Origin of the sequence: Corynebacterium gerontici, from assembly GCF_003813985.1 — a bacterium.
GTDB classification, from domain to species: Bacteria; Actinomycetota; Actinomycetes; order Mycobacteriales; family Mycobacteriaceae; genus Corynebacterium; species Corynebacterium gerontici.
This window is the reverse complement of record NZ_CP033897.1, coordinates 2,181,463-2,237,971: the sequence shown is the minus strand read 5'-3', so window position 1 is coordinate 2,237,971 and position 56,509 is coordinate 2,181,463. Positions and strand designations below refer to the sequence as shown.

General features: G+C 59.6%; 52 protein-coding genes, 3 tRNA genes and 1 pseudogene (2 of these 56 running past the window's edge). 25 read left to right on the top strand and 31 right to left on the bottom strand.

Annotated features, from left to right (window positions below):
• From CGERO_RS10525 to CGERO_RS10515, 3 genes are all read right to left on the bottom strand, one after another.
• Positions 1-357, bottom strand: partial view of an anthranilate synthase component II gene (locus tag CGERO_RS10525; protein ID WP_123935737.1) — the 5' portion only. Its footprint begins 294 nt before the window's first position; 357 of the gene's 651 nt are visible here — the first part of the coding sequence; it begins with the start codon at positions 355-357; the stop codon falls past the left edge of the window.
• Positions 354-1,874 carry an anthranilate synthase component 1 gene (locus CGERO_RS10520; protein ID WP_123935735.1) on the bottom strand — a complete coding sequence of 507 codons (1,521 nt, stop codon included), beginning with the start codon at positions 1,872-1,874 and terminating at the stop codon, positions 354-356. Before CGERO_RS10520 ends, CGERO_RS10525 begins: the two co-directional genes overlap by 4 nt.
• A gap of 188 nt (positions 1,875-2,062) precedes the next feature.
• Positions 2,063-2,506 (bottom strand): SdpI family protein, encoded by a 444-nt coding sequence (locus CGERO_RS10515; RefSeq protein ID WP_123935733.1) that lies wholly within the window; start codon positions 2,504-2,506, stop codon positions 2,063-2,065.
• A gap of 123 nt (positions 2,507-2,629) precedes the next feature.
• Here CGERO_RS10515 and CGERO_RS10510 point away from each other — a divergent pair, with 123 nt between their 5' ends.
• Entirely contained in the window at positions 2,630-3,871 is a 1,242-nt protein-coding gene (locus CGERO_RS10510; RefSeq protein ID WP_123935731.1) for a dicarboxylate/amino acid:cation symporter, read from the top strand.
• Here the strand turns inward: CGERO_RS10510 and panC are convergent.
• Entirely contained in the window at positions 3,868-4,671 is an 804-nt protein-coding gene (panC, locus tag CGERO_RS10505; protein WP_123935729.1) for a pantoate--beta-alanine ligase, read from the bottom strand. The genes CGERO_RS10510 and panC overlap by 4 nt on opposite strands.
• A complete protein-coding gene (gene panB / locus CGERO_RS10500) occupies positions 4,671-5,507 on the bottom strand; it encodes a 3-methyl-2-oxobutanoate hydroxymethyltransferase (RefSeq protein WP_123935727.1) in 837 nt (278 codons plus the stop codon). The genes panC and panB overlap by 1 nt, the downstream gene beginning before the upstream one ends.
• Positions 5,508-5,544: 37 nt before the next feature.
• Between panB and CGERO_RS10495 the strand changes: the two genes are divergently transcribed.
• A complete protein-coding gene (locus CGERO_RS10495; protein ID WP_123935726.1) occupies positions 5,545-7,035 on the top strand; it encodes a DUF1846 domain-containing protein in 1,491 nt (496 codons plus the stop codon).
• Between the two features lie 18 nt (positions 7,036-7,053).
• Here CGERO_RS10495 and CGERO_RS10490 read toward each other — a convergent pair whose 3' ends face one another.
• The 7 genes from CGERO_RS10490 to CGERO_RS10460 form a co-directional block, all read right to left on the bottom strand.
• Positions 7,054-8,493 carry a lipase family protein gene (locus CGERO_RS10490; RefSeq protein WP_123935724.1) on the bottom strand — a complete coding sequence of 480 codons (1,440 nt, stop codon included), beginning with the start codon at positions 8,491-8,493 and terminating at the stop codon, positions 7,054-7,056.
• Positions 8,494-8,563: 70 nt separating this feature from the next.
• The gene (gene dhaM, locus CGERO_RS10485; protein WP_123935722.1) at positions 8,564-9,196 is read right to left on the bottom strand and encodes a dihydroxyacetone kinase phosphoryl donor subunit DhaM; all 633 of its coding nucleotides are present in this window, start codon (positions 9,194-9,196) and stop codon (positions 8,564-8,566) included.
• Positions 9,193-9,819, bottom strand: a complete 627-nt coding sequence (gene dhaL, locus CGERO_RS10480) for a dihydroxyacetone kinase subunit DhaL (RefSeq protein ID WP_123935720.1) — start codon at positions 9,817-9,819, stop codon at positions 9,193-9,195. Before dhaL ends, dhaM begins: the two co-directional genes overlap by 4 nt.
• Entirely contained in the window at positions 9,820-10,812 is a 993-nt protein-coding gene (gene dhaK, locus CGERO_RS10475; RefSeq protein WP_123935718.1) for a dihydroxyacetone kinase subunit DhaK, read from the bottom strand.
• A 38-nt stretch (positions 10,813-10,850) separates the two neighbouring features.
• Complete coding sequence (locus tag CGERO_RS10470; RefSeq protein ID WP_164470309.1) at positions 10,851-11,909, bottom strand: HNH endonuclease signature motif containing protein; 1,059 nt, start codon at positions 11,907-11,909, stop codon at positions 10,851-10,853.
• 120 nt (positions 11,910-12,029) lie between these two features.
• The gene (locus tag CGERO_RS10465; RefSeq protein WP_123935714.1) at positions 12,030-12,638 is read right to left on the bottom strand and encodes a response regulator transcription factor; all 609 of its coding nucleotides are present in this window, start codon (positions 12,636-12,638) and stop codon (positions 12,030-12,032) included.
• A gap of 10 nt (positions 12,639-12,648) precedes the next feature.
• On the bottom strand, positions 12,649-13,857 hold the full coding sequence (locus CGERO_RS10460) for a sensor histidine kinase (RefSeq protein WP_164470308.1): 1,209 nt from the start codon (positions 13,855-13,857) through the stop codon (positions 12,649-12,651).
• A gap of 115 nt (positions 13,858-13,972) precedes the next feature.
• On the opposite strand from CGERO_RS10460, the gene CGERO_RS10455 reads away from it, so the two are divergent.
• From CGERO_RS10455 to leuS, 5 genes are all read left to right on the top strand, one after another.
• Positions 13,973-15,031 (top strand): ABC transporter permease, encoded by a 1,059-nt coding sequence (locus tag CGERO_RS10455; RefSeq protein WP_123935710.1) that lies wholly within the window; start codon positions 13,973-13,975, stop codon positions 15,029-15,031.
• A gap of 16 nt (positions 15,032-15,047) precedes the next feature.
• Positions 15,048-15,755, top strand: coding sequence for an ABC transporter ATP-binding protein (locus CGERO_RS10450; RefSeq protein WP_123935708.1), 708 nt, complete (start codon positions 15,048-15,050; stop codon positions 15,753-15,755).
• A gap of 167 nt (positions 15,756-15,922) precedes the next feature.
• The gene (locus CGERO_RS10445) at positions 15,923-19,237 is read left to right on the top strand and encodes an AAA family ATPase (RefSeq protein WP_123935706.1); all 3,315 of its coding nucleotides are present in this window, start codon (positions 15,923-15,925) and stop codon (positions 19,235-19,237) included.
• Positions 19,230-19,355: a hypothetical protein gene (locus CGERO_RS10835; RefSeq protein ID WP_281271031.1), complete on the top strand. Its 126-nt coding sequence runs from the start codon at positions 19,230-19,232 to the stop codon at positions 19,353-19,355. The genes CGERO_RS10445 and CGERO_RS10835 overlap by 8 nt, the downstream gene beginning before the upstream one ends.
• Positions 19,356-19,445: 90 nt before the next feature.
• Positions 19,446-22,295: a leucine--tRNA ligase gene (gene leuS, locus CGERO_RS10440; RefSeq protein WP_123935704.1), complete on the top strand. Its 2,850-nt coding sequence runs from the start codon at positions 19,446-19,448 to the stop codon at positions 22,293-22,295.
• Between the two features lie 24 nt (positions 22,296-22,319).
• Here the strand turns inward: leuS and CGERO_RS10435 are convergent, their stop codons facing one another.
• From CGERO_RS10435 to CGERO_RS10425, 3 genes are all read right to left on the bottom strand, one after another.
• On the bottom strand, positions 22,320-23,642 hold the full coding sequence (locus CGERO_RS10435; RefSeq protein WP_123935702.1) for an MFS transporter: 1,323 nt from the start codon (positions 23,640-23,642) through the stop codon (positions 22,320-22,322).
• A 61-nt stretch (positions 23,643-23,703) separates the two neighbouring features.
• Positions 23,704-25,173 (bottom strand): bifunctional ADP-dependent NAD(P)H-hydrate dehydratase/NAD(P)H-hydrate epimerase, encoded by a 1,470-nt coding sequence (locus tag CGERO_RS10430; RefSeq protein WP_123935700.1) that lies wholly within the window; start codon positions 25,171-25,173, stop codon positions 23,704-23,706.
• Between the two features lie 9 nt (positions 25,174-25,182).
• A complete protein-coding gene (locus tag CGERO_RS10425) occupies positions 25,183-25,986 on the bottom strand; it encodes an Fpg/Nei family DNA glycosylase (RefSeq protein ID WP_123936153.1) in 804 nt (267 codons plus the stop codon).
• A gap of 89 nt (positions 25,987-26,075) precedes the next feature.
• On the opposite strand from CGERO_RS10425, the gene CGERO_RS10420 reads away from it, so the two are divergent.
• Positions 26,076-27,464 carry a GntP family permease gene (locus CGERO_RS10420; protein WP_123935698.1) on the top strand — a complete coding sequence of 463 codons (1,389 nt, stop codon included), beginning with the start codon at positions 26,076-26,078 and terminating at the stop codon, positions 27,462-27,464.
• A 519-nt stretch (positions 27,465-27,983) separates the two neighbouring features.
• Here CGERO_RS10420 and CGERO_RS10415 read toward each other — a convergent pair.
• Entirely contained in the window at positions 27,984-28,451 is a 468-nt protein-coding gene (locus tag CGERO_RS10415) for a gluconokinase (RefSeq protein WP_123935696.1), read from the bottom strand.
• 42 nt (positions 28,452-28,493) lie between these two features.
• Between CGERO_RS10415 and trhO the strand changes: the two genes are divergently transcribed.
• Complete coding sequence (gene trhO / locus CGERO_RS10410; protein ID WP_123935694.1) at positions 28,494-29,432, top strand: oxygen-dependent tRNA uridine(34) hydroxylase TrhO; 939 nt, start codon at positions 28,494-28,496, stop codon at positions 29,430-29,432.
• On the opposite strand, the gene CGERO_RS10405 is transcribed toward trhO, so the two are convergent.
• The 4 genes from CGERO_RS10405 to CGERO_RS10390 are packed head-to-tail and all read right to left on the bottom strand — an operon-like array spanning position 29,429 to position 32,037.
• On the bottom strand, positions 29,429-29,902 hold the full coding sequence (locus CGERO_RS10405; RefSeq protein ID WP_123935692.1) for a hypothetical protein: 474 nt from the start codon (positions 29,900-29,902) through the stop codon (positions 29,429-29,431). The genes trhO and CGERO_RS10405 overlap by 4 nt on opposite strands.
• Before the next feature lie 10 nt (positions 29,903-29,912).
• The gene (locus tag CGERO_RS10400) at positions 29,913-30,560 is read right to left on the bottom strand and encodes an SDR family oxidoreductase (RefSeq protein ID WP_123935690.1); all 648 of its coding nucleotides are present in this window, start codon (positions 30,558-30,560) and stop codon (positions 29,913-29,915) included.
• 9 nt (positions 30,561-30,569) lie between these two features.
• The gene (locus tag CGERO_RS10395; RefSeq protein WP_123935688.1) at positions 30,570-31,535 is read right to left on the bottom strand and encodes a universal stress protein; all 966 of its coding nucleotides are present in this window, start codon (positions 31,533-31,535) and stop codon (positions 30,570-30,572) included.
• A 31-nt stretch (positions 31,536-31,566) separates the two neighbouring features.
• Entirely contained in the window at positions 31,567-32,037 is a 471-nt protein-coding gene (locus CGERO_RS10390) for a MarR family winged helix-turn-helix transcriptional regulator (RefSeq protein WP_123936151.1), read from the bottom strand.
• Between the two features lie 109 nt (positions 32,038-32,146).
• Between CGERO_RS10390 and CGERO_RS10385 the strand changes: the two genes are divergently transcribed.
• The 9 genes from CGERO_RS10385 to dnaB all read left to right on the top strand — a co-directional run bounded on the left by CGERO_RS10385 (position 32,147) and on the right by dnaB (position 41,697).
• On the top strand, positions 32,147-32,524 hold the full coding sequence (locus CGERO_RS10385; RefSeq protein WP_123935686.1) for a DUF5318 family protein: 378 nt from the start codon (positions 32,147-32,149) through the stop codon (positions 32,522-32,524).
• A 222-nt stretch (positions 32,525-32,746) separates the two neighbouring features.
• Positions 32,747-34,819: a transglycosylase domain-containing protein gene (locus tag CGERO_RS10380; RefSeq protein ID WP_123936149.1), complete on the top strand. Its 2,073-nt coding sequence runs from the start codon at positions 32,747-32,749 to the stop codon at positions 34,817-34,819.
• 105 nt (positions 34,820-34,924) lie between these two features.
• On the top strand, positions 34,925-36,145 hold the full coding sequence (locus CGERO_RS10375; RefSeq protein ID WP_123935684.1) for a chloride channel protein: 1,221 nt from the start codon (positions 34,925-34,927) through the stop codon (positions 36,143-36,145).
• Between the two features lie 79 nt (positions 36,146-36,224).
• Positions 36,225-36,410, top strand: a complete 186-nt coding sequence (locus tag CGERO_RS10370) for a hypothetical protein (RefSeq protein ID WP_123935682.1) — start codon at positions 36,225-36,227, stop codon at positions 36,408-36,410.
• Positions 36,411-36,532: 122 nt separating this feature from the next.
• Positions 36,533-36,820, top strand: coding sequence for a 30S ribosomal protein S6 (gene rpsF / locus CGERO_RS10365; RefSeq protein ID WP_206423902.1), 288 nt, complete (start codon positions 36,533-36,535; stop codon positions 36,818-36,820).
• 31 nt (positions 36,821-36,851) lie between these two features.
• Entirely contained in the window at positions 36,852-37,454 is a 603-nt protein-coding gene (locus tag CGERO_RS10360) for a single-stranded DNA-binding protein (protein ID WP_123935678.1), read from the top strand.
• A 90-nt stretch (positions 37,455-37,544) separates the two neighbouring features.
• Entirely contained in the window at positions 37,545-37,997 is a 453-nt protein-coding gene (gene rplI, locus CGERO_RS10355) for a 50S ribosomal protein L9 (RefSeq protein WP_123935676.1), read from the top strand.
• A 434-nt stretch (positions 37,998-38,431) separates the two neighbouring features.
• Complete coding sequence (locus CGERO_RS10350) at positions 38,432-40,294, top strand: glycoside hydrolase family 15 protein (protein ID WP_245998832.1); 1,863 nt, start codon at positions 38,432-38,434, stop codon at positions 40,292-40,294.
• The gene (gene dnaB, locus CGERO_RS10345) at positions 40,291-41,697 is read left to right on the top strand and encodes a replicative DNA helicase (RefSeq protein ID WP_123935672.1); all 1,407 of its coding nucleotides are present in this window, start codon (positions 40,291-40,293) and stop codon (positions 41,695-41,697) included. Before CGERO_RS10350 ends, dnaB begins: the two co-directional genes overlap by 4 nt.
• 29 nt (positions 41,698-41,726) lie before the next feature.
• Here dnaB and glfT1 read toward each other — a convergent pair whose 3' ends face one another.
• The 3 genes from glfT1 to wzm are packed head-to-tail and all read right to left on the bottom strand — an operon-like array spanning position 41,727 to position 44,381.
• Positions 41,727-42,644, bottom strand: a complete 918-nt coding sequence (glfT1, locus tag CGERO_RS10340) for a galactofuranosyltransferase GlfT1 (RefSeq protein ID WP_123935670.1) — start codon at positions 42,642-42,644, stop codon at positions 41,727-41,729.
• 2 nt (positions 42,645-42,646) lie between these two features.
• Entirely contained in the window at positions 42,647-43,462 is an 816-nt protein-coding gene (gene wzt / locus CGERO_RS10335; protein ID WP_123935668.1) for a galactan export ABC transporter ATP-binding subunit Wzt/RfbE, read from the bottom strand.
• A gap of 25 nt (positions 43,463-43,487) precedes the next feature.
• On the bottom strand, positions 43,488-44,381 hold the full coding sequence (gene wzm, locus CGERO_RS10330; protein ID WP_123935666.1) for a galactan export ABC transporter permease subunit Wzm/RfbD: 894 nt from the start codon (positions 44,379-44,381) through the stop codon (positions 43,488-43,490).
• A gap of 155 nt (positions 44,382-44,536) precedes the next feature.
• Here wzm and CGERO_RS10325 point away from each other — a divergent pair, with 155 nt between their 5' ends.
• Complete coding sequence (locus CGERO_RS10325) at positions 44,537-45,739, top strand: PLP-dependent aminotransferase family protein (protein WP_123935664.1); 1,203 nt, start codon at positions 44,537-44,539, stop codon at positions 45,737-45,739.
• A 13-nt stretch (positions 45,740-45,752) separates the two neighbouring features.
• Here the strand turns inward: CGERO_RS10325 and CGERO_RS10320 are convergent, their stop codons facing one another.
• Entirely contained in the window at positions 45,753-46,700 is a 948-nt protein-coding gene (locus CGERO_RS10320; protein ID WP_123935662.1) for an NAD(P)H-quinone oxidoreductase, read from the bottom strand.
• Positions 46,701-46,770: 70 nt separating this feature from the next.
• On the opposite strand from CGERO_RS10320, the gene CGERO_RS10315 reads away from it, so the two are divergent.
• Positions 46,771-46,855 (top strand) — tRNA-Ser (locus CGERO_RS10315).
• A gap of 692 nt (positions 46,856-47,547) precedes the next feature.
• Here the strand turns inward: CGERO_RS10315 and CGERO_RS10310 are convergent.
• The 3 genes from CGERO_RS10310 to CGERO_RS10300 are packed head-to-tail and all read right to left on the bottom strand — an operon-like array spanning position 47,548 to position 49,565.
• Positions 47,548-48,102 carry an LppP/LprE family lipoprotein gene (locus tag CGERO_RS10310; RefSeq protein WP_164470307.1) on the bottom strand — a complete coding sequence of 185 codons (555 nt, stop codon included), beginning with the start codon at positions 48,100-48,102 and terminating at the stop codon, positions 47,548-47,550.
• Positions 48,103-48,143: 41 nt separating this feature from the next.
• Complete coding sequence (locus CGERO_RS10305; RefSeq protein WP_123935658.1) at positions 48,144-48,734, bottom strand: hypothetical protein; 591 nt, start codon at positions 48,732-48,734, stop codon at positions 48,144-48,146.
• 9 nt (positions 48,735-48,743) lie between these two features.
• Positions 48,744-49,565, bottom strand: coding sequence for a hypothetical protein (locus CGERO_RS10300; RefSeq protein WP_123935656.1), 822 nt, complete (start codon positions 49,563-49,565; stop codon positions 48,744-48,746).
• A 197-nt stretch (positions 49,566-49,762) separates the two neighbouring features.
• Between CGERO_RS10300 and CGERO_RS10295 the strand changes: the two genes are divergently transcribed.
• Complete coding sequence (locus CGERO_RS10295; RefSeq protein ID WP_123935654.1) at positions 49,763-50,710, top strand: hypothetical protein; 948 nt, start codon at positions 49,763-49,765, stop codon at positions 50,708-50,710.
• A gap of 259 nt (positions 50,711-50,969) precedes the next feature.
• On the opposite strand, the gene CGERO_RS10290 is transcribed toward CGERO_RS10295, so the two are convergent.
• From CGERO_RS10290 to CGERO_RS10800, 3 genes and pseudogenes are all read right to left on the bottom strand, one after another.
• The gene (locus CGERO_RS10290) at positions 50,970-51,962 is read right to left on the bottom strand and encodes a ThiF family adenylyltransferase (RefSeq protein WP_123935652.1); all 993 of its coding nucleotides are present in this window, start codon (positions 51,960-51,962) and stop codon (positions 50,970-50,972) included.
• Positions 51,959-52,438, bottom strand: coding sequence for a molybdenum cofactor biosynthesis protein MoaE (locus CGERO_RS10805; protein WP_377017616.1), 480 nt, complete (start codon positions 52,436-52,438; stop codon positions 51,959-51,961). The genes CGERO_RS10290 and CGERO_RS10805 overlap by 4 nt, the downstream gene beginning before the upstream one ends.
• Before the next feature lie 21 nt (positions 52,439-52,459).
• Positions 52,460-52,870, bottom strand: a pseudogene (locus CGERO_RS10800) (MogA/MoaB family molybdenum cofactor biosynthesis protein); the annotation flags it as partial.
• Between the two features lie 61 nt (positions 52,871-52,931).
• Between CGERO_RS10800 and CGERO_RS10280 the strand changes: the two are divergent.
• Positions 52,932-53,186 (top strand): MoaD/ThiS family protein, encoded by a 255-nt coding sequence (locus CGERO_RS10280; RefSeq protein WP_123936147.1) that lies wholly within the window; start codon positions 52,932-52,934, stop codon positions 53,184-53,186.
• Here CGERO_RS10280 and hisC read toward each other — a convergent pair.
• Positions 53,183-54,238: a histidinol-phosphate transaminase gene (hisC, locus tag CGERO_RS10275; RefSeq protein ID WP_123935648.1), complete on the bottom strand. Its 1,056-nt coding sequence runs from the start codon at positions 54,236-54,238 to the stop codon at positions 53,183-53,185. The genes CGERO_RS10280 and hisC overlap by 4 nt on opposite strands.
• A 99-nt stretch (positions 54,239-54,337) precedes the next feature.
• Here hisC and CGERO_RS10270 point away from each other — a divergent pair.
• The 3 genes from CGERO_RS10270 to CGERO_RS10260 all read left to right on the top strand — a co-directional run.
• A tRNA-Ser gene (locus tag CGERO_RS10270) sits at positions 54,338-54,425 on the top strand.
• Between the two features lie 44 nt (positions 54,426-54,469).
• A tRNA-Arg gene (locus CGERO_RS10265) sits at positions 54,470-54,545 on the top strand.
• A 288-nt stretch (positions 54,546-54,833) separates the two neighbouring features.
• Positions 54,834-56,509: the 5' portion of a pyruvate dehydrogenase gene (locus CGERO_RS10260; RefSeq protein WP_123935646.1), read on the top strand. Its footprint extends 52 nt past the window's final position; only the first 1,676 of its 1,728 coding nucleotides appear in the window; the start codon lies at positions 54,834-54,836; the stop codon falls past the right edge of the window.

Below are 56,509 nucleotides of genomic sequence, written 5' to 3'. Positions count from 1 at the left end.
AAGGCCCGCCTGAGTGAGTTTCATGTGGTCCATGGTGCCGTGTACCGGGCCGCAGGGGCGCACCTTGCCACCGAAGTGCTCCAGCAGCGCCTGGAAACCGAGGCAGATGCCGAGCATCGGCACTCCGCGCTCAAAGCAGGTGCGGATAAGCTCCATCATGCAACCTGCCTCCAGCGGATGCCCCGGGCCTGGAGAGAGCACGATGAGGTCCGGGTTGGCGGCGAGGATCTCCTCTACCCCGATGTGATTGCGGAACACCGTGCAGCGATAGCCTGCCACGGCGAAGGCATCGACGAGGTTGTACACAAAAGAATCGCGGTTATCTAAGAGCACCACGTGAATATCTTCGGGCTTCACTTGTGCACCTCTACTTCCTTATTTTGAGCCAGGGCAATGGCATGGAGTACCGCATAGGCCTTATGCAGCGTCTCATCCGCCTCCAACTGGGGCACCGAATCACGCACGACCCCGGCACCTGCCTGCACCACAGCCGTGCCGTGCTGAACAAAGGCGGAGCGGATCACGATGCAGGTATCCATGGAACCATCACCGCGCAAGTACCCCACTGCCCCGCCGTATGAGCCACGACGCACTCCTTCAACCTCGCGCAGCAACTCCATGGCGCGCAATTTTGGTGCGCCGGTGAGCGTGCCCATGTTCATGCACGCCCGATAGGCATCCAGTGCGTCGAAGTCCGGGTGCAGCTCGGCCTCGATGCGGCTGATCAGGTGCATAACGCGGGAATAGCGGTCCACCTGCAGCAGCTCCGCGACCTTTCGGGTAGCGGGCACCGCTACGCGAGCGAGGTCGTTGCGGGCAAGATCGACGAGCATGGAGTGCTCGGCAACTTCTTTGGCGTCCGTGCGCATGTCCAGCTCCGCGCGGATATCGAGCTCGTGATTCACGCTGCCATCGGGGTTGAGCCCGCGAGGCCGGGTGCCTGCGATCGGGTAAAGCTGCACGCGCCGCGAAGGCATCTCGAGGGTGAGGTTCGATTCCGGTGAAGCACCAAAGAGCTCATAGGGGCCGGCATCCGACGCGCTGCGCATGTAGAACATGTAGGGGCTCGGATTTGTGGCGCGCAGGTGGCGGTAGGCGCGGTATGCGTCCGGGCACTCGCAGGTAAAGTGCCTTGCGGGCACCACCTGATAAATGTCACCTTGACGAATATTGCCCTGGAGCTGGGTTACAGCCTCCCGGAAGTCTGCGTCGGAAATATTCGTGCGCACATCGAGGCTTCCCTCGGGCTTGCCCAGCTCATGCTCGCTCAACTCCACCGATTCCACCGCTTCGCGCAACGCATCTACCGCTGCCTCGGCAGCATCCTGGCTCAGCGCGACTGCCTCCACGGCGGCTTCTTGGGTGCGGTGATCGATGGTAAGTATCGATTCGGCGACGAGGAATTGATAGTCGGGGAACGTGTTGGGCCCAGCCTCCACCTGCGGCAGATCCTCGAACGTAGCCACGAAGTCGAAGGCGAAACCACCAACCACGAAGGGCAGGATCTCACCCTCATATCCGGCATCGAGCTGTAACTGGCGCAGGATCTCCACCTGGCTGCGGTCCAATAATCGGGCGCGCTCATCGTGTTCTTTGGAGGCCTCGAAGCGGAAGGTGGCATCGTGATCAGCACCGAGGCGCTTAAGCATGGCTTCACCCGTGTCGCCGAGGGCTTTCACGTGAACCTCTGCGCCCTGGCATGTCACGCGAAGAGCGGCATTGAGCACAGCTACGCACTTGGTTTTCTTCTTGGATTCAATATCGGCAGACTCCAGGAGAACAGCATCGGATGACTCGATGCCGCCGAGGGCGGCAAAGAGCGCCGCAGCGTCACTGTGATAGCGCACCGGTGTGCGCGCTATAAAGAATTCCATAGTGCCCTTTCGCCGTTCGGCTCCGCTTTAAGCCTTGGACCTATGGGTAGCAAAAAGGCCCGTAGCGAAAAGCTGACGAGCCTTAAAAGTAATGCAACACGAGTGGCTCGCCTTTAAGCGCGCCACCAGGAAATCTGTTGCCTATTCATGAGTGCTTAGGTTACTGGGTGTTGGCTCGCACCGCAAGATTAGTGATCCTTCACTGCTCGGCGTAGAGCATCCACGTCCACAGCGGGAGCCTCGTCTTCTGCTCCCCCGGCACTGCAGCAGGAAGCATTGGACGCCTCAACCTCAGCATCGTGCGCGGCGAGTACTGCCACGGTACGAGAACCCAGGCTTGCGCCGAGTGCCACGAGCACCACACCGAAGAGTGTCATGACGGCGGCGGTCAGCCACAGCCAGGCGTTGTCGGTGAAACAGAGCATCGCTGCGAAGGTGAAGGCTACGCCGCCGATCACCCAGAGTGGGCCGGCAGTTTGATGGGCGGCGTCCCACATCTGGCGAGACTTGCGAACTTCGGGCACCTTAATGCCGATGAAGGAGTTGCCGGGCAGCTTTCGGGTCCAGCCGAGCACACCGACCACGATGGCGAGAACGGCGATGATGGCGAGGAGAATTCCGACGAAAAACATGCCTGCAATGCTACTCGCCCCCGAATGTTTCACGTGAAACATGGGGCCGCGGCGTCGAAAAGCCGAGATGCGGTACTTTTATAGCGAACGCGGCACCCCTCGCCGCTGATGAAAGGAACCCCTATGGACCTCAAGCGACTTTCCAATTCGCTGCTGTTCAGAATCATCGTCGCGATCATTCTGGGCATTGTGTGCAGCTTCTTCTTCCCCGAATGGCTCGCGCGCATCTTCGTCACTTTCAATAGCCTTTTTGGTAACTTCCTCGGCTTCTTCATCCCTGTCCTCATTTTTGCCCTCATTACCCCCGCTATCGCTGGCCTTGGGCGTGGCGCAGGTAAGTGGCTGGCGATCACCACCGGCATCGCCTACGGCTCCGCTGTTGTTTCGGGCCTGATTTCCTGGGGCGTCGCCACCCTGATCTACCCGATGCTGCTGAGTAATCAGGGCGATGTAGCCGTCAAGGACGTGGAAGAGGGGGCGCTCAGCTCCTACATCGACATCCAGATGCCGGCCCCTATGGAAGTGATGACTGCGCTGATCCTCGCCTTCGTGGTGGGCGTGGCGATGACCACGGTGAAATCCGACACGCTCTACTCGGGCGTGGCCGACCTGCGCCGCGTGGTGATGAAGGTGATCTCTGGCTTTATCGTGCCGCTACTGCCGATCTATATCTTCGGCATGTTCCTCTCGCTGGGCATGAACGGCAACCTCACCGCAACGCTGTCCGCCTTCGCCAAGGTGCTCGTGCTGGCGATTGTGATGAGCTTTGTTCTCCTGCTGCTGCAGTTCCTCATCGCGGGAACCATCGCGCGACGCAACCCCTTCACCTCACTGAAGAACATGATGCCAGCCTACTTCACCGCGCTCGGCACCTCATCCTCCGCCGCCACCATCCCCGTGACCTACGAGTGCGCCCGAAAAAATAATGTGAGCCAGTCGGTAGCTGGTTTCACCGTACCGCTGTGCGCCACTATCCACCTGTCCGGTTCGATGATGAAAATTACGCTTTTCGCTTTTGCCATCATGTTCATGGACGGCATGGATCTACCACTCACCACGGCACTCGGCTTCATCCTCATGCTGGGCGTCACCATGGTGGCAGCCCCCGGCGTGCCCGGTGGCGCGATCATGGCCGCTGTTGGCCTGCTTTCCGCCAACCTCGGCTTCGGTGACGATCAGGTGGCGTTGATGATCGCCGCCTACATCGCCATCGACTCCTTCGGCACCGCCTGCAACGTCACCGGCGACGGTGCGATCGCCATGGTGGTTGATCGCTTTGCCAAGGGCAACATCGCCCGCATGGAGCTTGACGACGACGACGATCTCGGCCTCGCCGCCGCCATCGAAGGCATCGAGGAAGACTAAATCCTCGCCGCGTCGAGAAGCCGAACCCCCTCGACCCACGCGGCGCACAGAACCATCGTGGGCGACTGCTCTGAAAGGTCGTCGCCCACCAGTTTCAAATAATCCAGGGTCACTCCAGGCGCTGCCGCCAACTCCTCGCGAGCCGCCTGGATTTCTCTCGGATCTGCCTGCACAGCGCGTATAGCCCGACTCAGGGCGAGCGCCTGCTGCAGGCCTTTTTCGCTTAAACGCGCATTGCGACTGGATTCCGCCAGACCCGCCTCACTGCGGACGATTGGAACCGCGCAGATCTCCACCGGGAAGTTCAGGTCGTGCACCATGCGTCGAATGATCGCGAGCTGCTGCGCGTCCTTTTGCCCGAAGTATGCGCGCTCGGGCTGCACGAGATTCAAAAGCTTCGCCACCACGGTTACGACCCCGTCGAAGTGTCCCGGCCGAGAAGCGCCCTCCAGCATCTCCCCCATCGCGCCGGAGCGGACCCAAATATCCGGCACGCCGTTCGGATACATCTCCTCAACGCTTGGCGCGAACACCAGATCAACGTCGGATAGCAGTTGGAGATCCTGCTCAAGCTGGCGTGGATAGTTGCGGTAATCCTCGCAATCGCCAAGATCCGCAAATTGCAGGGGGTTGGCGAAGATGCTCACCACGCGAATATCGCAGTCCCCGGCGGCGTCGATAAGCCTGCGGTGCCCCTGATGCAGGGCGCCCATCGTCGGAACCAGGCCGACCCTGCCGCCGCGTTCAGTGCGAAGGCGGGCGAGTTCGGTGCGAAGTTCTTGGACAGTGTGCACCAGCATTATTTGCCCCCATCGCTAAAAGATTCAGCTTCAGCCGGGAAGCTCCGATCGCCCACGCTTTGCACGTATTTGCGCGCGGCGTCCTCCAACACGGAGGCTACGTCGGCGAAACGGCGAACAAACCTAGGGGCACGTCCCCGCCCGAGTCCGAAGGCGTCGGTCCACACGAGGATCTGCCCATCGGTGCCATTGCCCGCGCCGATGCCGATAGTTGGGATGTCGAGCGTTTGGGTGATTTCGCGGGCGATTTCCTGGGGCACCATCTCCAACACGACGGCGAAGGCCCCGGCGTCTTGCACCGAGCGCGCCGAGCGAAGCAAATCTTGGCCGGCCTCGCCCTTGCCTTGCACCACAAAGCCACCGAGGGCGTGTTCGGACTGGGGCGTGAAGCCGAGGTGCGCCATCACGGGAATGCCCGCGTTGACGACCGCGCTAATCAGCTCGGGCCTATCACCCTCGAGCTTCACCGCGTCTGCGCCGGTGCGTTTCATCAATTCGATGGCGGTGCCCACACCTTGCTGCGTGGATACTTCATAGGAACCGAAAGGCAGGTCCACCACCACGAGCGGCCTGGGGGCGGCAGCGGCGACGGCTCGGCCAAGCATCACCATTTCATCCACGGACATCTCAAGTGTGGATTGGCGGCCTAACACCACATTCGCCGCTGAATCGCCGACGAGCAGAATGTCGACGCCGGCTTCGGCGAAGATCTTGGCGCTCAGAGCGTCATAGCTGGTGAGGGCGCTGATCGGACGTCCTTCGGCCTTCATTGCCTGAATGTGGCGCGTACGCAATCGTTTGGGCGCTGGGGTTTCGGAGCTTCCATAAGCTGACATGGGTGAAAGTATAAGCCTCTTGATAGGATCAAGGTCCATGGCATACCGAATCGGTTTCGACCGCGAAAAGTACATTGAGCTGCAGTCTCAGCACATCAAGGCCCGCCGCGAGGAACTTGGCGGCAAGCTCTACCTCGAGATGGGAGGCAAGCTTTTCGACGACATGCACGCATCCCGTGTGCTGCCGGGATTCACACCGGATAACAAAATCGCCATGCTCGACCGCATCCGCGATGAAGTAGAGATCCTCGTCTGCATTAACGCCAAAGATCTGGAACGCCACAAAATCCGCGCCGATCTGGGTATCTCATATGAGGACGATGTTCTTCGCCTAATTGACGTGTTCCGCGATCGTGGATTCTTGGCGGAGCATGTGGTGATTACTCAACTCGATGACGATAACCGCCTCGCCATGGCCTTCATTGAACGCCTGGAGCGCCTGGGCGTTCACGTTGCGCGCCATCGAGTGATCCCCGGCTACCCGACGGACCAGGACTTTGTGGTCAGTGAGCAGGGCTTTGGCCGTAATGAGTACGCCGCTACCACCCGCGACTTGGTGGTGGTGACGGCGCCGGGTCCGGGTTCCGGCAAGCTCGCCACCTGCCTTTCGCAGATTTACCACGAGCATCAGCGCGGTGTGGCCTCAGGATATGCCAAGTTTGAGACATTCCCGATCTGGAATCTTCCGCTGGAGCACCCGGTGAACCTGGCGTATGAGGCGGCGACGGTAGATCTGAACGACGCCAACATTATCGATTCCTTCCACCTTGCGGCCTATGGCGAGCAGACAGTGAATTACAACCGCGACGTGGAGGCATTCCCTCTGCTGAAAACGCTGCTGGAGCGTCTGACTGGTTCCTCCCCCTACCAATCGCCCACTGATATGGGCGTGAATATGGCGGGCAATTGCATTTCCGACGATGCTGCCTGCCGCGAAGCCGCAGAGCAGGAGATCATTCGCCGTTACTTTAAGGCGCTGGTTGATGAGGCGAAGGCCGGTACCGACTCGACTCAGTCTGATCGCGCCGCGATCGTGATGGCGAAGGCGGGTATCAAGACCTCGGAGCGCCGGGTTGTGGCTCCCGCACGCGAGGTTGCTCAGAGCACTGGCGAACCCGGCTCGGCGATCGAGCTTCACGACGGCACCATCATCACCGGTCGCACAAGTGAGCTGCTTGGTTGTTCCGCTGCGATGCTGCTGAATGCGCTGAAGCACCTTGCTGGACTCGACGATGTGCACCTGCTCTCCCCCGGCTCGATTGAGCCGATCCAGCGGCTGAAAACGATGCACCTGGGCAGCCGGAATCCGCGATTGCACACCGACGAGGTGCTCATCGCTCTGTCCACCTCTGCGGAAACGAATGAGGACGCCGAGCGCGCGCTGGAACAGATCAAGAACCTGCGCGGCTGCGACGTCCACACCACGACCATTCTTGGCTCCGTGGATGAGGGTATCTTCCGCAATTTGGGTGTGCTGGTGACCTCAGACCCGAAGTTCCAGCAGAAGAAGCTCTACCAAAAGCGTTAGTTTCACGTGAAACATTCGCTAGAAGCGAAGCGCCGCTGACCCCTGGGCTGGGCCGGGATCGATCGGCTCGGCCTTTGGCTGCACTTCAACCGGGGCAAACACAGTTCCTGCTGGATACGTCCCGCAATTGTTCGGAGCAGGTTTGCCCTGGAGGCGATTTTCTAGCCACGGATTCGCGATCATCGCCCACTTAGCAATGCCAGGCGTGTGGGAAATGGTGGGATCGGAAATGTACTCAACCGTGAGTCCTGACTCGCAGTACTTCGTGGCGAGGCCACGGACGTCGTTTTCCAACATGACGCCGTCGCCAAGCCCCTCCTCGCCCGGGATCGTGCCTTCGTTTTGCCCACCAGTGGACTGCCAAATCTGCAGCGGAATGCTTGGATTTGGTTGGAGGCCGATGTTCAGGCTGTTCACGACTGCAACGAATTCGGGAATGGAGAAGGGTTTTTGATACTGGGGCTTTGCCATATCGACCCAGCGCAGCCCACCATATTGCCCCTCAACTTCGGCGATGGAGGCACGATTGACGCTGGCGAGGATACGCACGCCATAATCGTTTAGGTACGGAGTGAGATCGAAGCCGGGGATGGCGCGGGACACGCCAACGATGGTCATTGCGGAAATGCCTGCCCACACCGGGGAGCCGTCGATGTAGCCAATGTTATTGGCTGGAGCCACCAGCACGCCGCCCATAGCGGCGCCGATGAGGTGCTCGTTGACGTCTGGGGCGAATTCGGGGGCAAGAGCCGCAGCCCAGCTCGTTGCGATGCTGCCGCCCGAATACCCCATCATCGCGATCTGAACGTCCTTCGGTAGCTCCCCTGAGCGCATCGCGGCGCGCAGGCCGTCGAGCGTGACACGCCCATACTCGGGGCCCACGGCGAAACGCGCCTCCGGCCCTTCGATATCCGGCAAGGCCATGGCATACCCCTGATTGAGCAGGTTCGCGAAGAACGCTGTTTCAACTCCCATGGAAGCCGTACCCAAAGACACATTGCCAGCGATCGCGCGTGAAGGGGAATGCTCGGGATTGAGGGAGTCGTACACAGAGTGGTAACTCACCATGCTGCCATTGAAATTATTTGGAATGGCGATGGAGGTGACGTTGGCCTGCGGTGCGCCGTTGGCGTCGGAAGTTTTGTACAGCAGTTGCACCACGCGCAACGGGGTGGGAACGCCGAGGACGTGGTACTGGAGCGTGCGAGAGCGGATGATGTCGCCCGGCTGAAAAGCGCCTAGGTCACCATTGAAATCGTAGAAACGCTGGCCGAAGTTCGCGTCCCGCTCGAAAGATGAGCCGCCGAGGGGCGAACCGGGCACAGTGCCCAGCAGCGCCCCCTCCCCCAGCGGGATCCGTTGATCGCTGATGGAATCGGCTGGCTGAGCGTTGGCGATGGGTAGGACGGTGAAGGCAGTTCCGGCGGCAAGGCCGATAGCGAGGGCGCGAAGTTTCATGGGCATCTCCAAGACTTGAGGAATGTTTCTTCAGAATAACTGCTTGGGATGTGAAACTACACGAGGCGCGCTAATCCAGTCCATGTTCAATAGCGTCGGCGAGGTGATCCACCGCCTCGCGATCCCCGCTCACCTCTACTGTTTCACCAGCGCCAATGCCGAGCCCCATCACCATCAGCGCGCTGGAGGCATCAACGCCGTTGATGCACACCTGAGAATCGCCAACCAACTCCGCGATCCGCGCCGCAGGGCGTGCATGTAAACCGGCAGCGTCCGCGACCACAGCCTGCCTGGAATACGCAGCGCCACCCGAAGCTGATTCCACGGTGAAACTGTTGAGCGCCTCCAAGGCGGCCTGAGCAGTGGCGTTGAGATCTTCGCCTTGCTGCGCTGCTACCGCCGCGGCAACGGCGCCTTCGACGAAGGGTGCGTTGACAAAGCGAATCGCTTCGCCTTCGTGGAAGTCCACGATCATCTCGACGGTCATGGTTGCCGAACCGAGATCGCTCAGCAGCAGAACCTCTCGACCCTCCGCCAGCAATGGATCCACTGCCTGTTCAATGCGGTCGTAGGAAGTCCCGATCCCGCCGTCGATGCCACCGGCGGCGATGATGGTGACGTCCGGAGCCATCTGCTGTGCAAGTTCACGCAGACCTTCCGCCAAACGTTTAGAGTGAGAGACGAGCACTATGCCTACGCTCATTGCGCCTCCTGAGCCGTCCGGGCTGCAGCTTCAATCAGCAAAGCGGAGGAGGTAGCGCCGGGATCCTTGTGCCCCTTTGAGCGTTCGCCTAAATATGAGGCGCGCCCCTTGCTCGCCACCATGTCGGTGGTGGCGTCCGCGCCTGCTTCGGCTGCCCCTGCGGCAATGGCCAAGAGTTCGGCTGGTGAGCCAGAGGCGATTGATGCCGCGTGGACTGCTGGTGCCCAGGCATCCACCATCGTCTTTTCTCCTTCTTGGGCTTTGCCGCGTTGCTGAATTCCGTCGAGCGCAGCTTGCAGCAGCGCCACTACACCGTCACTATCGATCTCGCCATCGCCGGCTACCTTGGAAGCGCGGAGAAATGCTGTGCCCAGCAGTGGCCCCGAAGCTCCCCCCACGGTGGAAATAAGCACCTGCGCTGTGGTTTTGAGCACTTCGCCAGGGGTGTTCGGTTGCTGCTGATCGAGCTTTTCCACCACCGCCTGGAAACCACGGTCGAGGTTTTCACCGTGGTCTGCATCGCCGATGGCACGGTCGAGATCGATGAGCAGTTCCCGGTTCGCGGACGCAGCCTCCGCGCAGGCGTGGATCCAATCCAGAGCCCATTGGGTTCCCAAAGTCATTTAGAGTCCTTTCATTGGGGTGTCGTAGGGGGCGTCGAAAAGCTCGAGCATGGCGTCGTCCACTTTCATGAGGGTCAGTGAGGCGCCCTGCATTTCGAGGCTGGTGACGAAATTGCCCACGAGCCCGCGCGCGATGTGGATGTTCAGATCTTCCAGGCGTTGCGCGAGGCGGCGGTAGACGATGTAGAGCTCGCTCGATGGGGTGCCGCCCATACCGTTGACCAGCGCGATGACGCGGTCTGAGGCTTGGAGGTTCATGTCCGCGAGGATCGGATCGAGCAGTTGGTCTGTGATGGAATCGGCGCTGCTCATTGGGATGCGTTTGCGGCCCGGTTCGCCGTGGATACCGATGCCGATTTCTACCTCATCATCTTCGAGGTCAAAGGATGGCTTGCCAACGTGGGGGACTGTGCAAGCGCTCAAAGCAACACCCATGGAGCGCACGTTGGCTACCGCTTTTTCGGCTACCTCGACTACTTGATCGAGGGAATCGCCGCGCTCCGCTGCCGCTCCGGCAAGTTTTTCCACCAGCACGGTGCCCGCAACACCGCGCCGACCTGCGGTGTAGAGGGAATCTTCCACGGCAACGTCGTCGTTGACGATGACTTGGCGCACTTCGATGTCTTCGAACTCGGCGAGTTCCGCTGCGGTATCGAAGTTGAGCACGTCGCCGGTGTAGTTCTTCACAATGAACACCACCCCGGCACCGTGATCGGCAAGTTTTGCTGCCGCAAGGATTGGATCTGGGGTTGGTGAAGTGAATACTGGGCCGGGCACAGCGGCGTCGAGCATGCCAGAGCCCACATAGCCAGCATGCAGAGGTTCGTGCCCGGAGCCGCCGCCGGATACCAGGCCGACCTTGCCGTGGGCCTTTGGCTCACTGCGGTGGACCACGATTGGGTCGTATTGCGCTTCAACTTGGGTGTGGGCGGCAACGAAGCCCTCCACACTTTCGCGCACCACGTCTTTCGGGCTATTGATGAGCTTTTTCATAACCACACCTTTCGCTTCGACTATGTCCGAGAATACGCTTAAGGCGGTTCGGTGGCGTCGCTCAAAACACCAGCCGGTGTGGTGGTGATGCGTTTTCCACTGGAGGTCCACCAGGTGATATTCCCTTCGCCATCTGAACGGCAGAAGACTTTTCGCTCGGTTTTGAGGTTGTGATGGTGCCTGCACAGCAGTTGGGCATTGCTCATGCTCGTCGGCCCGCCTAGGGCATAGGGAATGACGTGGTCAATATCGCACCATTGCGCGGATATTTCGCAGTCCGGGAAGCGGCAGTGCGCGTCGCGGGCGATAATGGCCGCACGCATCGAGGGCGGGAAACGGTATCCTCGGGCTTCAACGTCTGTTGCTAGTTGCCGTTCATGTGCTCGATCAGCGAGGACTTCAAGGTCTTGGCTATTGAAGCGCTCTCCCCCGGCTGTGGTGATTTCTGTACTGCGTTCATTCCGGTACACGTTGATGGTGATCTTCGGCGTCTCCCCCAATGCCATTTTCAGCAGCGCTTGGGCTTTCGTGCAATCCTGCTGCTGAGCCAGTGTGTTGATGGCCTCCCGGATGGTTTCAATCGCGCCCTCGCTGCTGACCATCTCCAGGCATGCCCATCCCGGTGCCACCGGGTAACTGTAGAGCGATTCCAGGGGCTGCGGTGGTTCAGGCTCGGGATCAAATTGCTGGCGTAGGAGCCGCCGAATTTGCCGCGCTGATGGTACTGATTCGTCTTGCTTTTTGGGATGAAGGAACCTGGCCAGCAGATCATCAAAGCGGGGCATCTCAGTTTCCGGCACCGCTGACAAGGCGTGGCCGATTGCCATGAGCCGTGGAAAGTCTAGGTGCCACAGCGATGCCTGCAATGCGCTGAGCTGGGGCAACTGACGCAGAATGTAGATTGCCCACAGCCTTGACAGTACGTAATCCTTGGAATGTTGGAGGCTGAAGGCGAGGTCCAGCGCCGCGCATTCAAACGCATAGCCGGGCTCAGAGGGCACGTATTCCGCCCAGAAATTGAACTCGTCTTTCAGCAGTTTGCGTTGGCGACGGCACGCTGGATCGCGCATATCGCAGCGACGGTAGTAAGCGAGCATTTCCCCTCCCCGATGGATCATGTGTTCTAACCCGATGATAGAACACATGAACGAACCCCGCAACCCCTCACGCCAACTTTCTTGTAAAAAAATTTCAGAGAAACAATATTGCGCGCAGTGTTAAATGAGGCGTTGTTCCCGCGCCTTCGTGATGGCTTCAGTGCGGTTACTCACGCCCAACTTGGAATAAATATGCACCAGGTGAGTCTTCACGGTCGCCTGAGAAATGAACAGTTGCGCAGCCAATTCCTTATTGGTGGCACCGCTAGCAAGCTCCCGCAGAATTTCAATTTCCCGAGCAGAAAGCGCCTGCTGCGGCTTTGCAACCCGTTGCATTAGGGCATTTGCAACCTCTGGTGCCAGTGTTCTTTGGCGTTTTGACGTCGCCACGACCGCATCATGCAACGCCGTCTCGGGAGCATCCTTGAGCAAATATCCCATGGCACCGGCCTCCACGGCGGCAACGATATCCGCCTGCGTGTCATACGTTGTCAAGATCAATACCGGAGGTCCGCCCGCCTGCACCAGCGAACGAGTGAGCGTAATGCCATCCACTTCGGGCATCTGAATATCAGTCACCACCACGTCAATGTCTTTGGTGGTCTCAGGCGTCACGCCTGCACCATTACTGGCCTCTGCGGTGACGGTGATGTCGGGAAAACTGTCCAGGATTGCGCGCAGACCGGCGCGAACCACGGGGTGGTCGTCGATAAGCATGACGCGGATCATGGGTGTCAGTTTAGTGCTTGCTTGTTAAAGGCAGCCGACATGCCAGCGTGCTGCCCTGGGCGGTTGCCTCAAAATTGAGCTCGCCGGCTACCAGCTCCACGCGCTGCCGCATGCCCTCTAGACCAAACCCCTCCCCCGGCGCAGATGCAGTGCTGCTGTGGCCGTTATCGACGATGTCTAAGCTCAGCTCATGATCCCATAGCCCAAGAGTGAGCACTGCCTTGGTGGCATCGGAGTGCTTGATCACGTTCTGCACCCCCTCTTGCGCCACGCGCAGTGCCGTGCGGGCAATCGGTTCCGGGACGCTTGTGTTGGTGCCTCCAACCGTCACCACTCGAATGTCAATGGTGCGTTGCAGGGCACGCTGGGTTTGCATGTGACGCTGCGCGAGTTGCTCCAAGGCGACGTTGAGGGGCACGTCATTGCTGGGGCTCGCAAGATCACGAACAAAACGTCGCGCCTCGGCCAGGCTTTCCTGAGCCTGATCGTGGATGAGCTTGAGCTGGGTGGCTGTGTCGCCGCTGGCCTGATGCTGTGCAGCACGCGATACCAAGACGATGGAACTTAACCCTTGAGCGACCGTGTCGTGAATTTCGCGAGACAGGCGTTCGCGTTCCTCCATTCGCCCGGCCTCCCGTTGGCGCAGCGAGAGTTCCTCCTGGGCGGCCAGCAGTTGCTTCGCAATCGCCTCATTGCGCGCGGCGACTGCGCTAAGCACTGAATACACATGGTGAATCACGACGGCGAAACACGCCCCAATGAGCGGGCCAAACCACTGCCCGAAACCAAGTTGGGGATTGTGGATCAGTGGAAGAAAAGCGGCGATCAGCCACAGCACCCCCACCGCCGCAATGCCGCGCCATCCGGGGAAGCAATGCAACACAATGAAAACGAGGGGAAACATGAGCCAAATAAACTCCGGGCTCAGCAGCACTGCAAGCGCCCAAACACCGACAACGCTGAGAAGCCACACGGGCACCCACGGTCCGAAGCCCCAAGCGATCGCCCCTTTGTTTGCCCGATTTTCCACCACCGTGCCGGAAAGATACAGCGCCCCGAGCAGCCCCGAGGTGCCGAGCACACACACGGTATGGGAGACGTGATTGCCGCGGGCGATTGCACTGATCATGGCAAAGAGGAGCAGCGTGGCAAACATTACGTGCAATGCAACGCGCAGCAGTGTGAGCAAATTGGCGGCGGAGGCGGGGGTATTCACCATGCCAAGTCTAGGCGGGATCAACCAGGTGGTTGATTGGAACTTCGCCCACCTTCCCGACGCGCCCGGGCGCCGCGATGAGCAGGATGGAAAGCACGTTGCTACAAAAAGGAGTTCCATGTTCCTGTCCATTCGAGAAATTCGCCACGCCAAAGGGCGCTTTACGCTCATCGGCTCGGTGATCGCTCTGATGACGCTGCTGGTGGTGATGCTCACCGGCCTCACCGAGGGCTTAGGCAAGCAGAACACTGCCGCTTTGGAGTCGCTACACCCCGACAAGGTGGTGTTCGCGGCACCGAGTGATAAGGAAAAGCCCGAGGCCTCTTTTAGCTCATCGTCCATTTCTGAGGGCGTGCTTGCCCAGGTGAAGGGCGAATCTGGTGTAGAAGAAGCCACACCGCTTGGCACTACACAGACTCGCATGGAAGGCCCCACCGGTGCGCAGCCGGTAGCGGTGCTGGGCATGCCCGAAGGAACGCAGTTGCCCGAAGGCCGCGGCACCGTCGGTGATGGCGTAGTGGTTTCGAAGACCGCCGCCGAGGAAACCGGGGTGAGCGTTGGCAGCAGCATTACTCTTGGCGGGCAAAACGTGCAGGTAAAAGAGATTGCGGAGGACTCCTTCTACTCCCACAGCCCCGTCGTGTGGGCTGATACCGCCACCTGGCAGGACGTCAGCCACGCCAAGCCGGGCACCGTCGGCACCGCAGTGCTCGTGAGCGGTAGCCTGGACGGCGATATTCCCGGCACCGTGAGCACCAACCTGCGCAAGGCCTTCGATGCGCTCCCCGGTTACGCCTCTGAGCATGGTTCTTTGGTGAGCATGCAGGGCTTCCTCTACGGCATTTCCGCGCTGGTCACCGTGTCGTTTTTGACCGTGTGGACGCTGCAGCGCACCCGCGAAATTTCCGTGCTGGCGGCCCTCGGTGCATCGAAGCGCTACCTCTTTATCGACGCGCTTACCCAAGCGGCGATCGTGCTGGGCATTGGTGCGCTTATCGGCGCGCTGCTTGGTGCAGGCCTCGGTGCCCTGGCCCAGGGTGCGGTGCCCTTCGAACTCTCCGCGTTTACGGTGCTCGCCCCCGCAGTAATCATTTGGCTTCTTGGTTTGGTGGGCTCCGCTTTGGCGGTGCGCAAGGTAACCAAGGTTGATCCCCAACGCGCACTCGCCGCGGCTTAGGAAGAAGGTAGAAGAGATGAACAACGTTGTTTCGCTTATCGACGCCACCGTGGTCTACCCCGACGGCGAATCCACCATCACAGCGCTAGACCACGCCACCCTGGACCTACGCGCCGGGCAGGTGCTGGGAGTTGTGGGCGAGTCCGGCTCCGGCAAGTCCACCATGCTGTCCGTGGCCGGTGCGCTGCAGGTGCCGACCTCCGGCGAGGTGATCATCTGCGGCGAACACGCAGAAAAGGCCAGCGTGGCCGAGCGCACCGAGATCCGCCGCGAGCACATCGGTTTTGTGTTCCAGTCCCCCAATCTTTTAGGCGCACTCACCGCGCGCGAACAGTTGCTCATTACCGAGCACCTGCGCGGGGTGCGTGGCAAGGCGCTGCGTGCCCAGCGCGATCGCGCCGAGGAATTACTGCAGCGCGTTGGATTGGAGGGCATGGGTGATCGCCGCCCGGAGCAGCTATCCGGTGGCCAACGCCAGCGCGTGAACATCGCCCGCGCCCTGATGAGCAAGCCTCAGCTCTTGCTTGCCGACGAACCCACGTCCGCCCTTGACGCGAAGCTCTCACAGGAAATTGTGCAGCTCATCCGCGAGCTGACCGACGAATTCCAATTCGCCACCATGATGATCACCCACAACCGCAGCCAACTGGATATTGCCGACCGCATTGTGGAAATGCGCGACGGCAAGATGCAGGAAATTCCCGCCAGCGAGGTTGGGGTGTAGCTCCGGCTACCAGCTCAATAATTCTGCGCGGACTCAAGCGCAAAAGATATGCTAAACGGAACCCTAGCCGCTGCCTGACGGCTGGTCCGATTGGCAGCGGACACTAGTCGTGTCCACCTGGCTGCGACTAGTTGCCCAACAGCAACAAAGACAGAGAGTCAGGCGCTATGACGTTAACGATCACTCCGGAATTTGAAGCCGCAATTAAAGCGCTACATGCCGGCAGAAACTTGTTGATTTCCGGCAAAGCGGGAACTGGCAAGTCGACGTTGCTGCGAATGTTCGTCGAACAAATTGAGGAACCAGGAAACGCGCAATCCCAGAAGAACGTCCTTGTGACTGCACCTACCGGAGTCGCAGCGCAAAATATCGGTGGGTTTACGATTCACAAGGCCTTCGGGTTCCGACCTGGACTTTTTCCTGATGACATTAAGCCTGGAGGGAAGTGGCGTCCTACGGTTGAAGCAATCAAGTTACTCGAGATCTTGGATGTTCTGATTATCGATGAGGTCTCCATGGTCCGGGCGGATTTGTTCGATATGGTCGATCAAGCTCTACGCCAAATCCGGAAAAATAAAGCACCCTTTGGCGGAGTTCAGCTTGTGCTAGTTGGTGATTTGCTGCAACTTCCCCCGGTAGTTACCGATTCAGAGCGGGCCTTGTTTAGTGAGCAATGGTCATCGCCTTACTTCTTTGGAGCGCACTGCTACCGCGCACTTGAATTGAAAAAAGTTACTTTGACCCACATCTGGCGACAGAGTGATAGCGCTTTCGTAGAAATATTGAACGAAGTGCGCGAGGGTGCCGTATCGCCAGAGTCCTTGGAATCCTTGAATAATCTGGTCGATCCAAAATTTGACGTCGCAAACGATTGGACAATTCTTTGTTCATACCGCCGTGAAGTGGAACGGATCAATAATGCGAAACTAGACGCGCTCGGATCTCCAATTCTTACTTCGGAAGCCGAGTTCACTGGCGACGCGGCGAAGACGGATTTTAATGGTTCCGAAGTTCTGCGGTATGCCGTTGGGATGCGAGTCATGGTTGTCATTAATGACTTTGCTGGACGATACGTGAATGGCAGCTTTGGCACTGTTTCTTCAGCGAATTCAGATGAAATTGAAGTTGTTTTGGATGATTCAAGCAAAACCGTGAGCTTCGAGCGGCATGTATGGGAAGTTAATAAGCCGAAGGTATCCGGGGGACGCATTTCAGCTGACGTGGTTGGCACGGTCAGACAATTTCCGATTATCGCTGCATGGGCAATCACTGTGCACAAGTCACAAGGCAAGACTATCCCTAAATGTTTCATTACCCTGCGAGGTGGAATGCTGGTGGATGGTCAGTTTTATGTTGCATTGTCCCGAGCGGTAGACATGGAACATCTCCGCTTCGACCAGGAAGTTCTACCAAAACATATCCGAGCGAATAACAGTCTCGTTCGATTTTTGCGCCGGGAAACGAGCGAGCTAGTGACCACGAATAGGGTGGTGTTCCTATCGTTCGACGGCGTAGATTTTGGTGTATCTCAGCATGTCGCGAGGATTCACGCCACTATCATTCATGACGGAACGGTTGTAGCGGATTTTGGAACTTGGCTCAATCCAAATTGTGATCTCGGGGATTTTGGAGTGCGGGAGAAAGTGCCGCCTATGGGGTTGGCCGCAGCTCCTGAAATCGGTGACTTCTGGCCGCTTCTCCGGCGTCAAGCAGAAGGTGGGTTGATCGTCGGAGATGGACTCCAGATGTTGGAGGCAGCGATTCGGCACCAACAAAAAGGCATGCAACTCAATTTGGGGACTGGGTACGATTTCGGAGATTTCGAGCTCACCCTCCACGGCACCAACCCGGAGCAGCGATGTGGCGAAATGGTGCGATATTACCAAGTTGGCTCCCTGAAACTTGAACGTGGTGAGGCAGTTCCCGAGGCTGATGAGCACGAAGAAGGAGCTGTATTCATTCCAGACTGGGCGTCCAGTTCGGAAATGTTCCTGGACCCGAGCAGAGCGACTGATTCAGACATTGCATGGGCTGCAATGTCTGGGGCACTGCGGAAGCCAGAGAGTAAGGCCGAGGTAGTTGAGTGTGCTGAGCTTCTTTCAGCCTGGGCGATTTCCCGGGGAGCCTGGACGAAGGAACTCGCGCATGACATCAAGCAGCGGGCCGCAAAGATCATGTCGGATGAGATTGATCTTCCCGAAGTTATGGATGAGCATGTAGACATTGCAGATCTGCTTCGCGCTGGCACTAAAGTTGCCTGGACGGGATCCAGAAAAATTGCAGAACAAAAGGGTCTGAGCGAGGATCAGCTTCGAGCGCTCCTGGCTGAGCGCAATCTCGAATATCGCACCGGGGTATCAAAGACGAAATGTGACGTGCTCATAGCCGGAGACGTTGCCTCGATGAGCAACAAGGCGAAGCGAGCCAGGGAGTATGGCAAACCGATTATCTCAGTTGAGGAATTTGAACAGTGGTATATCAATGGATTCCAGCTCCCTGCGCGGAAGGAAGCACAAATTTCTCAGAAGCCAGGAGAGCTAAAGAAGGCTGCGAAAGCTGATCCCGCAAAGCCTGCGCCTTCTGTAATCTCGGCTTCAGCAGAATCGCCTGCAGTGCCTCGTGATGAGCTTGACCGCATTTTTGTCACCGGGGCGCGAGTTGCGTTCAGGGGCTATACGTATATACATGGCACTCTGTACCCCCAAGGTGGGGCGTTAGAAGAGCTTTGTGGCTCCCTAGGACTGGTCTACAAGCAGGCAGTATCGAAGACTCGTTGTGACGTCCTGGTCACCGATGATTTTGAAACTACCCAAGGAAAAAATGGGCTTGCCCTCCGCTATGGCAAGCCCCGTGTATCAAACACCGATTTTACCTGGTGGGTGGAACAACGCCTTGAGCAGCAAGCAGCGACAGAAACTACCCTCAGCGAGGCGAAAAGTGAGGTGGCGCTGTCAGATCCACATGAGCCGTCGCCTAAAACCTTTGAAACTTCCAGCGAGGTTGAACTGCAGAGAACCGCAGTCACCCCCAAGTTTGAAAAGGCAATGGACCAAGAGCCCAGACATTTCAATGTGCACGCGACGGGCAGCGACCAGAATTCATTGAAGGTTGAGGAAACTGCTGCGACCCCTGAACCGCCATTAGATCTTCCCGCGCTCAATATTCCAAAGCCTACTGACTTTGAAGTGGCGCCTGTAAGCGCGCAACAGTTCCCAACTGGGCCCTACTCCAAGCAGATTTCTATGGCGCAGGGACTGCAACGAAATGACTCGAAGCACCAAAAATTCTTAGCTGCAAAGCGACGCCTAAAACTTTCTGCGAAGATTACGGTCGGGTTATTTGTGGTGGGACTTCTTGTTGCGTTGGTGGGACTCATTCCTGTCGGTGCGGCGCTCTGGATGGCAGGCTTCTTTGGCGCATGTGTCTCAACGGCATTCGCAGTCGAGACGTTGTTCAAATATCTGAAGAGCCGTGGTGAATAGGATTTTGATCAACGCGGCGCTCACCCGCCTCGCCTCCGGCCACGCGCCTCTGATTGTGGAAGCCCCGAACGTGACGGCGGGCTATCCTCCGACACCACCGGAGCATCGCAAGCAGTAACAGGCGCCCCACATTGCACACACGCCACTCCCCTTGATGTGCGTGGGTAAGCGCGCGGCGTGGGGCGTCGAAAAGCTAAGATATTTGCCTATGACTACACCTTCTGAGAACTCCCAAGGACCCGCCTACCGCTACAATGCCGAGCTCGCGAATTCGCTGGAGCGCACCTGGCAGCAGCGTTGGGTGGCCGAAGGTACCTTCAACGCGCCGAATCCGGTGGGCGATCTGGCCCCGGCAGACCCTGCGGAGTTGGAGAAGGAAAAGCTCTTCGTCCAGGACATGTTCCCCTACCCTTCCGGCGCGGGCCTGCACGTGGGGCACCCGCTGGGCTACATTGCCACGGACGTCTTTGCGCGTTTTAACCGCCAACTGGGCAAGAATGTGCTGCACACGCTGGGCTATGATGCCTTCGGCCTGCCCGCCGAGCAGTACGCGATTCAAACGGGCACCCACCCGCGTGCCACCACGATGGCAAATATTGAGAACATGCGCCGTCAGCTCGATGCGCTGGGTCTGGGGCATGATCGCCGCCGTAGCGTTGCCACCACGGATCCTGAGTTTTATAAGTGGACGCAGTGGATTTTCCTGCAGATCTTTAATTCTTGGTTCGATACCAAGCAGCAGAAGGCTCGCCCCATCGATGAGCTGTTTCCCTTGCTGGAATCCGGTGAGGTCGAAACCCCCGGCGAAGTACCTTTTGCACAATTAGATGAGGTCGCGCGCCGCGATGTGATCGACTCCTTCCGCCTGGTCTACCGCAGTGAATCCATGGTGAACTGGTGCCCTGGCCTGGGCACGGTGCTGGCCAACGAGGAGGTCACCGCCGATGGCCGCTCGGAGCGCGGCAATTTCCCGGTGTTCCGCAAGAAGCTTTCGCAGTGGATGATGCGCATCACCGCCTACTCGGATCGCCTGATCGATGACCTCGACACCCTCGATTGGCCCGAGAAGGTCAAGAGCATGCAGCGCAACTGGATCGGCCGTTCCCGCGGCGCCGAGGTTCACTTTGACGCTGCCGGACACCGCATCACCGTATTCACCACCCGCCCGGATACCCTCTTCGGAGCCTCCTACCTCGTGCTTGCACCCGAGCATGAGCTTGTCGACGCCCTCCTGGCCCAGGCACCCGACGCCTACCAGGAGGCGCCAGCGAAGTGGACCTATGGTGAGGACTCCCCCGCTGCCGCCGTGGCCGCCTACCGCAAAGCCATTGCCGCGAAGTCCGATGTGGAGCGCCAGGAAAACAAGAAAAAGACTGGTGTGTTCTTAGGCGTGTACGCCACCAACCCAGTCAATGGTGAACAACTGCCCGTGTTCATTGGCGACTACGTCTTGGCTGGCTATGGCACCGGCGCTGTCATGGCCGTGCCCGCCCATGACGAGCGCGACCACGAATTTGCCCTCGAATTCGACCTCCCCCTGCTCGAAGTAGTAGCTGGAGGCGAAGTGGCCAAAGAAGCCTTCACCGGCGAAGGCGAAATGATCAACTCCGCCAATGACGAAGGCCTGGATATCAACGGCCTGAACAAGGCAGAAGCCAAGAAGGCTGTGAATCAATGGCTAGAGCAGCGCGGCGCCGGCGAGGAGAAAATCCAGTACAAGCTGCGCGATTGGCTCTTTGCCCGCCAGCGCTACTGGGGCGAACCCTTCCCCGTGGTCTACGACGAGCACGGCCATGCCCATGCGCTACCCGAGTCCATGCTGCCCGTGGAATTGCCGGAGGTAGAAGATTATAAGCCGGTGAGCTTTGAGCCCGACGATGCCGACTCCGAGCCGCAGCCACCGTTGGCAAAGGCAAGCGATTGGGTCACGGTTGAGCTGGATCTTGGCGATGGCCTCAAAACCTACACTCGCGATACCAACGTGATGCCGCAGTGGGCCGGTTCCTCTTGGTACCAACTGCGCTATATCGATCCCAATAACACCCAGGCCTTCTGTGATATTGAAAATGAGCGCTACTGGACTGGTCCGCGTGGCGAAAATGATCCCGGCGGCGTGGACCTTTATGTCGGCGGCGTGGAGCACGCCGTGCTGCACCTGCTCTACTCGCGCTTCTGGCACAAGGTGCTCTTCGACCTCGGCTTTGTAAGTTCCAGCGAGCCCTACCGCAAGCTCTTCAACCAGGGCTATATCCAGGCCTACGCCTACACGGATGCCCGCGGCGTGTACGTCCCGGCTGCAGAGGTAGAACAGCGCGAGGGCAAATTCTTCTACCAGGGCGAAGAAGTATTCCAGGAATACGGCAAGATGGGTAAGTCGCTGAAAAACAGCGTCTCCCCCGATGAAATCTGCCGCGACTACGGTGCAGATACATTGCGTGTCTACGAAATGGCCATGGGCCCACTGGATACTTCCCGTCCCTGGGCCACGAAGGACGTGATTGGTGCGCACCGCTTCCTGCAGCGCCTCTGGCGCCTCGTGGTTTCCGAAAACAGTGGCGAACTGGTGCTCAGCGATTCAGAACTCACCCAAGAAGACCTCAAGCAGCTTCACCGCACCATCGCCGGTGTGCGCGAGGATTACACCGAATTGCGCATCAACACCGTGGTAGCGAAGTGCATTGAGTACGTGAACTACCTGACCAAGACCTACCCGAACGGCGCACCTCGCGAAGCCGTGGAGCCGCTGGTGATTATGATCGCCGCCGTGGCCCCGCACATTGCCGAGGAACTCTGGCACCGTCTTGGAAATAGCGGCAGCGTTGCCTTTGCACCCTTCCCCGATTTTGATGAGCAGTGGCTCAAAGACGATGAAGTTGAGATGCCCGTGCAGATCAACGGCAAGGTGCGCTCGCGCATCATGGTGCCCGCCGATGCTAGCCAAGAGCAGATCATCGAGATCGCCCTGGCTAACGAGGCCGTTGCCGCTCACACCGAGGGCAAGGAAGTATTCAAGACCATCGTGGTGCCTGGCCGCATGGTCAATCTTGTGGTGAAGTAATGCGGACGGTGGGCGTCGAAAAGCTTAAAGCCGGCGCCCATTCGGCAGCAGGAACAGCACCAGCGTCACCGGGAAGAGCAGCAGGAGCGACTGCCCGAGGCTCAAGTAATGCTGCAGCCAGGCCAAAATCAGGGGCATGGCAAAGACCACCACACCCCCGGCCAACGCGGACAAAGCGGCGGCGCGGTTCGGGGAAAGTGAAGGCAGCGCAACCAGATCATCCACCGTGATTGGGTACAGCAGCGCGTTGCCGGCGCCTGCGATCAGCAGACCCGCCACCAGCACCGGCAGTGTTTGCCCCGTGCCGATGATGATGGTTCCGAGCATCGCGCCCAGGATGCTGGCGTGGAAAATGAATCGCCAGCGGATCAGCACACCAGCGGAAAGGCGCCCCGCTGCCATGCCCAGGGGGAACACTGCGCCCAGGGTGGCGGCGGTGGCGTTGGGCACTCCAATGTCGATAAGCCGCGCAACGCCCCAGGTGTAGAGGGCGAACTCCGCGACCAGGCTCAGCGCCACGCGAAGCAGGCCAATTTTGACCTGCCGACGCTCCTGCTTGTTCGGCTTTGGCAGGCGGTGATCGTCCTTGAAGGAAGAAACGTGCACACTATTGGCGCTGGACGCGACGGCGGCGCGGGCGAGCTCGTCATCAGCGACGTTCTTTGGGCCACCAAAAGCCTTCACGGAACGAACCTTGCCAAAGGCGTCGGCGAGGTCGCGGCGGCGCTTCCCCTTCCTCCCCGCGCGACGCTCCGCGAAGGCGGATGGTGTGTGTACGAAGTCCACGTTGCGGATGGTCACCATAACGTAGATCGCCGGGATGGCGAGCATGAGCGCTGCCCAGCGGCCGTGCAGAAACGGCACCGAGGCGAACAGGCCGTACATCAGGGGCGAAAGAATGGAAGCCGCCGAAGATGCGCCATTGGCAAGCGCAATGTCGCGGGCGCGATTCGGGCCGGCGAGCACCGAGGGGACAATCAAAATCACCAGCGAGGTGCCCAACGCAACACTGAGCCCAGAAATAATAGCGAGGTTCGCCTGTGGCGCGAAGGCCAATCCGAGGGCGCCGAGGATCACCATGGTCGATGATGCCTTCAGTACCATGCCAGCGGTGGCCTCCATAAGCCACTTTGACAACAAACTGAACAGCACCATGCCAACGCCCAGGAACGACCCCAGGATGGCGAAGTGGCTGATGGGCAACTGGAAATCTTGGGCAAGCAGCGCGATCAGTGCGCCGACTCCGCCGACGTGTGCGCCGACGGCGATTTCAGAAACAAAGGTGGCAGCAAAAATTCTTGGACGGGCAGGCGAATGTGTGCTTGCCAACGCAGGCGCTTCAGACATGTGGTGTTGTCCTTGTGGTCTCGTTGTTCTTTGCCGCCGGGTTGTGCGGCTTCGCCACATTCTAACCTGTCTGCGCTGTGGCCTCCGGCACAGCCTCGGCGATGTGTAGCGCCGTGACGGGGCCAGCGCCCGACGGCGTCTGCGCTGCGATCCACCCAGCGCGTGCGTGTAAGACTGTGGCTCGGGCTGCGATCCGGCAGGGATCCCCTTGCGGCGATTGCGCCAGCAGCCCCACCATGATGCCGCTGAGCACGTCTCCACTGCCCGGTGTGGCGAGCCAACCATGCCCCGCATCCACTGACACAGCCTGAGTGCCATCGCTGATGAGTGTGAAACGCCCCTTCAACAGCACAGTGGCGCCGAGGTTTCTTGCGAGTTCCCGGGTTGAATCCAATGTGGGTTCTGGGTTTGTGCCACAGGCTTTGGCGAGCCTCGCGAATTCCCCCGCGTGTGGGGTGAGGATGGTAGCTGCCTTCCTGTTTTTGAGGAGTTCGAGGTAATCCGTGAGCATGTTGAGGCCGCTGGCATCGACTACGAGGGGTTCGCTTCGCTGGAGCAGGTGCGGGAGGTACTGTGCATCTGTGCAGCCGGGGCCGAAAAGCCATGCCTGACTCTTCGCTTCGAGTGCCTCAATATTTTCCGTGCACACCACCTCCGGGTAGCGCTGCAAAACCAAATGGCGCACAATATCCTCCGCTAAGAGCTGCTTCATGCTTGGGGTGGTGTGAATTGCGCCGGCAATTGCTAGGACGCCAGCTCCTGGGTATTGGGCGGAACCTGCGAGGATACCTGCTGATCCGGTGTACTTATGATGATTTGGCTGCGGTTCAAATTGTGGCCAATCAATATTGATGCCAACTTGTTGTAGCGAGGCCGGCATAGAATATTTCGAGCGTTCAATAGCCTTGTGCACCTCCAGGGATTCCCGGGTCTTGGCCTCACGCAAAGCGGAACTGATCGGTTCAAGATCTGCCACCCATACTTCGCCACAGTGGGGCGAAAGACCGTGCGCGTAGCGTGGACACCCAAACGTCACGGTGACGTTAGCGCTAAAGAAGTCCTCTCCCGTCGGTACTCCCCTATCAGGATCGATGCCCGAAGGAATATCGACGCTCAACGTGGGAATCTCCCGAAATTTGGCAGCCGCCGATGCCGCGCGGGGGCGCAGGGCGCCTTTGGCACCGATGCCGAGGATGGCGTCGATGAGTAAGTCTGGCGTTTGGGGATCTTCCGTGAGTGTCCCGCCCGCCAAAGCAAATGCCTCTGTTGCCCGGGTATGGACTCGCGAACCGAGCAGCAACGCCTCCACCTCATAGCCTTGCATCGCAAGCTCGGCACCGGCATAGAGCCCATCACCGCCGTTGCCCCCGGAGCCTGCAAGAATAAGAATCTTCCCACTTGGCAACATCGCACGCGCGGCCAGTGCCACCTGGTGTGCTGCTTTTTGCATCAGCTCGTCCGGACCCGCCGATTGAATCAGCGGAGCTTCAATTGCCGCGATCACCTTTGCGGGAAGTGCCTGCATGCTCATGGCTGTAGCTTATCCCTGGCACCGCGGACACCAAAAGAGATTGCGCCCTTCCAACACCTGCTCGGCGATCTCGTGCCCACACACATAGCAAGGCTGTCCGGCACGACGATACACATACACTTCCCCACCGTGATCGTCCTTCCGAGGTGACCTACCCATTGCCTCCGGGGTATGTTCGGGGCGCACCGTATCGATCCGGCCTTTGAGCACCCCATCTGCCATTAACTCTTGTAAATCTTGCCAGATTGCAGGCAATGCAGTTTCATTTACGCCGGGTGTGAAAGGGGAGAGGCCCAGGCGAAACAGTGTTTCCGCGCGATAAATATTCCCCACGCCCGCAAAAAGCTTCTGGTCCATCAATAGTGCAGCGATGGACTTACGGGAACGTCCGACCTTGCGAAACGTCTCAGATGGGTCCGCATCTGCCCGCAGAGGGTCAGCGCCAAGGCGGGCCACCGCCAACGATTGCTCCTCCTCGGTGATGAGCCGACACCACTGAGGGCCGCGGAGATTAGCGGCGATAGCATCGCTTTGAATGCGGAAGCGGATTTGGCCCCAGGGGTCGTCGACAAGCTCGAAGCGCAAGCTGCCAATGAGACCCAGATGGATATGCACAATATGCTCGTGACGTTCCGGCGCGAAATGTATAAACAAGTGCTTGCCCCAGGCCTCGGCGTGATCATAGGGGGCGCCATTGAGTAGCGCGGCCTCGGTGGCGAAGCGGCCCTGCGGCGAGGACACCTGCGGAGAGGTGCCGCAAAAATGCTGGTCGAGTTCGCGGGCGAGTCGATGAATTACGTGGCCTTCGGGCATGAAACCGATGCTAATTGCCACCGCGAAAAAGAGGAAATATACACTGTAACCTGACATACATTTTCCTAATTATTGTGAGGTATCTGCCAATGGATACATGGGAGCCGACGCTCGGCGCCGGACCTCTACTCGCCATCGCCGCCGCCGCGATTGCAGCCATTCTTTTCTGCGTGATCGTGCTTCGACTGCACGCCTTCCTCACGCTCATCATCGTCTCCGCCTTCACGGCCATCGCCGCCGGCATCCCCATCGACGGCGTCCTCCCAACCATGACCGAAGGCTTCGGCAAAACACTCGCCGGCATCGCCCTCCTGGTCGGGCTCGGCGCAATGCTGGGCAGGCTCGTGGAGACATCCGGAGGCGCCCAAGCGCTTGCCGACGCCATGGTGCGCAAATTCGGCGAAGAACGCGCCCCACTCGCGCTCGGCATCGCCTCGCTGATCATGGGCTTTCCGATCTTCTTCGACGCCGGCCTGATGGTCATGCTGCCCGTGATCTTCGCCGTGGCACGACGCCTCGGAGGGCCCGTGCTCGCCTACGGCATCCCCGCAGTCGGCGCATTCTCCGTCATGCACGTCTTCCTGCCACCGCACCCCGGCCCCATCGCAGCCAGCGAATTCTTCAAAGCCGACATTGGCTTGGTGCTGCTACTCGGCCTCATCGCCGCGATCCCAACCTGGTACGTCTCCGGCTACCTCTGGGGTAAATACCTGGGCAAGAAGTACCCCCTGCCCGTTCCGGACCTGCTCACCGGGGGCAAGCAAGTTGAACTACCCGCCAATCCCGCCGGGCCGGGAACCGTCGTGGTCGTGTTGCTGCTGCCTATCCTTCTGATCTTCGGCAACACCGGCATGAACATGGCTGTAGCAGCGGGGTGGGTTGCTGAAGATACCGGGTTTGCGAAGCTCATGGGCTTCATCGGTTCCACACCCATTGCCCTGCTGATCACCACACTGCTAGCGATAGGCTTGCTAGGTCTGCGCCAAGGTCGCTCGCGCAAAGACATTGAAGGCATCCTCGAAGGATCGCTGGGTCCCATCTGCTCCGTGGTGCTCATCACCGGCGCCGGTGGCATGTTCGGCGGCGTGCTGCGCACCTCCGGAATCGGCGACGCACTTGCAAGCTCCATGGAAAACCTAGGTGTACCAGTAATTTTCGGTTGCTGGATCATCGCCGTACTCCTGCGTCTGGCGCAAGGCTCCGCGACCGTTGCACTCACAACCACTGCCGCGCTCATGGCTCCCGCCGTCGCAGCAGGCGACTTCAACGCCATGCAAACAGCCCTCATGGTGCTCGCCGCTGCCGCTGGCTCAGTGTTCGGCTCCCACGTCAATGACTCCGGCTTCTGGCTCGTCGGCCGCCTGATGGGCATGGACGTAGCCACCACCCTCAAGACGTGGACCATGAACCAGGTGCTCATCGGTACCGTCGGATTCTTGATGACGCTCGCGCTCTACGGAGTGAGTCTCGCACTGTAACCCGTCTATTGCGAAGCGGCGCCACCTTCGGGCGGCGTCGTTTTCTTGTGTGCTGTTTCCCGTGCCGGTGGGTCCGGGATGAGCGGTGGCGGTGTCGGTTTGGCATGGGAAGGTGCACGGGTGTGTTGTTTCCCGTGTCAGTTGGTCCTGGTTGGCCGGTGCTGGTGTCGGTTTGGCATGGGAACGTGTACGGGTGTGTTGTTTCCCATGTCAGTTGGCTCGGGTTGGCTGGTGCTGGTGTCGGTTTGGCATGGGAACGTGTACGGGTGTGTTGTTTCCCATGTCAGTTGGCTCGGGTTGGCTGGTGCTGGTGTCGGTTTGGCATGGGATCGTGCACGGGTGTGCTGTTTCCCGTGCCGGTGGGTCCGGGATGAGCGGTGGCGGTGTCAGTTTGGCATGGGATCGTGCACGGGTGTGCTGTTTCCCGTGCCGGTTGGTCCGGGATGAGCGGTGGCGGTGTCGGTTTGGCATGGGAACGTGCACAGAGGGTGGTGAGGAGCAGCGTCCCACGCTAGGAAGCTAGTGTTGCTCCAGCCAATCCACGATGGCGTCGACGATAGCTTCGGGGGTGGCGTCGATGGAGAACACGGCGCCGGGTTCGTCGGATTCGAGGGGTTCGAGCGTGGCTAATTGGGAGTCCAGGAGGGAGACGGGCATGAAGTGGCCTTTGCGGGCGGCCATGCGTTGGGCCAGTAGTTCGCGGGTGCCGTGGACGTGGACGAATACGGCGGTGGGGGCGAACTCGCGGATGTAGTCGCGGTAGGTGCGTTTTAGGGCGCTGCAGGCCATCACCCCATTGTGTGCGGACAGCCAGTCGCCTACGCGCTGAAGCCATGGCCAGCGGTCGTCGTCGTTAAGCGGGGTACCGGAGGCCATTTTCTGCACATTGGCTTCGGGGTGGAGGTCGTCGCCGTCGCGGTAGGTCATGCCTAAGCGTTCGGCGAGTAGTGTGCCGACTGTAGTTTTGCCGCTGCCTGAAACTCCCATGAGAATGATGTGCACCTTCCCGAGCGTAGTAGCATCAAAGTCGTGCAACAAAGCAAAATCCTCCTGTATTACAAGTTCACGCCTATCGCTGATCCGAAGGCGCTGATGCTGTGGCAGCGTGAGCTCTGCCAGCTCCTTGGGCTCAAGGGGCGCATCCTCATCTCGGAGCATGGCATCAATGGAACTGTGGGCGGGCCGATGGATAGCTGTAAGCAATACGTGCGCAAGTTCCGCGAGTATCCAGGATTTAAGGGCACCGAGTTCAAGTGGTCTGAGGGCGGAGCTGAGGATTTCCCCAAGCTGAGTGTGAAGGTGCGCGATGAGATCGTGGCCTTCGGCGCGCCGGGTGAGTTGAAGGTCGATGAGAAGGGCGTCGTCGGCGGGGGAGTCCACCTCAAGCCGGAAGAGGTGAACAAGCTGGTGGAGGAACGCGGCGAGGACGTCGTGTTCTTTGATGGGCGGAACGCCATGGAGGCGAAGATCGGCAAGTTCAAGAACGCCGTGGTGCCTGATGTGAACACTACCCATGACTTCATCAAGGAGCTGGAGTCGGGGAAGTATGACTGGATGAAAGATAAGCCAGTCATTTCCTACTGCACCGGCGGTATCCGCTGCGAGATCCTCTCCTCGCTGATGAAAAATCGCGGGTTTGAGGAGGTGTACCAAATCGATGGTGGCATCGTCCGCTACGGGGAGAAGTTCGGCAACGATGGGTTGTGGGAAGGATCCCTCTACGTCTTTGACAAGCGGATGCACATGGAATTTGGTGCCGGCACTGAGGATCCCGGTTTTGTGCAGCTCGGCCACTGCGTGCAGTGCGGGGCGGCAACCAACAAGTTTGAGCACTGCGTTAACGAGGATGAATGTCGCGAGCTGGTGCTGATGTGCCCCGATTGCTACTCAAATGTGGAAACTCGAAACTGCGGGCGCGAGCGTTGCAAAGAGGTGGCTCGTCAAGCTGCGGAGGAGCTTGCGCACTAGTGTCCGACGATCATCATTTGGAAGGTGATCGTCATCCAGAACATCATCCAAAGGGCGGTGGCCCAGAAAGCGCCCATCCATGGGCGCCAGCGGATGTATCCGATGTACTTGCGCCACAGGATGAATCCGCAAGCGAGCACGCCTCCGACGGGAATGCCGGAGGAGGCGATTGGCCACCAAATCTCCGCCTGCCTGCTGCAGATCCAAGTTGCGTGCCCGTCTTCGCACAAGGGGCCGCCGAGCACGCGGGCGACGACGGCGAGCAAGAAAGCAACCACGACCGTGAGCACGGGCACGGCCAGGGTGAAGACGATGGCCTCCTTGGTGGAGCGGCGATTGCGTTGGGCCTCTAAGTAGGGGTCGGGGGCGTCGGCAAGCTCATCAAAGGTGCGTGGGGCGGGGCGGTGGCGATTAGCGTAGTCGGCGTCGGAGGTGAGGTCGTTTTCCGGATGCTCGATGGGATGAGCCACAGCATGCCTCCTAGCGCGGACGGATGGAAATATCGTGAACCTGCGCATCGCGCGGGGTGTGCAGTACCGAAACTACCGTCTGGGCAATGGTCTGCGCGGCGATGAACTGCGAACCATCGTACTCTCCGCCCTCGTAGGCGACGATGCCCCGCTGCATATCAGTATCCACGCGGCCTGGATAAATGCTGGTGACGCGAATCTTCGGTTCCTCGGCTCGCAGCGTGTCACACCAAGCGCGGGCTGCAAACTTGCTGGCGGAATACGCGCCCCACTCGGGCTTTGTGTGCAACCCCGCACCGGAGTTGATATAGATAACGTGCCCGTCGCGCTCCCGTAGAGAAGGCAACACCATATTGGTCAGACGCACTGGAGCGTACAGATTCACTTCCATGTGGTCACGCCACGCCTGCTCGCTCAGCGTGGCGCAGGTGCCCAACTCCACCACGCCAGCGCAGTGGACCACCGCCTCATACTCGGCGGCAGGCAAATAGGCCGTGGCGCCGGGCTCAAATGAAGCGCGCCACCAGGTCAAACGCTCGTGCTCCAGGGGAGGCGGGGTCGAGCGGTACTGGGCGATGACGTCGCGGTTGTCGTCGATAAGCGAAGAAACGACAGAGAGGCCGATACCTTTACTGGCGCCGGTGACGAGAATGCTCATGGCAAAAGCCTACTTAGATTTGGGGATCATCCAGACGGGGACGGACACGAAAGGAAGCATCTCCGTCGCCTGAGAGCCGATGAAAACGCGCTCGAACGCGCCCATAGGGGAGGAGCCGAGGCAGAGCAGATCACCCTTCTTCCACTTCAGCGCATCCAAAGCTCCCGCCCAGCCGCGGCCGGAGCCGATCTCGGTGGTCACTTCGATATTCGGGATTTCGCGGGAGACTTGATCACGGCAGCGGTCCAGCACAGCGAGGGTTTTCTCACGCCACTCCAAAGTGATGTCGGAGGGCAGTTCCAGGCTTTCGGAAATTGGGGGTTCGCCGAAGCCGGAGGGGGAGAGGGCGAGGATACGCAGCGGGACGCCCCAAATTTCGGCGAGGTGGGCGGTGGAGCGCAAGGCGGCGTCGTCGATGTCGTCGCCGATGATGCCGAAGTTCAAGCGAGTGATGCCGCGCTTTGAAAGTTTGGGGGCGCGGGGCACCAAGCCAACCGGAACTGGGGAGGTGTGCAGCAAGGCATCGGCGGTGGAGCCTGCCAGAAGGCGACCCTTGGAAGCGGCGGCGCCGGAGCCGAGCAGCACGATATCAGCGTCGAAATCTTCGGCGGCCTGCGCGATCAAGGAGGCCTCGTTGGTGCCGTCGGCAAAAATCGACACTTTCGAGGCCCAGTGGGATTCCTCAATGCCCGCGGCGCTGAACTCTTTCCTCACTGCTCTTTCGCAGGCAGCGGCCTCTTTTTTGAACCACTTTTTGTACTTGGAGCCTAGCTTGCTCACTGAAGGCGAAGGCCAAGGACGCAAGAAGGTGGTGACGCATTGCACCTCGACGTCTGTAGTGCGGGCAAGCCAAGCTGCCGAAGCGATGGCTTCAGTGCCGGTTGCTGAAGGGCTCCAGGCAACCAGAACTCGGGCGGGGTGCTGCGCTGAAAATGCGCCCGCGAGGGTCTGGTGTCGTGGTTCGGATGTTGCCATCTGTGCTGGCTGTGTGCTTCCCGGTGGTTTTCTACTTCTTGTCTTTGCTCGGTTGCGATTCGAGCTGGTGCTGGTAAGTGCCAGCGAGTTCGCGAATCAACTTGGCGGCCACTTCTGCGTCGCCGAGCATACCTTCGGGCAGCGTCTCAATCATGTCGGCGATGTAGCCGTCGCGCTCGCGTCCAACGCGCTTCATTTCATTGCGGCCTCGTTCAGTAATGGCAACACGGACGCCGCGTCGATCCTTTTGATCAGGTACGCGCATGACCATGCCGCGCTGCTCCAGTTGGTGCAGGGCGTTTGAGGCGGTGGGCATGCGGATGCCCTCTGCGTGCGCGATGTGGCTGATGCGGGATTCGCCGTCCTCGGCAAGGCGGGTGAGGATGGTGAGCTGCGGGCCGGTGAGGTCGGACTGCTCGGCGGTTCGGAAGTACAGGACATACAGTTTGGTCAGCGCGGGGCGGACTAACTGTGCGATTTCGAGTGGGCTCATTTGCGTCATGTCGATCATCTTAGCCCCACGAACGTAATCCATTGACATTTCCTTCAAAATTGTTACATCCAGTGCCTGCGCTACCCCCAACTGTGTGGTTTTCTCTACACTGTTGAGGATGCTTCGATACAGCGATGAAGTGAATTTCAAGTGGCAGCGATCGCGCACAATTGCCCAGTACAAGAGTGGTTTACTCAAGCGCGAAGACGTCTGCGATGCCGAGTTCCTTCTTTGCGCTTCGGCCAACTTCCACGGAGAGGCACTCAGTACCCCCTGTCCCATTTGTGAGGCCAGCACCTTGTACGTCGTGCCGTGGGTGTACGGCGAGGCGCTGGGTCGGGCTTCCGGCTCGGCGCGGTCACTGTCTGAGGCGGAGCAGCTTGTCGACGTCCACCGTTCCTTCACCATGCATAGCGTGGAGGTTTGTACGACGTGCCGTTGGAATCACCTGTTGTACTCGTGGACGCTCACGAGAATCGCCGATGAGCACTATTAACTTCTGTGCAATCGGCGGTAGTCTGTTGCTTGAACCTTAAATTGTGGTGCCCGTCTAGGGGTGCCGATCTTCAACCAAAGAGAGCTTTGTCAGTTGGCAGCGAACGAACATAGCAAAGAAAAGAAGTCCGAGTCCTCGGAAGACGGCAACGGCAAGTCACGGCTGAAGCCGGCGCTTCTTACTAGCCTCGCCGTATTGATCCTGGGCCCATTCTTGGCGTTCATGGTCGCTTACGTGGCAGTGGATGTGCCACAGCCGGGTGAACTGGTGACGAAGCAGGTTTCGCAGATCTACGCTTCAGATGGTTCCACCGAGATCGCACGCATCGTGCCTCCGGAGGGCAATCGCGTGGAGGTTTCGCTCGGCGACGTACCGGAGACCACTCAGCATGCGGTGTTGGCCGCCGAGGATCGCGAGTTCTACAACAATTCCGGCTTCTCTGTCACTGGTTTTGGTCGCGCACTCATCGGGCAGCTCAAGGGTGATTCGGACGCCGGTGGCGGCTCGACGATTACCCAGCAGTACGTGAAAAACTCCCTGGTTGGTAACGAGCATTCGCTTACCCGTAAAGCCAAGGAGCTCGTGTACTCGGTGAAGATGGCCAATGAATGGAGCAAGGAAGAAGTGCTCCAGGCCTACCTCAACACCATCTATTTCGGGCGCAACGCCTACGGTATCGATGCTGCATCCAAGGCGTACTTCGGCATTCCCGTTAATGAACTTAACACCGAACAGTCCGCTGTATTGGCCGCCGCCATTCAGCGCCCCAGCCAGCTTGATCCATGGACGAATCGTGAAGAGGCGGAGGCTCGCTGGAACTACGTGCTCGACGGCATGGTGGAGCAGGGCTGGCTGGACCAGGGCGCACGTTCCCAGATGCAGTTCCCGGAAACCATTGACCCAGCCAGCAATCAGCCCTACAGCGAAGCCGACGGCCCTAACGGTCTGATCCGTAATCAGGTGGTGGCAGAACTCGGCACCTTGGGTATCAGTGAACAAGAAGTGCAAACTCTTGGCCTTCGAATCACCACTACCATCGACACCACCGCCCAAGAGGCCACGGTGAATGCGGTGGAAAATAACCTCGTTGGCGAGCAGGACAATACGCGGGTGGCGTCGGTAAGCATTGAGCCCTCAAGCGGTGCGGTGCGTGCCTACTACGGCGGCGCCGATGCCATTGGTTACGACTACGCCAATGCGCCCCTGCAGGCGGGTTCGACCTTCAAGATCGTTGGCCTGGCCGCTGCGCTGCAGCAGGGCATTCCCACGAACGCCTACTATTCCTCCGCGCCGGTCACGCTGCCCGGTGGACACACCATTACCAACGTGGGTGGCGAATCTTGTGGCACCTGCTCATTGAAGGAAGCGCTGAAGAACTCCTACAACACCAGCTTCATCCGCATGCAGCAGGATCTTGAGAACACCACCCAAGACACCGCTGATATGGCACATGCCCTGGGTGTGCCCGATTCTCTTCCAGGCGTGGAAAAGACGCTGACCGAAAACGGTGAGCAGCCCTATGACGGCATCATCTTGGGCCAGTACCTCGTGCGTCCACTGGATATGGCACACGTCTTGGCCACCCTTTCTAATTACGGTGTGTACCACGACGCCTACTTTGTGGAGAAGGTAGAGACCGCCTCCGGCGAAACCCTCTACGAGCACGATGGCGGCGAAGGCCAACGCGCTGTGTCTGAGGCCGTTGCTACGCAGGTGCTCGACGCAATGGCTCCCATCGCTGGATTCTCCAATGGCCACGCGCTCAGTGGGCGACCCTCCGCGGCGAAGACCGGTACCACCCAATTGGGCGATACCGGCAATAACAAAGATGCATGGATGATCGGCTCCACTCCGCAGCTTGCCACGGCAGTTTGGGCAGGCACTGACGATAATGAGCCACTGCTTAATGCATGGGGTGGCCCCATGTACGGTGCGAACTTGCCCGCCGATATTTGGCAATCGGCCATGAATGGCGCATTGGTCAATGATGACGTGGAGTACTTCAAGGATCCCGAGCCCATCGGCTGGGCAGCCGGCGGCTACACCACCGGCCCTGCATATCAGGGTGGCGGAACCGTCACGCAACAGCAGCAGTCCACCTCCGAGGCAACGACGAACGCGCCCGCCACCACCACCACCCAATCCCCGCAGCCCGCACTGCCCAACATTCCAATTCCAGGCATCAATCAGCCTCCAGCGCAGCCGGCGCAGGAGCAACCAGCCCAGGAACAGCCTGAGCCTGCTCCGCCAGCAGGTGACGGTGGAGCACCGCTGCTGCCGCTTATCGGTGGATAAGGTTTGAATGGCTCACCCGCTTCCTTGTGATGTTGCTTGTTGCAGGGAGGCGGGTTTTGTGCTCTGGGCAGGGTGTTTCGGGGCTCAGCGCGTACAGTACTTCGCATGACAACCCAGAACGTGTGGACCTGGCGGATGATCTTCGTCGGCATCCTCTACGGTGCCATCTCCGGTGTGCTCGCCGGCTTGACCTATGCGCTGATGCAATGGCTTCAGCATTTGATCTGGCATGACGAGCCCAGCGCGATGTACACGATTGCTGTGGTGATGATCGCCGGTGTGCTCATCGCCGTGATCAATACCCGGATCGGCAACCTTGAACTCAGCCAAGAGCTCGAGCAGGCAGCAGACCTGAGAAGCTTCCACCGAGGCAAAGCAACGTTGATTGCCGCAGGCGCCACCATCGCTGTGGCAGCCGGTGGTGCTATCGGCCCCGAAGCCGGACTGGTGGGCGTGGTGGGACAGCTCTCTGCCCTGGTGGGTATGCGAATCACGCAGACCCGCGAGCAAGCCGTAGCGCTGGCAAAAATTGGTAACGCGGCAGCGCTGGGTGCCCTCTATGGTTCCCCACCTGCTGGTGCCACCTATGAAGACGACACCTTTGATAACCACAAAGTAGTGCCAGTCCTGGCCGCCATTGCCGGCATGGGTGGCTTCTTGCTCGTTATCAAAGCCACCCCAAGCCACCACGCCAAACTGGACTTCATGGCCACCGGGGATTTCTCCGTGCACCTCATGGTGCCAACGCTTTTCGCGGCAATCATCGGCGCAGCGTTTGGCCTGGGCTTTAGCGCCTTGCACCACGGCTATCAGGTGCTCAATGAGCGCATCGGGCACCCCGTTGCCAGAACCATCGGCTGGAGCATCCTGCTGGGGTTGCTGCTTGCTAGCCTTCCGCCACTTCGCTTCAGTGGCCAAGATGCCCTCGCCGATCTTGTGTCCAATCCTGGCCAAACCACAGGCCTTGCGCTTTTAGGCCTTGCTGTGGGCAAGCTCATCGCCACGATCATCACCTTGGCCGCCGGCTGGAAGGGCGGCGAATTTTTCCCGCTCATGCTCATCGGTGCCTGCGCGGGAATGTGGGTTGCCGGTAACGAATCGGGTGTGCTTGCCGCCGACCTACTGGCTGCTACAGCCATCGCGGGTATCGGTGCAGCATTGACGGTGACGCTGCGCAAGCCTCTGACCATCGTGCTGATCCTTTTGCTTTTGGCCCATCACGTGATGGTGGTGCCCTTGCTGATCGGTGTGGGCGTGGGCTATCTAGTTCAGCTTTTCCTGCCCAACAAGCAAGACTCTGACGTGTCGGCCCTCACGGAGAGTTAATGCGCCGGTACCTGGGCAGATGTGTAAGACTGCTGTTTAGATAACTCCGTGATTTTGTAGAAGGAGCTGGGCTTCGCGCATGTCTGATCCAGTGATGTGGTTTACCATCGCCAGCGTCTTTTTTGGATTCCTGCTGTTTTCGGCGGCGTTTCTGAGCTATTCCTACGGGCGGTCGCAGAAGCTGACGTGGACGCTGTTTGGGATAGCGGTGGTGTTTATCACCATCATCCCCGTGGGGCTTGCCGTGGGCGTCTCCGCTGGATAAATCGACTTTTGCCCCCTGATGCGGTATCTTGGTGGGGTTGCTGACGCAACGACCCTCCTGCCATGCCCAGCCGGGGTATGGCCGATCGAAACAAAGAAAGACCATAGGAGGTGATGAGGTCCATGCGTCACTACGAAGTCATGATTATTCTGGATCCTTCCCAGGATGAACGCACTGTTGCCCCGTCCCTGGATAAGTTCCTGGAGATCGTCCGCAAGGACAAGGGCACCGTGGAAAAGGTAGACATTTGGGGTAAGCGCAAGCTTGCGTACCCGATCAACAAGAAGGAAGAGGGCATCTACATTGTTCTCAACCTTGAATGCGAGTCCGCTACCGTGCTCGAGCTCGACCGTCGTCTGAACCTGAACGACTCCGTCATGCGCACCAAGGTGCTGCGCGACGACAAGTAATCCCAAGAGCACTGAATAGTTAGGAAGCACAATGGCAATTGGCGATGTCAATATCACCGTGGTGGGCAACATGGTTGCCGACCCCGAACTGCGATATGGCCCCAGCGGGGCAGCAGTAGCGAATTTCCGCATTGCTTCGACCCCGCGCCGCTACGACTCGCAGAGCAATCAGTGGGTTGATGGCGATGCGCTCTTCCTTCAGTGCTCTGTGTGGAGGCAGGCAGCCGAGAATGTCGCGCAGACCCTTACCAAGGGCATGCGCGTGATCGTCACTGGCCGTTTGAAGCAGCGCTCCTACCAAACCCGTGAAGGTGAAAACCGCACGGTAATGGAGCTGGAAGTTGAAGAAGTCGGACCTTCCCTGAAGTACGCCACCGCGCAGGTGGACCGTAACTCCCGTGAAGGCGGCGGCAACTTCGGCGGTCAGCGTTCCGGCCAAGGCAGCAACCAAGGCGGCCAAGGTGGCCAGGGTGGCTTCGGCAACCAGGGTAACTTCGGCAACCAGGGTGGCTTCGGCGGCCAGAATGCTCAGGGCGGTTTTGGCGGCAACAACCAGGGGCCGGTGAACGACCCTTGGAACAGTGCGCCCCAGCAAGGCGGCTTTGCCGGAGACGATTCGGAACCCCCGTTCTGATCGCCTCGCTTGTACGAGAATTCCAATAACAAACTTTTCCACCGGCCCTGCGTTGCGCAGGAGCGGTGATCATCACGAAAGGCAGGGATCATGAAGCTGATCCTCACCGCCGACGTTGACAAGCTCGGTGTCGCAGGCGACATCGTCGAGGTCAAGAACGGCTATGGACGTAACTTCCTGCTTCCCCGCGGCCTGGCTATTGTGGCTACCCGCGGTGCTCAGAAGCAGGTTGAGGGCATCAAGCGCGCCCAGGAAGCTCGCGCCGTGCGCGACCTGGAGCACGCTAAGGAGCTCAAGGAAGAGCTGGCAAAGCTCGAAGGCGTTGAGGTGCCGGTGCGCACCTCCGAGAAGGGCAAGATCTTCGGCTCCGTGAAGTCCGAGGCTATTGCCGACGCAGTGAAGAAGGCAGGCGGCCCGACTCTGGACAAGCGTTCCATCATCGTGCCGAAGAACCTGGTGAAGCAGACCGGTTCCTACACCGTGGACGTCAAGCTGCATAGCGACGTCGAAGCTTCTGTGAACTTCAAGGTCGTTTCCGCCTAAGCTTTTTAGGCTTGACGACGCCCACGCAGCGCCATGCTGAGCGTGGGCCAATGACAACAGCGCGAAGAGAGCCTTCCCCTTTGATGGGGGAGGCGCTTTTCATATCTACCCCCTGTGGATAACTTTGTTGGTCATTTGCCCAGTTCGCGGAAACACTGTTGAAAAGTGCTTTGTCAAACCGCCAGTTGAGCGGGGTTATTCACAGACCTTCAAGTGCCACTTGAGGGTCGTGGAGAGTTTATAAACAGGCTTTCAAGTGGGGAAACGTGGAAAACGCCAGGTCGCAAGGAGGAAGATTCCACAGGTTCTCCACAAGGGCTGTGGAAAACTACTGGGGAAAACGCGAAAGTATCCACAGAGCCCTGTGGATAACGTTGCGTCGAAAAGCTCTTGGGCTTTCCGGCGATCGGGGGTCGTACACCATAATGGAGCGCATGAACGCCGCAGCTACGCACCAAGCAGAACGTCACTTGGCAACGCCGCTGGAAGACTACGCGCTGCTCTCGGACCTCCAAACCGGGCCGCTGGTATCGCGCGAAGGAAGCGTGGATTGGCTCTGCCTGCCCCGATTCGACTCGCCCGCCGTCTTCACCTCCATTCTAGGCACCCCTGACGACGGACGTTGGAAAATGGGCATCCGTGGCGGGGCGGTGAGCTCACGGCGCTACCTGGACAACACGTTTATTCTGGAAACGATCTGGGAAACGCCCACCGGCAAGGCGCGCGTGCGCGATTTCCTACCTCCTTCCTCGGTGCAGGCGGATCTCATTCGCAGCGTAGAATGCTTAGAGGGCGAGGTGACGGTGACGCACGACCTACGCGTGCGCTTCTCCTACGCCCGCGCCCTGCCCTGGTTCCGCAGCGCCGAGGTGGAAGAAACCGGCGAAGAAGTGCTGCTGTGTACCGCCGGTCCCGACGGCCTGATGATCTCCGGGCCCAAACTCTTTGACACCACCGAGGCGGACGAGGACCACACCGGCGGCGCCGTGGTGCCGCGCCTGGTGGGAGATTTCGCCCTGAGCGAGGGGGAGTCCCTGGCGTGGTCACTGACGTGGTTCCCCTCCTGGCAGTCTGTGCCCACCCCCGCCGAGCCCCAGCAAGCCTTCGAGCTCACCTACGATTTCTGGACCAATTGGCTAGCAAACTTTGAGGTGGATTCGCCCTGGAACGATGTGGTGACGCGCTCGCTGCTGGTGCTGCGCGCCCTCACCCACTCCGATACCGGCGGCATCGTCGCTGCCCCCACCGCCTCTCTGCCGGAGGATTTCGGCGGGGTGCGCAATTGGGACTACCGCTACACTTGGTTGCGCGACGCCGCCCTAACAGTGGAAGTGATGGTGAGCCACGGCTTCGTCCAGGGCGCCACCGATTGGCGCGACTGGCTGCTACGTGCGGTGGCTGGGGATGTGGAAAATCTGCAGATCATGTACGGGCTCGGCGGTGAGCGCGAGTTGGCAGAACAGGAACTGCCGCACCTGAAGGGCTACGAGAACTCCACGCCGGTACGCATCGGTAATGGCGCTGCTGGGCAGTACCAGGCGGACGTCGTGGGCGAGGTGATGCTGGCGCTAGCAAGGCTGCGTGACGCCGGATACCCCGAGGACGAGTTTTCTTGGGGCCTGCAAAAGCGGCTCATCGAGTACACGATTAACAATATTCACCGCAAAGACCACGGTATTTGGGAAATGCGCGGCGAGCTGCACTATTTCACCCACGGCCGGGTGATGATGTGGGCGGCCTTCAACGAGGCCATCCGCGCAGTGGAGCAACATGGTCTGGACGGGGACGCTGAACTCTGGCGCTATCACCGCGACGCGCTCTATGACGAAATCATGGCGCGCGGCTTTAACGCCACCCTGGGCAGCTTCACCCAGACCTACGACAACACCGAGGTGGACGCCTCACTGCTCCAACTGCCGCACACCGGCTTCATCGCAGCCTCAGACCCGAAAATGCTCGGCACGGTAGCGAAGATTGAGCAAGAGCTTGTCGACGCCCACGGCTTCGTCTACCGCTACCGCACCGAAGGGGGCATGGATGGAATCGAGGGTGACGAGTACCCCTTCCTCATCTGCACCTTTTGGTACATTGAGCAGCTCGCAGCCTCCGGGCGCTTGGAGGAGGCTTGTGATCGGATGGATCAGCTCGTTGGCATCGCCAATGACATTGGGCTGCTTGCCGAGGAATACGACCCAGCGTCCCAACGCCTCGCCGGCAATTTCCCCCAGGCCTTTTCCCACCTCTCGCTCATTCGCGCCGCGGATGCCATCGCACAAGCAGAAAGCAAGAAGCAGTGACCAACCCCAGCTTTGACGACGACTACTTCCCACCAGAACCACCCGCCGACGATGCTCCAACACCGCGTGGTCCTGCCCGTGAGGCACGTCGGGAGCCACAGGACATCGAGGCGGAGCAGAGCGTACTGGGTGCCATCATGCTCAGCCCCCACCTGGTGGCGGACATCATTGAGCTGCTGCGGCCTGAGGATTTCTATCGGCCAGCCCACCAGATGATTTATGAGGCGATCATTGATCTTTACTCCGATAACAAGGAGATCGATGCGGTGATCGTCACCGGCCAGTTGGATCGCCGCAATCAGCTTGAGCGCGTCGGCGGCGCGCCTTATGTGCATACGCTCATCTCCTCTGTGCCCACCTCCTCCAATGCCCGCTACTATGCCGAGCTGGTGGCGGAGAAGGCGCTGCTGCGCCAATTGGTGCATGCGGGCACGCGCGTGGCACAGATGGGCTACGAGGGCACCGAGGGGGCGGAAGTTGAGCAGGTGATTGATCTTGCCCAGCAAGAAGTGTTCAAGATTGCCAAGAAGAACAAAGCCACCGACTACAAGTCGCTTTCGGAAATCTCCGAGCCCACCATGCGCATGATTGAGGAGATCGACGCTCAAGGTGGCCTAGCCAAAGGCGTGCCCACCGGCTTCGCGGACTTGGATCAGCTCACCAATGGCTTGCACGGCGGGCAAATGATCATCGTTGCTGCGCGCCCCGGCGTGGGCAAATCGACCCTCGCCTTGGACTTCGTACGCTCATGCACCATCGATCAGGGCAAAGCCGCAGTGATCTTTTCCCTGGAAATGAGTTCCGAGGAAATCGCCATGCGCCTGTTCTCCGCCGAATCTGAGGTCAAACTTTCCGATATGCGCGGCGGCCACCTTAATCAGGAGCAATGGACCCGCCTGGTGGATCGCGTTGGGCGCATCGACCAAGCACCGCTGTTTATTGACGATTCCGCCAACCTCACCATGATGGAAATCCGCGCGAAAGCGAGGAAGCTTAAGCAGGATCACGACATCCAACTGATTATCCTCGACTACCTGCAGCTTATGAGCTCCGGCAAGCGAGTTGAATCGCGCCAGCAGGAAGTTTCCGAATTCTCACGTCAGCTCAAGCTTTTGGCCAAGGAACTCGACGTGCCACTGGTGGCGATCTCGCAGCTCAACCGTGGCCCCGAATCCCGAACAGACAAAAAGCCCCAGGTGGCTGACCTGCGTGAATCGGGTTCGCTGGAGCAGGATGCCGACATGGTCATGCTCTTGTACCGCCCCGATTCTCAGAACACCGACGACGAGCGCGCGGGCGAGGCAGACATCATTTTGGCCAAGCACCGCGGAGGCCCCATCGGCACCGTATCCGTGGCGCACCAGCTCCACTTCTCGCGCTTCGTGAACATGCCTCGCGGCTAGGGGCGAGCTAGCCGCCGGCTAGTGCTGGGTTAGGGGCGCTCGAAGTGCTCCTTGCGCCCCAGGCGGTGCAGGCGCAGCCACTCCATAAAGCCCTTGGGGTCGCGGCGCTGCACAAGGAAGAACCAGCCGAAGCGGGCATACTCCTGCGGCAAGAGGCGGCGCATGCCCGGCTGATTCATCAGGTAGCCGCGATTGCGGTAGGTGAAAAAGCGCTTGCCCGGGTGATCCGGGTACTGCGTGTGCATGCGCCCGCCGAGGATCGGCTTGAACTCCTCTGAGCCGTCCGGATGCAAATAGGCGGTGCGAAGGCAGGTGCCAAAAGGAAGGCCAGAACGAACCAGGCGACGGTGATACTCCACCTCATCACCACGAATGAACAGGCGGAAATCTGGTACACCCACGCGCTCCAAGGCATGCGCGGAGAACACCGCGCCGTTGAAGAGCGAGGCGATGCCTTCCAGAAGATCGTCCTCAGGGTGAGCAGGATCCATGAGCTCGTGGCGCTGACGGCGCCACTCCAAGCCACGGCGCAGGGGGAAGGCAAGGCGCTTGGGCTGCTCTAAGTTGCAGACGACGGGGGAGACGGACTCCAAGCCGTGGCGCTGTGCGCACTCTAGCAAGGTGGCGAGCACCTCCGGGCCTTCTGGGCGCCCATCGTCGTCGGCGCACCACACCGCGTCTGCGCCCAAAGCGAGCGCGTGCAAGAAGCCATAGGCGAAACCACCGCCGCCACCCAGATTGTGCTTGGAGGGCAAGTACACGCCGCGTTCGCCAGCGTGTTCCACCACCAAGGCCTCCACCTGCGGATCATCGCCATTGTCCACAACGATCACCCAACGGACGGGGTGGGATTGTTGAGCCACCACCTTCAGGGAATGGGTGAGGAGCTCGGGGCGGTTGTGGGTGACGATCACCGCTGCGATGGCGTCAGTGGGCTTCAAGGGCATGGTTAGGCTCCCGGCTTCGATTGTTCAGCTTGTTCTTCGGCGATGCGCTGCTGCAGGCGGCGGACGTGCTCTCCGGCCTTGGGTCCCTCATAGGCCTCCACGATCTCATCGACGGCACCAGCCTGGCGGATTTCGCCGTGGTCCACCCACAGGGCTGTGTCGCAAAGCTGCACCAGGAAGTCGTTGGAGTGGGAGGCGAATACGAGGATGCCGGAACGCTTCACCAAGTCTTGGAGACGATTGCGCGCCTTGGCCATGAAGGCGGCGTCGACGGCGCCGATGCCTTCGTCGAGAAGCAAAATCTCCGGTTCGATGGAGGTCACCACGCCAAGTGCCAGACGAATGCGCATGCCGGTGGAATAGGTGCGCAGGGGCATAGAGAGGTATTCGCCAAGCTCGGTAAACTCTGCGATTTCGTCCATCTTCTGCTTCATCTGCTTGCGCGTTTGGCCGAGGAACAGGCCGCGGATCACGATGTTCTCATAACCGGAGATCTCTGGATCCATGCCCACGCCCAAGTCAAAAACGGGTGCCACTCGGCCGCGCACATGTGCGGAGCCGCGGGTGGGCTCGTAAATGCCAGAAAGTAGGCGAAGGAGCGTGGACTTACCCGCGCCATTGTGGCCGACCAATCCGATGCGGTCGCCCTCGCGCAGGTGAAGATTGACGTTCTTGAGCGCCTCCACCACCACGGTATTGTCCTGATTGCGCCCGATCGCGCCACCGGCCGCACCCAGGAAGGCCTTTTTCATCGAGCGCGATTTAGCGTCGAAGATGGGGAAGTCGACGCAGGCGTCGTATGTGTCAATGGAAACCATGAGCTACTCCTTATTGCCTGTTCGATTAAACCCAGTAGCTGACGCGGAAACGCCAACGTCGCATAGCAAGCATGGCCAGGAACAAACCAACCACCGTGCAAATGCCCACCACGATCCAGTTTTCCCACTCGATCGGTTTACCAATCAAGGGGTCGCGGATGATCTCCATGTAGTGATACAGCGGGTTGAGCTTGGCAATCGCCGCGCGCTCAGAAACCGCACCGCCCTGCTCGTAGAGGGTCTCCGTGGTCCACACAATGGGGGTGACGTAGAAGAGGAGCTGAGTGAGCGCCTCCAGCAGGGGAGAGAAATCGCGGTAACGCGTAGCAACGATGCCGAAGAACATGGACACCCACACGCCGTTGACGATCAGCAGCGCCATCGCAGGAACCACGAGCGCCAAATCCCAACCCAAAGGACGCGGGAAAATGAGCATGAGAATCGCCCAAATCACCATGTTGTGCGCCAAGAAGAGCGTCTGCTTCCACACCAGGCGATAAACGTGCACCGATAGCGCCGAGGGGAGCTGCTTAATCAGGCCCTCATTGGCGATAAAGACTTCCGAGCCCTCCTTAATGCAGCCGGCGATGAAGCCCCACATGATCAGCCCCACGGTGACGTGCGGTAGGAACTCAGCCACAGGAATCTTGAACAGTACCGAGTACAGCAGACCCAGCGCCAGTGCCATCACGCCGGTGGCAATGGTGATCCACAAGGGGCCGAGCACGCTGCGTCGATAGCGCTGCTTGATGTCCTGCCAGCCCAACTGGAGCCAGAGTTCATGCTGTGAGAAGCCATAGCGCAGGTCACGCCAGGCGCTTGCCAAGGTTTGCGAGCGCGAAGGCTCCGGCTCGCCGTCACCCGAACTGGTGATCCTGGCGATGGTGGCCTCTAGTGTTTTCTCAGATTTGTCCTGCACAACGTTCTAGGATAGTCCGGATGGTGCGCGGATTGAATACGACAGGCATACTAGAACGGCACAGTTGCAGCAGAGCTGATCACGCGGATTTTTGCGGTTGCTTGCGGATTTTTGCGGTTGCTTGAAGGATGCTTGAGAGAAAGGGAGCGGCAGAGATGGCAGTTGATGTAGCTCGGATCAGGGGTTTGTACACCTCGCTGAGCGACGGCTGGACCTATCTCGATGCACATTTGCAGCCCCAAATTCCCGAGCGTGTCACGGCCGCCGCCGCCCGCGCTTTCCGCAGCGCTCCTACCTTGCCGCGCATGGAAGCGCCCCTGGAGCAGATGGGCACGCACGCGAAGGTGGCGGTGGCTCCGGCTGCGCATGGCCGCGATATGTTGCTTTCCGCCCGCCGCGCCGTTGCGGATCTGTGCGATACCACTTCCGACGCAGTGGTTTTGGGCCCCAGCCTTCCCGTCTTGCTCAGCCGCTTTTCCCGCGCCGTCCGCCCCCTGTTGCGCCGGGACGCCACGGTGGTGTTGTCTCGCGCAGATTCGCGCCCCATGACCCTTGACGCGCCCATTCGTTGGGCTGAGCCCGACCTTGGCACCGGCGAGGTCCCGAGCTGGCAGTTTGGCGGACTTGTCGACGGCTCAACGCGCCTCGTAGCCATGCAATCCGGTGCCGCCCAGGTGGGCACCATCCACAGCCCAAGTTTGGTTTCCCAGTACGTTCGCGGGGCGTCGAGGGCTTGGATGCTTGTCGACGCCACTCCCACCGTCACGTACCGCAGCGCCCGTCATGAGGACCTGGGCGCCGACATTGTCGCCCTGGATGGCCGCGCCTTCGGTGTGCCCGGCATCGCGGCCCTGGCGTTTCGCGATTACACGATGTTCCCGCGCATAGAAGCCGCCGCCTTCATAGAAGACTGCGCCCCCTCCCTCGCGGCGGCCCTGGCCTCTGCCATCGACCACCTGGCCGACCTGGACGAATCGGCGCGCGGTACTCGCCGCAATCGCCTTGCGCAATCGGTGGCCGCCTTGGGCGAATACGGTGAGCAGCTCAGTGCCGCGCTCGTAGAGGCGCTGCAATCCATGCACAAGGTGCACGTGTTCGGTGTGACCGGAGAGCTTGCCGCCGGAGCTGACGTTGATCGCTTGCCGACGGCCACGTTCGCCATCGACGGCGTACCCGCCTCCACTATCCAGCAGCGCCTGCTGACCAACGGCCTCGTGGCCGCCGTAGCGGGATCCGATCCACTGCTCGAGGCGATGGGGTTGTCCGACACCGCCGGTGCCATCACCTGTGCACTTGCCCCTTATAACACAGTGTCGGACATTGACCAGCTCGCTCGCGTGGTGGCGAGCTTGGCCTAAGCGGCCTTGAACATTAGACGCTCAAGACGAGCTTGCCGGTAACTTCACCACCCTTGAGCATCTCGTGCGCGCGCTGCGCCTGCTCCAAGGGTAAGACGGCATGAATGTGGTGCTTGATCGTGCCGTCTTCGAGCAGCGGCCAAACATTCTCCACGGTGCTTCGCACAATCCGAGCTTTGTCCTCCAATTCACGAGCACGCAAGGCCGTGGCCGAGATGGTGCCACGCTTGCTCAGCAGACGGCCAATATTCAGCTCGCCCTTCACACCACCCTGCATACCAATGATCACCATGTGACCATCCTGAGCCAAAGCCTTGACGTTTTGATCCAGGTACTTGGCACCAATGATGTCCAAGATTCGATCGCACTGGTTCTTCAACCTCTCCGCGAAATCCTCCTCCTTGTAATTGATGAGGATGTCCGCGCCGAGCTGCTTGCAGATGTTGAGTTTTTCTTCCGAACCCGCGGTCACCGCCACCTGTAGACCCAGATGCTTAGCCAATTGGATAGCGAAGGTGCCAATACCGCCGGCACCACCGTGGATGAGCAATGTCTGACCCGCCTCCAGGCCGGCGAGCATGCCCATGTTGGACCACACCGTGCACGCCACTTCCACCACAGACGCCGCCTCTTCAAAGCTGTAGCCATCCGGAATGGGCATGAGTTGACCTTCCGGCACCGCCACGTACTCCGCATAAGCGCCACCGGCGAGCAGACACGCCACGCGTTCACCCTGAGCCCGGCCGGTATCTCCTGCGTCCTCAATGACGCCTGCACACTCCAAACCCAGGACCTCCGAGGTACCAGGAGGGGGCGGATAGTGCCCGGCCGCCTGAAGCAGATCCGCGCGATTTACGCCGACCGCCTTCACCTTCACCCGAACCTCTCCCGGCTTGAGCTGCGGTTTCTCCGCATCTGTGAGTTGCAATTGCTGATCGTCAAGCACTTCAATAGCTTTCATAGCACCCACGTTAAAAGAAAATGAGCGTTTGGGGTACAATTTGAGCCTGTTCGCTTCAATGCGAGCCGCTGGAGGTATGGCAGAGCGGCCGAATGCACTGGTCTTGAAAACCAGCGTTGGGAAACCAACCCAGGGTTCAAATCCCTGTGCCTCCGCACAATGAGATCCCCCGCTAACCTGGTGTTTTGCCTGGTTGGTGGGGTTTTCTTGGATGGTGTGGGGTGGTGTCATGGTGGGGGCTGACACCCCACACACGTGGCTACTTCATGGCTGTTTGCTAGGTAGAAACCGTGTTCTGAAGGAAAACGGGTTCCCACTCATAGATTCGTGGATCCGTAGCGCTGAGTTTCTCTACATGCCTGGTTTCTTTCCAAACAACGTAAGAAGTAAGACCTTCATACTCGGGATCATCAGGAGGTAATAAGAAAAACGCATCCGTTTCATAGCCCTGTGCGCTAATTCTGGCACTCGGGAACTCATGACAGACAAGCTCAAAAGCTTCTTCGTCGCGTTCCCAGAGCATGACATGCGAGCTGATTGGCTTGGAAGCCTGGGTAATTCCATAGGAACCGGCCGGAAACTCCGTCTCAAGTTTCGCCCGAACCTCAGCTCTACGAAGCGCAATGCGCCCGGTATTGCTGTAGGGGTGTTTCCGCAACGCATACGCATGCACAAACCAGATACAGTTTTGCTACTACCGGGGGCATTGCCTTGATCGGGTTCTTCATCCTCCACTCTGAGCCTTAGATCTGGGAAGCTACTCCCGCGTAACAGGTCGCCACTCGCCCCATAAGATCCAACAGCTTGAATTGGGCGATAAGAGCGGCTCGAGCGCAAAATGTTCCAACTAGTTGCTCGGCGGAAACTCCCCTGTGCTGCGAACTTTCTGGGAGTCCTCGTCCCATTCGAATACCACGGTGGTGTATCCACTTGCCTCGGCGTTGGATTCACCTTCCTCACGGAATCGGTAAGTGACAGCGATCGTCGCATCGTTGATGCGGTTAATTTCCGGTGCAAAGCTGTAGATGTGCTCGGTAGCGGGTCCGAGGAACTGGCCGTTGTGGAACAATGCCACTTGCATGGGGGTTGACACGGTTCCCCTGCCCAGCGGAATCGCTATATAGGACAAGGTGGCGCAGGGATTTTCCTGATCCACACGGGCGAGTTCGAGAGGCCAGGCCTGGTTGTTGAGCTTGGGGAGCTCCTCCGCGTGCTGTTCAAGCGATTCCATTGGAACGTTTGCGCTGCAATCGTCCGGGGATTCGGTAGCGGTGGTTACGCCCGATTCCAGCTTTTTACCCGAAACGATATCGCTCGGATCAATGCATCCCGCGAGGCTAAAGCTCAGCAATGTGCTCAGCGCGATACCGGGAATGAGTCGCGAATGGATAAAGCTCGGCATGGTGCACATTGTATTGCACCTGCCGAGCCATCGGAGCACTTCTATTCGCTGAGGCCCTTACGACGCCCCATCACCATACGGATATTCCACAGCAACTGAAGTCCAACCCCGGTGCAAACGGTGAAAAGCACCACATTGAAAGCCGTCGCAGAGGCGGAGTCCAGCGCATCAGCGGCTTCGAACAGTCCAGTGAAACCCGTCGATTGCTGCACAGCAGAACTCAAAAACGCCATCTTCAAGAACAGATACACCCACGCAAGCACGATCAAACCTGTGCCGATTGCCCACATGAGTGAGCTGCTGCGTTGTCGGCCGGGCGCAACCGGGAACCAGTTGGTGTCAAATTGCAGTTGCTGCCGTGGTGCCGGGTTCCAGCCCTGCTGCGCAGGGGCGTTCATTGCGGCGATCTCCCGGAGGCGAGAGATATCAAGTGAGGTGCGGGAGGCGTCGTCAAGCTCTGCATCGTAAACCGAACGATTACTGGGATTGCCGAGAATCGCGCGGGCAGTACTGAGCTTGTCCTGCTCCTCAGGGGAGGCTGTGATGCTCAGACGCTGAGACAGAAGCTGCGCAATAGTGGAGGAATCAGCAGAGCGGTCGAGGTTGAGGTCTTCATAGAGGTCGTATTTCATGGAAAATCCTTAGCAAGGGTCAGAAAAATCGGAATTGTTGTTCAGCGAGCGAGCATTGCCTCCGAATTTGGCTTTAGCTTGACAGAGCGCCGCGACGTCCCTGCCGTAGGAGTAATAAATCGGATACACGTAGCCGCCGTTGTAGTTGCCGCGCAGGGAACTGCACGCGCCCGGCTTTGTGTACTTCGCGCCGGGATACTTAGCGAGGGCCTCGCTCAATTTCGAGTCAAGATCGTCGTATTCGTACTGGATCACTGATTCCAGGATCAAGATGTACTGGCCATTGCAGGCAGGAGATTCTGCGGCTTGGGCGAGGGTGCTGTTTGTTTTGGGTTTGGGACCTTCATCGCATTGCACCATGAGTTGGCGGAATCCGGCTGGGGCTCCCAGGTTCTTGATTGTGTCGGAGTTGAAGCAGTGGTAGCCATTTACCCGACCATCGCTGGAGATGATCTGCCAGGATCCTTCCCAGTGAAAGTGACCAATACGTTCAGTGCCGTCTTGGCCGGCGACAAGCCATTCTCCATCGCAGTACACCACCTTGTTGATCCATCCCTTTGCCTCATCGTCGTGGATTTCTCTCAAAGAACAACGATCCTGGGTATCGGGGGCTGCCTGTGCGGTCTCAATTACTTTTTCTGTTTCGGTGGCTGAGTTCGCGATCGTTTGCGTTGCAATCGGCGTCGCTTCATCGGTAGTAGGTTCGCTTTGACCTTTCACCAGCAACCAGACCACCGCAACTCCGAGGATTGCGACGATCGCTACCAGCGCCAGGATCGGCGCTCGGTGCGTGTTCTGGGGCCGAGGGTTGCCCCATTGTTGGTTGGTCATGAATGTTCCTTCAGTGTATTTTCCCGCAGTTGAGCGTAGCTATTCCTCTCACCGACCGGGAGCAAACTGGGACTCCGCGCCCGAACTGGGTTATGTTAAAGGCGTAAACTTTACAGTTGTGTGGGGCTGGAAGTGGATGATCTCGCCGAATCCTTCGCGGGTTTGGCTCAAGCCTTCAGCCCCCGAAAGTGGGAACCATGAACAAACTCAACGCCGCGCAACTTCAAGGCGCCCGCAACCGAATCACCGTCTCCCCGGACCTCATCCGCAGAATCGCCACTCTCCTCGGCTACGCGGATCTGCCCGCCACCAGCAGCGTTGCACAGCTATTCGACGTCACCGACGCCCTCGAACTTCTACTCATCGCCCAACTTGGCGAAATGGAAATCTCACCAACCGAAGCCGCCCGCAGTGAAGCACGACAAGCAAAAGAAATCCTCGACCGAATCGTCAGCGGGCAGGTGAAAACCCGCCCCGAAATCCATGCGGACCTGCCCTCCGAAACGGTGGTGCTCCTCAGAATGGGCCACCCTCGCCTGTGGGGTTACGCGGTGCGCCAACGCTTGCCCGAGGATGCCAACCTCGCGGTGCCCAAGAGCTTCCACCGCGACACCACTGGCGACTACACCGATCCCCTCGAGGCCTGGATGGGCGTTCACATCACCGATGCAGTAAACCTTTCCGAACTCGAGACCCACAGCGATGAAGTGCCCATCGACGAAGACCGGTACCAGCGCTTGCGCCTAGGCATGTCACTCGCCGACGACTACCGCCAAGTATGGAGCTCCGCCCGCGGACACTGGTCCATCAGTCCCGACACGACCTACCTCGTACCCTCCCGCTACGGCTGGTGCCCCTATGTCTACCGGGTCACCGACTGGCGACGCGACAGCTTCGAAGGCCACCGCGATCGATTCATGGCCACCCGCGGCTACTACATCGACCTCAAGAACAACCGCCGCATCGACCTCGGAGCCCCCGACCCGAAGGACGCCTGGCTCCCTACCGCCGAACTCTCCCAAACGCCACTTACGTCCCGCGACATCGAGGTAGCCAACGCAATCACCAACAACGTCATCGCGTTGGGGCCGAGCCAGAAGAACCCCGTCATTAGGCTGCGACAAAAAGGCCGCCACCTGTTCTGATCGATCCGTCACTGAGAACCGCACAGTCGGCCGGGTGTGCAGTTTCCCGTGGCGGTTGGTGCTTAGGGGCAGGTGTTGGTGTCTGATTGACATGGGAACGTGCACGGTCGGGCAGTTTCCCGTGGCAGTTGGTGGCTGGTGATCTGAATAGATGTCACTTTGACATGGGAACGTGCACGGTCGGGCAGTTTCCCGTGGCAGTTGGTGTCAGAGGGGGTGAGCCGGTGTCACTTTGACATGGGAACCGGCACGGGCGGAATTAATCGGCGTGCCAGGCGTCGATGCCGCCGCGCAAGCTGCGCAGTCCTGCGATTCCTTGTTCGCTGAGCAGAAAGTACGCCTGTTCCGAGCGGATTCCCGCCTGGCAATACAGCACGGCGTTCTCGGGGACGCTGGCTCCGCTTTGAATGGCAGAGAGGGGCACGTTGAGGGCGCCGGGGATGTGGTGGCGGGTGTATTCGTGGGGTTCGCGGACGTCGATAAGCGGAAAATCGGGTTTGGTCACTGTGGGGGCGTGGGGTTGTGAGGTGGGGGCGGAGTGCAGGACGTGCTCGAGGATCGCCGGTGAACTGCGCAAAGGGACAAAATCCCAGGTTTGCTCCAAGGATGAGTAGTAGGCGAGCCGGCCGGTGAGCGGGGTGCCGAGCCCGGTGATGATCTTGATGGCTTCCATCGCCATTGCCGAGCCCATGATGCCCACCAAAGGGCCGAGCACGCCGGCCTGGGCGCAACTTGGGACGGCGCCGGGAGCTGGGGGTTCGGGGAAGAGATCCTCATAGATGGGGCCGTGACCTGCCCAAAAGACAGATAATTGTGCGTCGAAGCCGAGGATTGCCGACCAAATGTGGGGAATGCCTCTGCGGGCGCACGTGGTCGACACGATGTGGCGAGTGTCGAAGTTGTCGGAGCCGTCGATCACCAAATCGCCCCTGATCAGATCCATGGCTTCTGGCCACCGCAGCCGCTGATGCACCGCTTCGATGCGTACGTCAGGGTTCAGTGCCAACAGCGCCTCCCGGGCTGATTCGACTTTGGGTCGCCCCACGTCAGCCGTCTTGTGCAGCACCTGGCGGTGCAGATTTGATTCGTCCACTACATCATCGTCGATGATGGTGATTCGGCCCACGCCGGCGGCCGCCAGGTATTGAAGGGCGGGGGAGCCGAGGCCGCCTGCACCGATGGCGGTGACGTGGGCGTCGAAAAGCTTCTGCTGGCGGTCGCCGATCAAGGCTTCTTGGCGCGCGTACCTCATTCGATGCCCACCCATTGGGTTCGACCGTCGCTGAGGTGCTGTTCCTTCCAGATGGGAACTTCGGCCTTGACGGCGTCGGCAACGGCCATGGCGGCGTAAAACGCATCGTGGCGGTGCGCGGCGGCGGCGACCACCAGAAAAGCGGTGTCGCCAATCTGCAGCGCCCCCGTCCGGTGAACCGCGAAAATGCGGGTGTTTGGATGCTGAGAAGCGATCCGCTCCACAACCGCGCGCATCACTCCAGCAGCGTTGGGGTGCGCGGTATAAGTGAGATCCGCAACCGGCTCGCCGCCGTCATGATCGCGCACCACGCCGTCGAAGGTGACCACCGCGCCCATCGCGCGAGTGGCCGTGAGTTCGCGCGCCTTGCCCGCGTCGATCGGGTGATCCGTGATGAACGCGTCAATTATTCCGGCCTGCGCCTTCACGTAGGCGGGGTCATGGCCCTCATGCGCCTGACCTGCAGCGGTGTCCACAATCGCACCGAGCAGCGGCTCCAGCACCGCCATCCCGTCCTTCACACCCCCGTGGCTTCCCGGCAACGTGCAAACGAACGTCCGCCCTGCCATCCCTGCTACACCCCGCGACAGCACCGCAAACTTCGTGTTCCGTAGCCCGTGCTCCCAAATGGCATGCATCACTCCCGGCATTGGCCGATCAATGTACTTTTGCACAGCCTCCACGGTCTGATCGTCCGGGCTGATACCCGTCCCACCCGTGGTAATTACAACATCTGCTCCAAGCAGCTTTTCGACGCCCCCGCGCACCTCCCTATCCGCCACCACTAAAGGATCTGACGTTTCGAAACCTTGTTCCCTTAGCCACTGTACCAGTAGAGGTCCGGTGGTGTCTTGGTATGTGCCTGCCGCTGCTCTGGTGGAGGCCACCAAGACCCGAGCTGTGCGCATTGCTACTCCTTGGGAATTGACACGGATATTTCCATTCCAATCTAACGATATGCTGCAACGTATGGAGATCCACTATTTCGCAGCAGCAAAAGCAGCCCGGGGTGTGGGCGTCGAGCACCTTGAATTTGGTGGCACGCTGGAGCAGCTCATCGAGCACCTGGCAGCCCAAAGCTCGCTGAGCACCGACAGCGGGCTAAGTCTTGCAGACGTGTTTGAGCGCTGCACCTTCCTGGTGGATGGTGCAAATGCTGATCAGGGCGTGGACGTCAGCCAGGCGGAGCGGGTAGACGTGCTGCCGCCATTCGCGGGAGGCTAGTGATCGATTGCGTCCCAGGCGGCTAGGAGGCGATCAGTTTCCTCATCATCGGTGACCGTGATGCGCACGCCCTCGGGAAATGCGCGCACGATGACTCCCTGCTCAAAGAGCTGCTCGGCAATCCGTTGACCGTCGGTGGTTTCAAGCCAAACGAAGTTCGCCTGCGAACGAGGCACGCCGAGGTGGTCGGCAACGCGGTCGCGATTGCGCACAACGATTTCCGTGCGTTCCAACAGTTCCTGTTGAGCCTCAAGCGACGCCAGCGCCCCTGCCTGAGCGGCGACGTTCACGCCGAATGGCAAGGCCACGCGATTCAGTGCGTCGATAATTGCCTCTTGGCCGAAGGCGTATCCCACGCGAACGCCCGCCAAGCCGTAGGCCTTAGAGAAAGTGCGAAGGCCAATAAGATTCGGGTGATCCGCCAGCAATTCGGTAGAAAGAGGCGTGTCTTCAACCCGCAAGTATTCGGTATAGGCCTCGTCGAGAGCGATGACTACATCGCTGGGCACCCGCTTAAGGAAGCGCTCGAAGGCTGCCTTTGATACCTCGGCGCCGGTGGGATTATTGGGATTGCACACGAAAATGAGCTTGGTGTTGTCCGTGATGGCGTCGGCCATCGCATCGAGGTCATTGGCGCCGTTGTTGTCCAGGGGGACCGGGACGGCCGTAGCGCCGGTGACCTGCACAAAAATTGGATACGCTTCGAAAGAGCGCCACGGATAAATCACCTCATCACCGGGGCCTGCGGAAATCTGAACGAGCTGCTGACACAGCGCCGAAGAGCCCACACCGACGGCTACCTGTTCCCAACTTAACCCCAGAGAATCCGCCAAGGCAGTACGCAGCTTCACGTTGGCGATGTCTGGATAGCGGTTCGCCTCCGCCGTCGCGCGAGTCATCGCCTCTGCAACCCCAGGCAGGGGAGGATGGGTGACCTCGTTGGACGAAAGTTTCACAGCCTGAGGCGCATCCTTGCCCGGCATATACTTCGGGATGCCGCCAAGATCCTTGCGGATGTGGAAACGCTGACTGGACTGTTCAAGATTCGACATGCAAGCCATTCTAAATGCTTCGCGCCGTGTATTTGCTCATTCCCCCGGCGCGCTTGTAAGATCGTTCAAGGTTCTCACCATCGCGGTGAAGGAACTGCTGGAGACGTGCCAGAGCGGCCGAATGGGGCTCCCTGCTAAGGAGTTGTCTCGCAAGGGACCGCAGGTTCAAATCCTGTCGTCTCCGCCAACCTCTTCTTTTAGAGGAGGGTTTCACCGGGCCTGGTGAAGCATGCGCCCGTAGCTCAACGGATAGAGCATCTGACTACGGATCAGAAGGTTGGGGGTTCGAATCCCTCCGGGCGCACCAAACAATCCCCAGCGCGAGCTGGGGATTTCGCATTTGGCGGTGGGTTGGCCGGACTTAGCTCGTGGCTGCGAAGTTGTGCTGTGCAGTTTCCCATGCCGTTTGTGTGCATTGGGGTGGATTTGCGGTCGGATTGACATGGGAAAGTGCACAGGCCCGCGAAGTGTCGGCCGGTTAGACCCTTGAGAGTTCAGCAAACATCTAGCCTAACCACAGCCAGGATTCATCATTAAAGGCTAATCTGAGGGGCGATAGTGCGCGCCGTGGCTTGATGGATTTGGAAGGTTGGGAATGTCGAAAAGTTTTGCGCAGCAGTTGGTCGAGCACCTTGAGCAGCAGGGTGTTCGTAGAATCTACGGCCTTGTGGGAGACTCGCTGAACCCGATCACGGACGCGATTTCTAAGTCCAGCATCGAGTGGGTGCACGTGCACCATGAGGAGGCGGCGGCTTTCGCGGCAGGCGCCGAAAGTCTGCTCACAGGCGAGCTTGCAGTGTGCGCCGGGTCTTGCGGACCAGGCAATACGCACTTGTTGCAGGGGCTCTACGATTCGCATCGCAACCGCGCCAAGGTGTTGGCACTGGCCAGCCACATTCCCACCCCAAACATCGGCAGTGAGTACCACCAAGAAACGCACCCCACCAAGGTGTTCGAGGACGCCTCCGCTTATTGCGAAATGGTGCACAGCCCCGAGCAAGGCGCGCAGGCGCTGCATCATGCAATCCAGTCCACGCTGCTGGGCAAGGGCGTGTCGGTGCTGGTGCTGCCGGGTGATGTGTCCAAGTTGGACGCGGTGGATCATTCCTCTCTTGATGGCCGGTATTCCAAGGAGCATCCCACCCTCATGCCGCCGAAGTTGCAGGTAGAGGCGCTGGCGGAAGCCATCAACGAGGCCAAGACCGTCGCTATTTTTGCGGGCGTGGGCGCGGTCGAGGCTCGCGAGGAACTGCTGGAGCTCGCCGAGAAGCTCAAGGCCCCAATCGGGCACGCGCTTAGAGGAAAGATGGGACTCCAGCCGAATAATCCCTTCGACGTCGGCATGACCGGCCTGCTGGGCTACGGCGCCTGCCACGATGCTATCCACGAGGCCGAACTGGCCATTCTCATCGGCACAGACTTCCCCTACCGCGAGTTCCTCCCAAAGAATGTCGCCCAGATCGATGTGGACGGCACGAGGTTGGGACGTAGGACGTCGACAAGCTATCCCGTGCACGGCGATGCGAAAGTGACCCTGCAGCAGCTCCTCCCGCGTGTGGAGGCGAAGGATGACGCGTTCCTTCGCAAGATGCTCAAGGTGCATGAGAAGAAGAAGGAGCACGTGGTCAACGCCTACGCGCGCAGTGATCACGGGCAGGTGCCGTTGCACCCGGAGTTCGTGGCCGCGCAGCTCGACGAGGTCGCGGCGGCTGATGCGGTGTTCACGGTGGACACGGGCATGTGCACGGTGTGGGGCGCGCGCTATATCAATAATCCGGGTGGGCGCGAGCTGCTAGCTTCCTTCCGCCACGGCACCATGGCTAATGCCTTGCCGCAGGCGATCGGCGCGCAGCTTTCCCACCCGGACCGCCAGGTGGTGGCCATGTGTGGTGACGGCGGCCTGGCCATGCTGCTAGGCGAGCTGCTCACTGTCCGCCTTCACGAGCTGCCTCTGAAGATGGTGGTGTTCAATAATCAGACCCTGGGCATGGTCAAGCTGGAGATGATGGTGGAGGGGATGCCCAGCTTCGGCACAGACAACGGGATGGTGGATTACGCGGCGATTGCCAAGGGAGTGGGCATTCACGCCATCCGGGTCACACAGCCCGAGGAGGTCCGCACTGCGTTGGCCAGCGCCATGGCGCATCCAGGGCCCGTCCTGGTGGATGTGGTCACGAACCCCGATTCCCTTTCCGTCCCGCCGGACATCACCATGGACGTGCTCACGGGCTTTGCCAAGGCTTCCGCGCGCACCGCTTTGCAGGGCGGCTT

Coding starts and splice junctions, on each gene's coding strand:
- CGERO_RS10520 (WP_123935735.1), bottom strand. CDS start 1,874: ATGGAATTCTTTATAGCGCGCACACCGGTGCGCTATCACAGTGACGCT.
- CGERO_RS10515 (WP_123935733.1), bottom strand. CDS start 2,506: ATGTTTTTCGTCGGAATTCTCCTCGCCATCATCGCCGTTCTCGCCATC.
- CGERO_RS10510 (WP_123935731.1), top strand. CDS start 2,630: ATGGACCTCAAGCGACTTTCCAATTCGCTGCTGTTCAGAATCATCGTC.
- panC (WP_123935729.1), bottom strand. CDS start 4,671: ATGCTGGTGCACACTGTCCAAGAACTTCGCACCGAACTCGCCCGCCTT.
- panB (WP_123935727.1), bottom strand. CDS start 5,507: ATGTCAGCTTATGGAAGCTCCGAAACCCCAGCGCCCAAACGATTGCGT.
- CGERO_RS10495 (WP_123935726.1), top strand. CDS start 5,545: ATGGCATACCGAATCGGTTTCGACCGCGAAAAGTACATTGAGCTGCAG.
- CGERO_RS10490 (WP_123935724.1), bottom strand. CDS start 8,493: ATGAAACTTCGCGCCCTCGCTATCGGCCTTGCCGCCGGAACTGCCTTC.
- dhaM (WP_123935722.1), bottom strand. CDS start 9,196: ATGAGCGTAGGCATAGTGCTCGTCTCTCACTCTAAACGTTTGGCGGAA.
- dhaL (WP_123935720.1), bottom strand. CDS start 9,819: ATGACTTTGGGAACCCAATGGGCTCTGGATTGGATCCACGCCTGCGCG.
- dhaK (WP_123935718.1), bottom strand. CDS start 10,812: ATGAAAAAGCTCATCAATAGCCCGAAAGACGTGGTGCGCGAAAGTGTG.
- CGERO_RS10470 (WP_164470309.1), bottom strand. CDS start 11,909: ATGCTCGCTTACTACCGTCGCTGCGATATGCGCGATCCAGCGTGCCGT.
- CGERO_RS10465 (WP_123935714.1), bottom strand. CDS start 12,638: ATGATCCGCGTCATGCTTATCGACGACCACCCCGTGGTTCGCGCCGGT.
- CGERO_RS10460 (WP_164470308.1), bottom strand. CDS start 13,857: ATGGTGAATACCCCCGCCTCCGCCGCCAATTTGCTCACACTGCTGCGC.
- CGERO_RS10455 (WP_123935710.1), top strand. CDS start 13,973: ATGTTCCTGTCCATTCGAGAAATTCGCCACGCCAAAGGGCGCTTTACG.
- CGERO_RS10450 (WP_123935708.1), top strand. CDS start 15,048: ATGAACAACGTTGTTTCGCTTATCGACGCCACCGTGGTCTACCCCGAC.
- CGERO_RS10445 (WP_123935706.1), top strand. CDS start 15,923: ATGACGTTAACGATCACTCCGGAATTTGAAGCCGCAATTAAAGCGCTA.
- leuS (WP_123935704.1), top strand. CDS start 19,446: ATGACTACACCTTCTGAGAACTCCCAAGGACCCGCCTACCGCTACAAT.
- CGERO_RS10435 (WP_123935702.1), bottom strand. CDS start 23,642: ATGTCTGAAGCGCCTGCGTTGGCAAGCACACATTCGCCTGCCCGTCCA.
- CGERO_RS10430 (WP_123935700.1), bottom strand. CDS start 25,173: ATGAGCATGCAGGCACTTCCCGCAAAGGTGATCGCGGCAATTGAAGCT.
- CGERO_RS10425 (WP_123936153.1), bottom strand. CDS start 25,986: ATGCCCGAAGGCCACGTAATTCATCGACTCGCCCGCGAACTCGACCAG.
- CGERO_RS10420 (WP_123935698.1), top strand. CDS start 26,076: ATGGATACATGGGAGCCGACGCTCGGCGCCGGACCTCTACTCGCCATC.
- CGERO_RS10415 (WP_123935696.1), bottom strand. CDS start 28,451: ATGGGAGTTTCAGGCAGCGGCAAAACTACAGTCGGCACACTACTCGCC.
- CGERO_RS10400 (WP_123935690.1), bottom strand. CDS start 30,560: ATGAGCATTCTCGTCACCGGCGCCAGTAAAGGTATCGGCCTCTCTGTC.
- CGERO_RS10395 (WP_123935688.1), bottom strand. CDS start 31,535: ATGGCAACATCCGAACCACGACACCAGACCCTCGCGGGCGCATTTTCA.
- CGERO_RS10390 (WP_123936151.1), bottom strand. CDS start 32,037: ATGACGCAAATGAGCCCACTCGAAATCGCACAGTTAGTCCGCCCCGCG.
- CGERO_RS10385 (WP_123935686.1), top strand. CDS start 32,147: ATGCTTCGATACAGCGATGAAGTGAATTTCAAGTGGCAGCGATCGCGC.
- CGERO_RS10380 (WP_123936149.1), top strand. CDS start 32,747: ATGGTCGCTTACGTGGCAGTGGATGTGCCACAGCCGGGTGAACTGGTG.
- CGERO_RS10375 (WP_123935684.1), top strand. CDS start 34,925: ATGACAACCCAGAACGTGTGGACCTGGCGGATGATCTTCGTCGGCATC.
- CGERO_RS10370 (WP_123935682.1), top strand. CDS start 36,225: ATGTCTGATCCAGTGATGTGGTTTACCATCGCCAGCGTCTTTTTTGGA.
- rpsF (WP_206423902.1), top strand. CDS start 36,533: ATGCGTCACTACGAAGTCATGATTATTCTGGATCCTTCCCAGGATGAA.
- CGERO_RS10360 (WP_123935678.1), top strand. CDS start 36,852: ATGGCAATTGGCGATGTCAATATCACCGTGGTGGGCAACATGGTTGCC.
- rplI (WP_123935676.1), top strand. CDS start 37,545: ATGAAGCTGATCCTCACCGCCGACGTTGACAAGCTCGGTGTCGCAGGC.
- CGERO_RS10350 (WP_245998832.1), top strand. CDS start 38,432: ATGAACGCCGCAGCTACGCACCAAGCAGAACGTCACTTGGCAACGCCG.
- glfT1 (WP_123935670.1), bottom strand. CDS start 42,644: ATGCCCTTGAAGCCCACTGACGCCATCGCAGCGGTGATCGTCACCCAC.
- wzt (WP_123935668.1), bottom strand. CDS start 43,462: ATGGTTTCCATTGACACATACGACGCCTGCGTCGACTTCCCCATCTTC.
- CGERO_RS10325 (WP_123935664.1), top strand. CDS start 44,537: ATGGCAGTTGATGTAGCTCGGATCAGGGGTTTGTACACCTCGCTGAGC.
- CGERO_RS10320 (WP_123935662.1), bottom strand. CDS start 46,700: ATGAAAGCTATTGAAGTGCTTGACGATCAGCAATTGCAACTCACAGAT.
- CGERO_RS10310 (WP_164470307.1), bottom strand. CDS start 48,102: ATGCCGAGCTTTATCCATTCGCGACTCATTCCCGGTATCGCGCTGAGC.
- CGERO_RS10305 (WP_123935658.1), bottom strand. CDS start 48,734: ATGAAATACGACCTCTATGAAGACCTCAACCTCGACCGCTCTGCTGAT.
- CGERO_RS10300 (WP_123935656.1), bottom strand. CDS start 49,565: ATGACCAACCAACAATGGGGCAACCCTCGGCCCCAGAACACGCACCGA.
- CGERO_RS10295 (WP_123935654.1), top strand. CDS start 49,763: ATGAACAAACTCAACGCCGCGCAACTTCAAGGCGCCCGCAACCGAATC.
- CGERO_RS10290 (WP_123935652.1), bottom strand. CDS start 51,962: ATGAGGTACGCGCGCCAAGAAGCCTTGATCGGCGACCGCCAGCAGAAG.
- CGERO_RS10280 (WP_123936147.1), top strand. CDS start 52,932: ATGGAGATCCACTATTTCGCAGCAGCAAAAGCAGCCCGGGGTGTGGGC.
- hisC (WP_123935648.1), bottom strand. CDS start 54,238: ATGTCGAATCTTGAACAGTCCAGTCAGCGTTTCCACATCCGCAAGGAT.